At 36.6% G+C, this 52,810-nt stretch carries 39 protein-coding genes, 1 pseudogene and 1 CRISPR repeat array (1 of these 41 running past the window's edge); of the genes and pseudogenes, 24 read left to right on the top strand and 16 right to left on the bottom strand.

Features of this window, described 5'->3' with window-relative positions:
* Window positions 1-126: 126 nt before the first annotated feature.
* Window positions 127-1,623, top strand: a complete 1,497-nt coding sequence (locus tag OM074_RS09965; protein WP_301199327.1) for a glycoside hydrolase family 10-like protein — start codon at window positions 127-129, stop codon at window positions 1,621-1,623.
* A gap of 63 nt (window positions 1,624-1,686) precedes the next feature.
* Here OM074_RS09965 and ndk read toward each other — a convergent pair whose 3' ends face one another.
* Window positions 1,687-2,106: a nucleoside-diphosphate kinase gene (ndk, locus tag OM074_RS09960; RefSeq protein ID WP_301199326.1), complete on the bottom strand. Its 420-nt coding sequence runs from the start codon at window positions 2,104-2,106 to the stop codon at window positions 1,687-1,689.
* A 114-nt stretch (window positions 2,107-2,220) separates the two neighbouring features.
* Between ndk and OM074_RS09955 the strand changes: the two genes are divergently transcribed.
* From OM074_RS09955 to OM074_RS09945, 3 genes are all read left to right on the top strand, one after another.
* Complete coding sequence (locus OM074_RS09955; RefSeq protein WP_301199325.1) at window positions 2,221-3,246, top strand: DHH family phosphoesterase; 1,026 nt, start codon at window positions 2,221-2,223, stop codon at window positions 3,244-3,246.
* A complete protein-coding gene (locus OM074_RS09950) occupies window positions 3,236-3,766 on the top strand; it encodes an FKBP-type peptidyl-prolyl cis-trans isomerase (protein ID WP_301199324.1) in 531 nt (176 codons plus the stop codon). The genes OM074_RS09955 and OM074_RS09950 overlap by 11 nt, the downstream gene beginning before the upstream one ends.
* 90 nt (window positions 3,767-3,856) lie before the next feature.
* Entirely contained in the window at window positions 3,857-5,347 is a 1,491-nt protein-coding gene (locus OM074_RS09945; RefSeq protein ID WP_301199323.1) for a hypothetical protein, read from the top strand.
* A gap of 140 nt (window positions 5,348-5,487) precedes the next feature.
* Here OM074_RS09945 and OM074_RS09940 read toward each other — a convergent pair whose 3' ends face one another.
* The gene (locus OM074_RS09940) at window positions 5,488-7,629 is read right to left on the bottom strand and encodes a biotin/lipoyl-containing protein (protein ID WP_301199322.1); all 2,142 of its coding nucleotides are present in this window, start codon (window positions 7,627-7,629) and stop codon (window positions 5,488-5,490) included.
* A gap of 807 nt (window positions 7,630-8,436) precedes the next feature.
* Here OM074_RS09940 and cas9 point away from each other — a divergent pair.
* The 5 genes from cas9 to cas2 all read left to right on the top strand — a co-directional run bounded on the left by cas9 (window position 8,437) and on the right by cas2 (window position 15,938).
* Window positions 8,437-12,477, top strand: a complete 4,041-nt coding sequence (gene cas9 / locus OM074_RS09935) for a type II CRISPR RNA-guided endonuclease Cas9 (protein ID WP_301199321.1) — start codon at window positions 8,437-8,439, stop codon at window positions 12,475-12,477.
* A gap of 686 nt (window positions 12,478-13,163) precedes the next feature.
* Complete coding sequence (locus OM074_RS09930) at window positions 13,164-13,820, top strand: PQLLE family protein (protein WP_301199320.1); 657 nt, start codon at window positions 13,164-13,166, stop codon at window positions 13,818-13,820.
* A gap of 29 nt (window positions 13,821-13,849) precedes the next feature.
* Window positions 13,850-14,434: a hypothetical protein gene (locus tag OM074_RS09925; RefSeq protein WP_301199319.1), complete on the top strand. Its 585-nt coding sequence runs from the start codon at window positions 13,850-13,852 to the stop codon at window positions 14,432-14,434.
* 199 nt (window positions 14,435-14,633) lie between these two features.
* Window positions 14,634-15,518, top strand: coding sequence for a type II CRISPR-associated endonuclease Cas1 (gene cas1, locus OM074_RS09920; protein WP_301199318.1), 885 nt, complete (start codon window positions 14,634-14,636; stop codon window positions 15,516-15,518).
* Between the two features lie 81 nt (window positions 15,519-15,599).
* Complete coding sequence (cas2, locus tag OM074_RS09915) at window positions 15,600-15,938, top strand: CRISPR-associated endonuclease Cas2 (RefSeq protein ID WP_301199317.1); 339 nt, start codon at window positions 15,600-15,602, stop codon at window positions 15,936-15,938.
* Between the two features lie 176 nt (window positions 15,939-16,114).
* Window positions 16,115-18,524: direct repeats of the CRISPR family, unit length 36 nt; unit sequence GTTGTGGTTTGATTCTAATACTCGATAAGATATACC.
* A gap of 171 nt (window positions 18,525-18,695) precedes the next feature.
* Here cas2 and OM074_RS09910 read toward each other — a convergent pair.
* From OM074_RS09910 to OM074_RS09890, 5 genes are all read right to left on the bottom strand, one after another.
* A complete protein-coding gene (locus OM074_RS09910; protein WP_301199316.1) occupies window positions 18,696-18,881 on the bottom strand; it encodes a YgaP family membrane protein in 186 nt (61 codons plus the stop codon).
* 153 nt (window positions 18,882-19,034) lie between these two features.
* On the bottom strand, window positions 19,035-19,340 hold the full coding sequence (locus tag OM074_RS09905) for a hypothetical protein (protein ID WP_301199315.1): 306 nt from the start codon (window positions 19,338-19,340) through the stop codon (window positions 19,035-19,037).
* A gap of 87 nt (window positions 19,341-19,427) precedes the next feature.
* On the bottom strand, window positions 19,428-22,682 hold the full coding sequence (locus tag OM074_RS09900; RefSeq protein WP_301199314.1) for an efflux RND transporter permease subunit: 3,255 nt from the start codon (window positions 22,680-22,682) through the stop codon (window positions 19,428-19,430).
* Between the two features lie 48 nt (window positions 22,683-22,730).
* On the bottom strand, window positions 22,731-23,804 hold the full coding sequence (locus OM074_RS09895; RefSeq protein WP_301199313.1) for an efflux RND transporter periplasmic adaptor subunit: 1,074 nt from the start codon (window positions 23,802-23,804) through the stop codon (window positions 22,731-22,733).
* A 28-nt stretch (window positions 23,805-23,832) separates the two neighbouring features.
* Window positions 23,833-25,167, bottom strand: a complete 1,335-nt coding sequence (locus tag OM074_RS09890) for a TolC family protein (RefSeq protein ID WP_301199312.1) — start codon at window positions 25,165-25,167, stop codon at window positions 23,833-23,835.
* A 318-nt stretch (window positions 25,168-25,485) separates the two neighbouring features.
* Here OM074_RS09890 and folP point away from each other — a divergent pair, with 318 nt between their 5' ends.
* The 3 genes from folP to OM074_RS09875 all read left to right on the top strand — a co-directional run bounded on the left by folP (window position 25,486) and on the right by OM074_RS09875 (window position 28,256).
* Window positions 25,486-26,352 (top strand): dihydropteroate synthase, encoded by an 867-nt coding sequence (gene folP, locus OM074_RS09885; RefSeq protein ID WP_301199311.1) that lies wholly within the window; start codon window positions 25,486-25,488, stop codon window positions 26,350-26,352.
* Between the two features lie 3 nt (window positions 26,353-26,355).
* On the top strand, window positions 26,356-27,129 hold the full coding sequence (gene cdaA / locus OM074_RS09880) for a diadenylate cyclase CdaA (RefSeq protein ID WP_301199310.1): 774 nt from the start codon (window positions 26,356-26,358) through the stop codon (window positions 27,127-27,129).
* Window positions 27,130-27,392: 263 nt separating this feature from the next.
* Window positions 27,393-28,256, top strand: a complete 864-nt coding sequence (locus tag OM074_RS09875; protein WP_301199309.1) for a TIGR01777 family oxidoreductase — start codon at window positions 27,393-27,395, stop codon at window positions 28,254-28,256.
* A 33-nt stretch (window positions 28,257-28,289) separates the two neighbouring features.
* Here OM074_RS09875 and OM074_RS09870 read toward each other — a convergent pair whose 3' ends face one another.
* The 3 genes from OM074_RS09870 to OM074_RS09860 all read right to left on the bottom strand — a co-directional run bounded on the left by OM074_RS09870 (window position 28,290) and on the right by OM074_RS09860 (window position 30,723).
* On the bottom strand, window positions 28,290-29,474 hold the full coding sequence (locus OM074_RS09870) for an MFS transporter (protein WP_301199308.1): 1,185 nt from the start codon (window positions 29,472-29,474) through the stop codon (window positions 28,290-28,292).
* 78 nt (window positions 29,475-29,552) lie between these two features.
* Entirely contained in the window at window positions 29,553-30,017 is a 465-nt protein-coding gene (locus OM074_RS09865) for a MaoC family dehydratase (protein ID WP_301199307.1), read from the bottom strand.
* A gap of 85 nt (window positions 30,018-30,102) precedes the next feature.
* The gene (locus OM074_RS09860) at window positions 30,103-30,723 is read right to left on the bottom strand and encodes a DEAD/DEAH box helicase (protein ID WP_301199306.1); all 621 of its coding nucleotides are present in this window, start codon (window positions 30,721-30,723) and stop codon (window positions 30,103-30,105) included.
* Between the two features lie 157 nt (window positions 30,724-30,880).
* Here OM074_RS09860 and OM074_RS09855 point away from each other — a divergent pair, with 157 nt between their 5' ends.
* The 4 genes from OM074_RS09855 to OM074_RS09840 all read left to right on the top strand — a co-directional run bounded on the left by OM074_RS09855 (window position 30,881) and on the right by OM074_RS09840 (window position 37,439).
* Window positions 30,881-33,244, top strand: a complete 2,364-nt coding sequence (locus tag OM074_RS09855; RefSeq protein ID WP_301199305.1) for a type IA DNA topoisomerase — start codon at window positions 30,881-30,883, stop codon at window positions 33,242-33,244.
* 75 nt (window positions 33,245-33,319) lie between these two features.
* Window positions 33,320-34,426 carry a DNA polymerase III subunit gamma/tau gene (locus OM074_RS09850; RefSeq protein ID WP_301199304.1) on the top strand — a complete coding sequence of 369 codons (1,107 nt, stop codon included), beginning with the start codon at window positions 33,320-33,322 and terminating at the stop codon, window positions 34,424-34,426.
* A gap of 38 nt (window positions 34,427-34,464) precedes the next feature.
* Window positions 34,465-35,064: a DUF8439 domain-containing protein gene (locus tag OM074_RS09845; RefSeq protein ID WP_301199303.1), complete on the top strand. Its 600-nt coding sequence runs from the start codon at window positions 34,465-34,467 to the stop codon at window positions 35,062-35,064.
* Between the two features lie 149 nt (window positions 35,065-35,213).
* Complete coding sequence (locus OM074_RS09840) at window positions 35,214-37,439, top strand: NADP-dependent isocitrate dehydrogenase (protein ID WP_301199302.1); 2,226 nt, start codon at window positions 35,214-35,216, stop codon at window positions 37,437-37,439.
* A gap of 211 nt (window positions 37,440-37,650) precedes the next feature.
* On the opposite strand, the gene OM074_RS09835 is transcribed toward OM074_RS09840, so the two are convergent.
* The 3 genes from OM074_RS09835 to OM074_RS09830 form a co-directional block, all read right to left on the bottom strand.
* The gene (locus OM074_RS09835; RefSeq protein WP_301199301.1) at window positions 37,651-39,069 is read right to left on the bottom strand and encodes an MATE family efflux transporter; all 1,419 of its coding nucleotides are present in this window, start codon (window positions 39,067-39,069) and stop codon (window positions 37,651-37,653) included.
* 202 nt (window positions 39,070-39,271) lie between these two features.
* Window positions 39,272-39,442, bottom strand: coding sequence for a type II toxin-antitoxin system RelE/ParE family toxin (locus OM074_RS21480; RefSeq protein ID WP_363320265.1), 171 nt, complete (start codon window positions 39,440-39,442; stop codon window positions 39,272-39,274).
* A gap of 124 nt (window positions 39,443-39,566) precedes the next feature.
* Window positions 39,567-39,809 (bottom strand): type II toxin-antitoxin system ParD family antitoxin, encoded by a 243-nt coding sequence (locus OM074_RS09830; protein ID WP_301199300.1) that lies wholly within the window; start codon window positions 39,807-39,809, stop codon window positions 39,567-39,569.
* Between the two features lie 372 nt (window positions 39,810-40,181).
* On the opposite strand from OM074_RS09830, the gene purL reads away from it, so the two are divergent.
* Window positions 40,182-43,868, top strand: coding sequence for a phosphoribosylformylglycinamidine synthase (gene purL / locus OM074_RS09825; RefSeq protein WP_301199299.1), 3,687 nt, complete (start codon window positions 40,182-40,184; stop codon window positions 43,866-43,868).
* Between the two features lie 333 nt (window positions 43,869-44,201).
* Here the strand turns inward: purL and pepF are convergent, their stop codons facing one another.
* Both pepF and OM074_RS09815 read right to left on the bottom strand, forming a co-directional pair.
* Window positions 44,202-46,076, bottom strand: a complete 1,875-nt coding sequence (gene pepF, locus OM074_RS09820; protein WP_301199298.1) for an oligoendopeptidase F — start codon at window positions 46,074-46,076, stop codon at window positions 44,202-44,204.
* Window positions 46,077-46,207: 131 nt separating this feature from the next.
* Window positions 46,208-47,221: a J domain-containing protein gene (locus OM074_RS09815; protein WP_301199297.1), complete on the bottom strand. Its 1,014-nt coding sequence runs from the start codon at window positions 47,219-47,221 to the stop codon at window positions 46,208-46,210.
* 256 nt (window positions 47,222-47,477) lie between these two features.
* Here OM074_RS09815 and OM074_RS21475 point away from each other — a divergent pair, with 256 nt between their 5' ends.
* From OM074_RS21475 to OM074_RS09785, 7 genes and pseudogenes are all read left to right on the top strand, one after another.
* Window positions 47,478-47,633: a four helix bundle protein gene (locus tag OM074_RS21475; RefSeq protein ID WP_363320264.1), complete on the top strand. Its 156-nt coding sequence runs from the start codon at window positions 47,478-47,480 to the stop codon at window positions 47,631-47,633.
* Window positions 47,634-47,676: 43 nt separating this feature from the next.
* On the top strand, window positions 47,677-48,342 hold the full coding sequence (gene queC, locus OM074_RS09810) for a 7-cyano-7-deazaguanine synthase QueC (protein ID WP_301199296.1): 666 nt from the start codon (window positions 47,677-47,679) through the stop codon (window positions 48,340-48,342).
* Between the two features lie 97 nt (window positions 48,343-48,439).
* A complete protein-coding gene (locus OM074_RS09805; RefSeq protein WP_301199295.1) occupies window positions 48,440-49,357 on the top strand; it encodes a 7-carboxy-7-deazaguanine synthase QueE in 918 nt (305 codons plus the stop codon).
* A 195-nt stretch (window positions 49,358-49,552) separates the two neighbouring features.
* A complete protein-coding gene (locus OM074_RS09800) occupies window positions 49,553-50,431 on the top strand; it encodes an NADPH-dependent 7-cyano-7-deazaguanine reductase QueF (protein WP_301199294.1) in 879 nt (292 codons plus the stop codon).
* A 279-nt stretch (window positions 50,432-50,710) separates the two neighbouring features.
* Window positions 50,711-51,643, top strand: coding sequence for a 2-dehydropantoate 2-reductase (locus OM074_RS09795; protein ID WP_301199293.1), 933 nt, complete (start codon window positions 50,711-50,713; stop codon window positions 51,641-51,643).
* A gap of 73 nt (window positions 51,644-51,716) precedes the next feature.
* Complete coding sequence (locus tag OM074_RS09790; protein ID WP_301199292.1) at window positions 51,717-52,298, top strand: porin family protein; 582 nt, start codon at window positions 51,717-51,719, stop codon at window positions 52,296-52,298.
* A gap of 170 nt (window positions 52,299-52,468) precedes the next feature.
* A pseudogene (locus OM074_RS09785) lies at window positions 52,469-52,756 on the top strand (PD-(D/E)XK nuclease family transposase); the annotation flags it as partial.
* A gap of 45 nt (window positions 52,757-52,801) precedes the next feature.
* Here the strand turns inward: OM074_RS09785 and thpR are convergent.
* A protein-coding gene (gene thpR / locus OM074_RS09780) for an RNA 2',3'-cyclic phosphodiesterase (RefSeq protein WP_301199291.1) crosses the window boundary here: on the bottom strand, window positions 52,802-52,810 show its 3' portion. 534 nt of this gene lie beyond the right edge of the window; the window shows 9 of its 543 coding nt (coding positions 535-543); its start codon lies off the right edge, out of view; its stop codon occupies window positions 52,802-52,804.

Raw genomic sequence — 52,810 nt, 5'->3', positions numbered from 1 at the left:
TAAAGGGGAAGTTGCTTCCGCACAGTGCGTTGGAGTTTTCCCCTTTAGGGGAATCAAAGGGGTGAGCGTAGGAATCATGAGTTTTCTTGCAGGAATTAAGTAGGAAAATGTAATATTTGTAATTATATGAGGAATAGGTTTGTATTTGTTTTTGTTGGATTGTTTTTTACCGTGAGTTTGTTTGCCAAAAACTACCCCAAGCGCGAAATGCGAGCGGTTTGGATTGCATCAGTGGCTAATATTGATTGGCCATCAAGAGCTGGTTTGTCGGTAGATATGCAACAACAGGAAATGATAGAATTGCTTGATCTGGCAAAAGAGTATAAAATGAATACTGTAATTTTTCAGATTAGGCCTGCTGCCGATGCTTTTTATAAATCAGAAATAGAACCCTGGTCGCAATGGTTGAATGGCAAACAGGGGATGGCTCCCCCAGAGGATTATGATCCCCTGCAATTTACTATTGAGCAGTGTAAAAGGCGGGGACTGGATATTCATGTGTGGCTTAATCCATACCGCGCTGTTTTTGATTTGAATAAAAGCTCTGTTTCAGAAGATCATCCATATAAAGCCCATCCTGAATGGTTTGTGACCTATGGTAATAAGGGGTATTTTAATCCGGGATTGCCGGAAACAAGAAATCATGTGGCATCGGTAGTGGCTGATATTGTTAAAAGGTATAAGGTGGATGCAGTTCATTTTGATGATTATTTTTACCCTTATCGTATTGCTGGAAAAGAATTTCCGGATCAGGCAGCTTTTGAAATGTACCCAAGGGGCTTTGATGATTCGCGCAAGGATGATTGGCGTAGGGATAATGTAGATCTGATTATCAAACAACTTCATGACACAATTAAAACCCTGGCACCGCATATAGAGTTTGGCATTTCTCCATTTGGTGTGTGGCGAAATCAGTCAGTTGATCCAAGGGGCTCTGCAACAAGGGCCGGACAGACCAATTATGACGATTTATATGCGGATATTTTAAAATGGCAAAAGTCGGGATGGATCGATTATGTTACTCCACAAATTTATTGGCATATAGGAAAAGAAGTGGCTGATTATGCTGTTATTGCAGATTGGTGGAGTAAAAATGCCTATGGATGCAGGTTATATACGGGACATGGCTTTTATCGCATAGACAAGGATTCTAAGGATAAGGCCTGGCGGTCTTCCAAAGAAATTGTCCGTCAGGTAGAACTAAACAGGAAATATCCAAACATTGACGGGAGTATGTTTTTTAGTGCAAAGTTGATGCGATCAAATCCATTGAAGTTAAAGGAGCGTCTGAATAAGCTTTATCGTTATGATGCTTTACCCCCAGTAAATATGCGCGTAACTCAAGCAGTGCCCGAGGCACCATCAAATACACAAATGCTAGTGAAGGGAAATAAAATTCAGCTGGACTGGACATCTGGAAATAACAATGAATATTTTATTGTATACAAGTTTAAAAAAGGGAAGCCGGCCACAACCGAAAGTGCTGAGAATATTTTAAGGGTTACCGGGGCAACGAGAATAACCGGAACAATAAACAAGCATACTGATCCTGAAAAATACTATTATATGGTTTCGGGTGTGAGCTCTACTAACCAAGAGTCAGTATGTGTATTTTTTGAGTAGGATAGAATAAAAAAAGCGGATATACCTATAGTTTTTTATCCGCTTTGCTTTTTTTTAGAAGTATTATAACCTTTCCCTTTTGCTAAAAAAGAAGTCGCACTCACGTTCGGCACTTGCATCACTGTCGGAACCGTGAATGGCGTTGTGAGTTTTGTCAGTGGCAAACATTTTTCTGATGGTACCATCTTTTGCTTCGCTTGGATCAGTTGCCCCAATCAAAAACCGGAAGTCGGCTACTGCATTTTCTTTTTCTAAAATAGCAGCGGTTATAGGTCCTGAGGACATAAAATCGGTTAGTTCGTTGTAAAAAGGCTTTTCTTTGTGTTCTATATAAAATTCCTCCGCTTCGTGTTTGTCAAGCTTCAGGGTTTTAATAGCACAAAACCGGAATCCAGATTCTTCAATTTTGGCTAATATGGCACCTAAGTTCCTTTTTTGTACTGCAAAAGGTTTAATGATTGTTAGTGTTTTGTTTCCTGCCATAATATTAGATGTTTTAGAATTTTACATAGCTGAATATAATATTAGGAATATTTTCAGTGATGTCAAAATTCAGACGTTTATATTTAATTATATTTGAAGTCAAAATAAAAACAAATGATTGATAAGACTATTCTAGATAAACTTAAAACTGAAATAATAAACACCCAAAGTATTACAATTGTTCCGCATTTAAATCCTGATGGCGATGCAATGGGCTCTTCTTTGGGGTTAAAAAGCGTATTAAAAAATTTAGGCAGAGATGTAGAGGTGGTAACCCCTTCCGGGTTTCCTAAGTTTTTGAGTTGGATGAATGGAGCAGGGGATGTAGTAGATTTTGAGGCAGATAAACAGGCTGCCATTCAGAGGATTTCAACTTCGGATACCATAATTTTTGTTGATTTTAATAGTATAAAAAGGATGGCAGAATTGGGTGAGGAGATATTGAAATCATCAGCAACAAAGGTAATGATCGACCATCATCCATATCCGGAAGATATTGCAAATATTATGATATCAGTTCCGGAAGCATCTTCAACCTGTGAATTGGTTTATAATGTGATTAGCAGTTTGGGTTGGGATAAGTATGTTGACAAAGAAGCTGCGGAATGTTTTTATACAGGAATCATGACTGATACCGGATCATTAAGTTATAACTCTTCAAATCCGGATACATATAGGATTGTAGCAGGCTTGTTGGAAAAGGAAATTGACAAGGATAAAATTCATCAATTGGTATTTCACAGCAATTCATTTTATAGAATGAAGCTGTTGGGTCATGTTTTGGGGGCAAAAATGTTTTTAATGCCTGAACATGAAGCAGCGTTTCTTTGGCTGGATAAAGATGAGTTGGAACAGCATAATTTTCAGCCCGGGGATACCGAGGGGTTTGTGAATTACCCTTTAAGTATTGAGGGTATTAACATATCTGCCTTTTTTATGGAAAAGGACGATAAAATAAAATGTTCATTCAGGTCTCGGGGCGATTTTCCGGTCAACCTGTTTTCGGAACAAAATTTTAATGGAGGAGGGCATCGGAATGCAGCAGGAGGAGAGTCGATGTTAAGCATGCAAAAAACCATAGAGAAATTCAAAAAGGAATTGAACACGTTTTATCTAAACTATAAAGAGAATGTTAAATAGCCTACTTAAAATAACGATAGTAATTGCGTTAACTGTAATTGTTAGTTGTGGTGTGCAGCCTGGTGAAAAAGAACACAAACGTACTTTAACCAGGGATGAATTAATTTCATTGAACAGAAGAATGGTTGAGATTGATGCTGATGAGATAAAGGATTATGTGGAGAAAAATAATCTTGAAATGACAGAGACCAAAACAGGGCTTTGGTATCGTATTGATGAAGAGGGAGAAGGTAATATAGTTACAAAGGGCAATGTGGTAGATATTAAGTACGAAGTAAGGTTATTGGATAGTACGTTTTGTTACTCGTCTGATTCATTGGGTACAAAAATATTTAAAGTAGGACAAGGTGGTGTGGAAGCAGGTTTGGAAGAGGGGATCTTGTTGTTAAAGAAAAATTCAAAGGCCACGTTTATTATGCCTCCTCATAGGGCATATGGTTTGGTAGGTGATGATGATAGGATTCCGGGAAGGACAAGTATTGTATATAAGGTTGAAGTAGTGGGTTTAAAGGAAGAATAGAGTAAAATGTTTTTTGAATTATTTAGAATAATATAGAATTGAGGTGCATTGTATTGTGCCTCATTTTTTTTGTTAATCAAATTTAAGCATATGAAGAAAATTTTTGCGGACCTGCATTGTCACCCAACAATGCATCCATTTGCTTTTAAACAAGCAGGAAAAAGAAAAAAGAGTTCCCTCTGGAGCAATAATGCCCCCAAAAAACGACAGCGCGACAGTCCTTACCCTGAATATTATCAGAGTAATATGCCTGCTCTGGCCAGGGGGAATGTAAAAATAGTGGTTGCCTCTTTATATCCGTTGGAGCAAAGTTGGCTGGATCCTGAAATTATTGGGACCAGTATTATTTCAGATATCATTGCCAAATATTTTATCAGTCATTTACCTATAAAATATATAAACCAGGTTCAGAGTACGGGTTTTGACTATTATGAATTTTTAGAAAAGGAATACGAATTTTTAAAAGCAGAGAGTGGTGAGGTTCATAAGGTAGATGGAGAAAACTGGAAGTATGTTTTAGCCAGAGACAAAGACGAGATAGATCAATATCTGCTGGAAGAAAATACCATAATTGTGATTCCATCTATTGAAGGTGCCCACTCTTTGGTATCAGCAAATGCCGATGAACTGATACACAAACCTCAGGTTCATAAAAGTACATTGGAGAATATTAAAAAGATTAAGGAAGGATGGGAATTTCCTCCGCTTTATATTACTATGTCGCACCATTTTTATAATGGAATGTTAGGACATGCCCGGAGTATACCTGACGGGGCAGGATCTTTTTTGTTACACCAGCAAGTGGGTATGAATGAACCGATGAACCCAAGGGGAGAAGAGGTGATTGATTGTTTGTTGGGGATTAATAAACACGAGGGAAATGGCCGGAGAATACTTATTGATACCAAGCATATGAGTGTGGCTGCGCGATTGTGGTATTACGATAAAATTAAGAAATTCAATGAAGGGAAGGGTGATGCAGAGAAAATTCCAATTATTGCCAGTCATATGGGATTTGGTAAACATGATACCATTCTTGGCTCTGTAACACTGCCGGATACGGATAAGGAAAAATATGAAGATTCAGATTATTTTAATCCATGGAGTATCAATTTATCGAAAGAGGAAATTAATATAATTGTTGATTCCAATGGGATTATTGGATTAAATATGGATCAACGCATACTTTCAGGCGCCCGAAGGGTTCAACAATCAACCAGGTTCTCAAATTCAGAAATAAAGAACAATGATAAAGAAGTGGTTGCGTTTTGGACTGAGCAAATTGGTGAAAATATACTTGAAATAGTGAGGGCAGTGCAAAATTCTGACCTGATTGTTCCTGAGGGAAAAATAAAAGTGTGGGATTGTGTTTGTTTGGGAACTGATTTTGACGGCATGATTAATCCGGTGGATTCTTTTATTGTGGCTGATGAATTTATAAACCTAAAGGAGTCGTTAAAAGAGTACTTTGACAATAGTATTAGTGATAAAAGTGTATTTATGGGAATGACCACCGAAGAGGTGTTGGATAAGATGATGTTTCAGAATGTGGCAGATTTTGTATTAAAGCACTATAAGTGATTTGTTTATTGACGTTGTAAAATAGAAGGATGTATACCAGAGACAGGTGTTTGTTTCTGGTATAATAAGCAATAAAAAGCCCTTGCCAAATAATCGGCAAGGGCTTTCATTTTTATATGTATGTTAGTGATAATACAAAATTATTGAGCAACGTCAAGAATTTTAGCATCAGCGGCAACAGTGTCGCCTACATTAACGAAAATTTCGTTTACAGTACCTGCGAAATCACATGATATACTGTTTTCCATTTTCATGGCTTCAAGAATAACAACTACCTGATTTTTTTCAACGCTATCACCTTCCTGTACCTGGATATCAAGGATTTTTCCCGGCATTGGAGCAACAACAGCTTTTGTAGGGCCAGTTGCCTTAGCTTTGGCAGGAGTAGCCTTTGTTTCTGCAGCTGCTTCAACCGGAGCATCAACGATATCCATGATTGGAGCATCAGCTGCTAAAGTATCGCCTTCTTCAGCCATTAAAGTATTTACGTAACCTGCAACAGGTGAAGTAATGCTGTTTTCCATTTTCATGGCTTCAAGAATCGCAACTGTTTGATCCTTTTCTACTTTGTCACCTGGTTGAACAAGGTATTGTAATATTCTTCCCGGCATAGGGATAGTGACTTTTTTACCCACTACTTTTGGCGCGGCGGCAGCAGCTTTAGGAGCAGCAGCAGCAGCTTTTTCCTCTTTAGGCATAGATGCCTGTTTTGCTTCCCATGCAGCTTTTTTAATGCCGTTTAAGTAACCTTTAGCTACCATGGGGAACAACTCTAGAAGCAATACTTCTTCTTCGTTCTCGGCTAATTTAACGCCACCAAAGTTTTCCAATACAGGATTTGGTTGCATTTTATATGTAGAAGTGTCAAACGGACGTTCGTCTTTGTGTCCACAGATTTTTTCTCTGAACTCAGGCTTAACAGCGATAGGTGTTTTTCCATATTCACCTTTTACCAAACTAATGAACTGGTTAGATACGTTGGTATACATAGCCTGTCCTTTTTTTACATCCATGGCGCAGTTTACTGCCTGTGCACCAACAATCTGGCTGGTAGGGGTTACCAATGGAGGTAAACCTGCATCCAGACGCACCTGAGGAATCAATTTCATGGCATCCTCTAAAATATCTTCTGACTTAAGAGCTTTAAGCTGTGCAACCATGTTAGTGTACATACCGCCAGGGATCTGTGCATTCTTAACCAATTCATTTGGTTTAGGGAATCCGAAGTATCCTTCAATAGCATGACATGCACGTACTAATTCATGCTCATTATTAGCTTTTGCTGCTTTAATAGCATTGTCAAATTCAGCATCAATTTCTGCAGGAAGAGCATCGGTAAGCGGATTGAATGGTTTTGGGAAGTGTTTTCCGGCATCCACATCAGCTAATTCCTGACGAATGGTATACAACTCTTTATTAATAGTAGCAACAGCTTCCATGTTAACATCCATTTCAATACCTAATTTTTTAGTAAACAGGTAAATCAATTCAATGGCAGGAGCAGCTGGACCACCAGCAAAGTTCCAGATGTTTGTATCAACTACATCAACACCAGCTACAATAGCAGCTAATACCGCAGCTAAACCGAAACCTGGGGTACAGTGTGTATGGAAATCAACAGGAACTTTTACTGCGTTTTTAAATGCCTTTACCAATTTAGTAACACGAACTGGAGGAATTAATCCACTCATGTCTTTAATAGTAATCATGTCGGCACCTAATTTTTCAAGCTCTTTAGCTTTTTTTACAAAGTAATCATCTGTAAATACAGGCTTAGGAAGTGGTTTTCCTTTTAACAAAGCTTTAAAACGGGCTGCCTTTCTGTATTCAGGATCAATTGTATAACAAACCGCACAGTCTGCAATACCACCGTGTTGCTTTACGTATTTGATTGTAGACTTTACATTTTCAATGTCGTTTAAGGCATCAAAAATACGCATAATACCTAAACCAGAGCTAATCGCATTTTTACAGAAACCATCAATAATTTCGTTGGTATATGGTGTGTAACCAAACAAGTTACGTCCCCTTGATAATGCAGTAAGCTTACTTACATCACCAACTGCCTTTTTAATGGTTTGCAGACGGTTCCATGGATTTTCGTTTAAGTAACGCATTACAGAATCAGGTACAGCTCCACCCCATACTTCCATTGCATAAAAGTTGGCATCCTTGTAATATGGAAGCACTCTGTCAATCTGCTCTTGTTTCATTCTTGTCGCAAACAGCGACTGCTGACCATCCCTAAGTGTAAGGTCCCTAATCAATAATTTTTTAGACATGTTTTTGGTTTGCTACGGTTTATTACTGAATTATTATTTTGTCACAAAAATAAGGAATAGGTACATATAAAGTGGTGTTAAATGATAAGTTTTATTGATATTTTACAACATGGTTTTTTTTATAAAGAAATTTTTCTGTAATATTACCATCCCAATGTATTTACTCGCCTCAAAATATCCAAAATGGTGATTTTTATCAGCTTTTTGTTTAGTTTTTTCTTCAGTTTGTTATAATATCCGGTTTAATTGACGATGATTTTTCATGATGTTTCCTGTGTTAACATTTATTAGAGAATTTTTGCGTTAATTATTTTTGATTTATTTGTTAAAAAAATTGAAAATTACAGTTTAGGCATTAAACAGATCCGCGCTTTGTGCCGTCAATTTGGATGAAATCAAAAAATATTTGGTCTTGGCTCATCCAAGTTTGTAGAATAGGAGGTAAGCGAGGGATATTTTATTTAAAAGCGATTATCCAGGTATTGGGTATGCTTATTTGTGATTTTGTTTAAGTAGTAACCGGGATAAAATAAAAACTCCCACCGAAGCGGGAGTATAGGAATGTCTTCCTTCGGCACTATGGCCTTATTGTGATAAGATTCTAATGAAAGCAAATTTAATAGGATTTGTTGATAAAACAAGATTAACTTTAAATTTTTCCTGGGCCTTAACCTTTTCCAAAGTTCCAAACTTTGGAAAAGGTATTGCTTCATCTTCGATTCGAACAATTATTTATTATATTTAAAAGATTTTAATCCGGTTCTCAACCGGATTTTTTCGTGCCCTTACAAATTAAACATATAAGTTATGAGCAAAATATTAGGACTCGACCTTGGTACAAACAGCATTGGATGGGCTGTGGTTGAAACTGAAGACAATAAAACGTTTACACCTATTGATAAAGGTGTAAGAATTTTTCAGGAAGGTGTAAAAATTGAAAAAGGAGTTGAAGGTTCAAAGGCTGCAGAACGAACGGGGTATAGAAGCGCCAGACGAATTAAATTTCGCAGGAAGCTACGAAAAATTGAAACTTTAAAAGTATTAGTTGAATTCAAATTGTGTCCTCAGCTTACAAAAGAAGAGCTTGATGGATGGCGATATAATAAAGTTTATCCGCAGAGCAAGGCTTTTAAAAAATGGTGGTTGACGGACAACGAAGGTAATACTGAAAAAAGAAAGTCTCAATCAAAAAATCCATATTTCTTCAGAAACCTTGTTGCAACAGAGAAACTTGATTTAAGTAAGGAAGAATATCGTTTTGTTTTGGGTAGGGCATTCTATCACATAGCACAGCGTAGAGGGTTTTTAAGCAACCGGTTAGAGGGAACAAAGGAAAGTGATGGGGCGGTTAAGCAAGGTATTGAGGAAATCAGCCAGGCAAAAGGAGATAAAACATTAGGTCAGTATTTTTATGAATTGTATATAAATGGTGAAAAAATACGCAACCATTATACGCATAGGGAAGCCCATTACTTAGAAGAGTTTAATGCTATTTGCGAATTACAGGAATTACCAACGGAGCAAATTGAGGCCATAAAGAGGGCAATTTTTTTCCAACGTCCGTTAAAATCACAAAAAGGATTGATTGGAAAATGTCCATTTGAAACCAATAAGCCACGTTGTGCTGTTTCTCATCCTTTATTTGAAGAGTATAGGATGCTTTGCTTTGTAAATAATATTAAAATAAAAACGCCCGACGATGAAAAGCTCAGGTTTTTAAACAATGAAGAAAAAGAAAAAGTAACGCCTGCTTTTTTTAGAAAAAGTAAAGAACATTTCGATTTTGAAGATATTGCAAAGCAACTAGCTCCCCCAAGGCAATACAAATATTTTAAATCCTCGGAAAAAACACAGCAGGATTGGCTGTTTAACTATTCCATGAAAACTACAGTAAGCGGTTGTCCTGTTTCGGCTCGTTTTAAATCTGTTTTTGGAGAAGATTGGCAAAGCTTATCTGTAGAACATGTTCGTGGGAAAGATAACTCAACATCTGTAATAGATATAAATGATGTATGGCATGTTTTAATGACCTTTGATTCGGATGATAAGCTCACCGAATTTGCTACAAAAAAACTGAAACTAAGAGAAGAGCAAACTAAAGAGTTTGTCAACATTCATTTAAAGCAGGATTTTGCCTCATTGAGTTTAAAGGCCATTAAAAAGATTTTGCCTTATCTCCGGCAGGGATTAATTTATTCACACGCTGTGTTCCTGGCTAACATGGAAGAGGTTATTCCTATGGAAATATGGAGCCAAAAAGAAAATCAGGCTGTAATTAAAAATGCCATACATGAAATTATTCAAACCCAAAACGAAGAAAAGCAAATTATCGATATTGTTAATGGTTTGGTGAAAAGAAGCAAAGAAAATAATGCAGTTTGGAGTGATGAGGCAGTTAAATACTATAAGGATGATTTGTTAGTCCAATTGAAATCCTATTTTGGAGATAATCGATACAATTCTTTTAATGAAACCAGAAAAAATAATATAGAAAAACATGCGTTTGAATTATTCTCGAAACAAATGCAAAAGAATAATGGAGTAGGGGATTTTGCTAGGGTTCAGAGGATTGACGAACGTATTAAGCAGTTCTTGGAAGATAATTTTGATGTTGCTGTTAACAAAGATAATTTGTACCATCCTTCGGCTATTGAAACATTTAAGCCTGCAATAAGAGCCGACGATGGCAATATGTATTTGGGAAGTCCTATGACGACATCTGTTCGTAATCCGATGGCAATGCGAGCACTTCATCAGCTTCGAAAAGTTGTTAACGAGCTGATACATATAGGTGCTATTGACGAATCTACTGTTGTACACATCGAAATGTCACGAGGTCTAATGAATGCCAACGAGCGTAAAGCTTATCAAAACTGGCAACGAAAACGTGAGGATGCAAGAAAGAAATACACTAATGATATTAAAAAGCACTTTGAAGAGCATGGAATTAAAGCGGAACCAACAGAAACGGAGATATTAAAGTATCAGCTTTGGGAAGAACAAAATCATATTTGTATCTATACAGGTGAGAATATTTGCTTGAGTGACTTTTTAGGTTCTAATCCAAAATTTGATATTGAACACACCATACCACAAAGTGTATCTTTCGATAATTCGCAAGTAAACAAAACGCTTTGTAGCAGTCAGTTTAATAGAGCGGTAAAGCGTAATAAAATTCCTTCAGAGTTACCTGATCATGATGTTGTTTTGGAGCGTATTGAATATTGGAAAACAAAATATGAAAGCATAGATAAACAGATTGCTCAAGCAGTAAGGAATGCTAAAGGAGCTGTTACAAAAGATGCCAAAGATAATGCGATTAGAAAGCGGCATGAACTTACTTTTGATAGAGATTATTGGCGAGCTAAATACCAATCATTTACCAGAAAAGATGTGCCAATAGGTTTTAAAAACAGCCAATTGGTTGATATAGGAATTATTTCCAAATATTCGCGATTATATTTACAAACCTTGTTTAATAAGGTATTTACGGTTAAGGGTAGTACAGTTGCTGATTTTAGAAGGTTTTGGGGCTTGCAGGAGACTTACGAAACAAAAGCACGTGTTAGCCATACACATCATTGTATTGATGCTATGATTATTGCTTGTATGACCAAGGCACAATATGATAAGTTGGCTAAGTTTTATCACGATTGGGAGGATTTAAGAGAAGAAGGGATTGAAAAAAAGCCTCTTTTCGATAAACCCTGGCCTACTTTTACTGAAGATGTAAAAAATATAGAAAATGAGCTTTTTGTTTCGCATTATACTCCCGATAACTTACCTAAAAGCAATAAAAAGAAATTACGCAAACGAGGAAAGATCCAATACGATGAAAAAGGTAATCCTATTATTAAAACAGGCGATTCTGTAAGAGGAAGTTTGCATAAAGAAACTTTTTATGGGGCAATTGAACGTGAAGAGATCAATAAGAAAACAGGAGAAAAACAAAAAGCAATAAAATATGTAGTTCGAAAAAAAGTGGTTGATTTATCAACAAAGGAAATAGACCAAATAGTTGATACAACTGTGCGTGAGAAAATTCGAAGTGCAAAAGCTCAAGAAAAAGAGCTGCTGAAAGATATTGATGTTTTACGAAAAAAGCGTCAGAATGCGGGTGAACAAGAAGAGAAAAGTGTTGATTTAGAAATTGCTGCAATAAAGCGACAGGTATCTGAATTATACTGTATGCCTAATAGTAAGGGTTTATTTATACCAATTAAAAAAGTTAGGTTACTACAACCAACAATTACTAAACCTTTAACAATTAAAAAACAACGAGATGTAAAGAATGATGAATCCCGGAAGTATAAGCGTAATTTTTATGCTGCCAATGATGGTAATTACTTTATGGCTATTTATGAAGGTACGGATGCTAAAGGTAAAATTATTAGAGATTTTAAAACTGTAGATAATTTTGAAGTTGCAAAGCGCCTTAGAAAAAAAGAACAAGATATTTTAAAAGAACAAGGTATTAATCCTTTGGAATGCATGTCTGAGCAATATAGCACTAAACGAGGTGTTAAATTAAAAAAGATTGCAGAAGTAAAAACAGGTATGATGGTCATTTTTTGGGAAAATACTCCGATGGAAATAGAAGAATTGTTGAAAGATGATCCCCAAAGGGTTGGAATTAGATTATATAAGTTAGTAAAGTTTGATAAAAGTGGGAGACTATATTTTAGACATCACAAAGAAGCAAGACGAGCATCGGATCTAAAAGAAGTTTATGTAATTGATTGGGAGAAGCCATGTGAACAAGTAGTAGTGGCAAGTAGTAAGATAAAAGCATGGTATGAAGGTTTTGATTTTGAAATCACCCCTCTAGGTAAAATTCAAAAATTGTAAAACCAATTTACTTTAGTACACCACCACCCTTTTCAAAGTTTAAAACTTTGGAAAGGGTTAGGACAATAATATCGAAACTGTAATTTTAGATTTTCATTAAACACCAGATTAGATAATGTGTCGAAAATGAGATTATTTATCTTATATTTAGGTTTTTAAACAGAAATAAAAAATACATAAATTTTATTAAACCAATTCTAAAAATGCTTTTTAATCAATTATCAACCTCTAAAAAAAGGAACTCAATTATCGTTGTTTCTCAACCAAACTGCTACCAAATAATGCATTTCTACAATTATCCATAAACTTAAATATTGTTCCCATTACAAAACAGCTTGTAACCGAAAATAGCGTGTTTGTTACGGAGTAAAAACAGCTTGTTACGGCCGTTACATGCATATTTATTGAGGTAACAAGTACTTTTGTAATGGTAGCAAGCATATTAAAAATGGAAATAAACCGTGTTGTTGCGGTAACAAGCCATAGTGTTTTCGAAACAAGTGTTTTGGTATTCGTAACCATGTATATGCTTACAAAAACAAGTTGTTTTTGAATATGTACTTGCATTATTGATAATAAAAAGTGCATGATCCTCTTTGCCGGAATAGAACGGGGCCGGAAAACAGAGTCTCTATATGCCGTTATGTTTATTTTAAAAAATTTCCGTCATATTAAAATTTTAATTTATGAAAAAGTCAGGAGTGTCTGTTGCAGACATAGTTTACACAAGTTCAATGCGTATTAACAATAGCATCGGTGATGCGGTTATTTTAAATGCGGTATCAAATTATGGATACAATCAGGAAAAATTATCCGAGGGCGTTGTTTTGTTAGAAGATTCAGAACACCTTGTTCAGTCTTTTGATAAGGAACATGGTGATGTAAAAGCCGCCTATGCTCAAAGGGACAAGCAACAGGAAAATGCGAATGTTACATATCGAAAAATATGGGGCATAGCTAAAGTGGCCTTAAAAAATGATACTTCAGCTCAAATAACACTACAGCTATCGGGTAGGAGAGCAGTAAGGGTTGGGAAATGGTTTTTGCAAACCAAAAGTTTTTATACTAACCTTTTAGCAAATACCGATTGGCTGAATGCTATGAGCAAATTTGGTGTTTCAGAGGAAATGGTACAAGCAGGATTTAATGAGATAAAAACTGTTAACGAGCTAGATGAAGTTATAAAACGAGAAAAGGGTGATGCTCAAAATATGACTCAAAAAAGAGATGACAAACTAGAGGAGTTATACGAATGGGTGAGTGATTACGAAGAAATTGCAAAAATAGCCTTAATGGATCAGCCTCAACTTTTAGAAAAGTCGGGTATTATTGTTAAGAACTAGTTTATACACCTTTTCCAAAGTTTAAAACTTTGGAAAAGGTTAGAAAAACCATAAACCATAAACTTACCGCGATGGAGCCTTTAAAGCCAGGTAACCTATATCATATATACAACCATGCCAACGGAAACGAAAACCTTTTTCGCAACGAAGAGAATTATCGTTTCTTTCTCAATAAGTACATCAAATACATAGCCTCTTTTAGTAGTACTTTTTGCTATTGTCTTTTACCTAACCATATCCATTTTTTAGTAAGGATTAATGATGTTGAGCAATCTGATAAGTATTATTCCAAACAATTTTCTAATTTGTTTAGTTCTTATACCCAATCTTATAATAAGATTTATAAAAGGAGAGGAAGCTTGTTTTTAAAGAATTTTAAACGCAAACCGGTTGAAGATGACGACTATCTGTTAAAGCTTGCGAATTATATTCATTTTAATCCTGTGAAACATGGTTTTGTTGAAAAACCGGAAGATTGGAAATATAGTTCATATAATGCAATTTGTAAACAAGCCAATACTTTGATCTGTTTTCAGGAAGTTTTAGAGTGGTTTGGGGACTTGGAAAATTTTAAGTATAATCATCGGTTTCCACTTGACTTATTAAATCTTTAATCGTCTCAAGGTTTTACAACTTTTCCAAAGTAAACCTTTTCCAAAGTTTAAAACTTTGGAAAAGTTGTAAAGACTAGTTTTAGTTTCTCCATATCAATAGCTACCCTTTACTCATCTACAAAATCACTCCGTTAATAAACATATTAAAACTTTATCTTGGTAGGGTAGGTACAATCAAGTCCTTACTAAATTTAAAGCTATGCTAAAACGGACCCTCTTTTTTACAAATCCTGCATATTTAAGCTTTTGCCAGAATCAACTCATTGTTAAGCAAAATGGTCAGGAGCGTTCTGTGCCTATAGAAGATATAGCACTTGTAGTTCTCGAAAACGCTCAAATAACGGTAACACTCCCCGTGTTGCAAAAACTAAATGAAAACAATGTGGCTGTAATATGTTGTAACGAAAAACACATGCCGGCATCGATGCTGCTTAATCTAGATGGCCATCATTTGCAGGGAGAATTGTTTCGAAACCAGCTTAATAGCACACTTCCATTAAAAAAGCAATTGTGGCAACAAACCATTCAAAACAAAATAAGAAATCAGGCAGCTATGTTAAAGAAAAAGGGCAGATCACAAGGCGCCTTATTATCATTGGTAACTAGCGTTAAAAGTGATGATTCATCAAACAGGGAAGGTACCGCAGCCCGTGAGTATTGGAGCTTGCTTTTTGGCGAAGGTTTTTTGCGCGATAGATATGGAGCAGGCCCCAATCCTTATTTAAACTATGGATACATAATACTTAGGGCTGCAGTAACCCGGGCCTTGGTTGGTTCCGGCTTATTACCAACTTTAGGTATTCACCATAAAAACCGTTACAATTCGTACTGTTTGGCCGATGACATAATGGAGCCATACCGGGTGTATGTAGATGATGCTGTGTTTGATATGTGGGAATCTGGGGACAACGATCAAATTCTTGATAAAGAGAGTAAGGCCTATTTGTTAAATGTACTAACCTGCGATGTTTCTATAGGCAAAGTTAAACGTCCATTGATGGTTGCTTTGTCGCATACAACAGCATCTTTGTCGCGTTGTTTTAATGGCGACACAAAAAAGATCATATATCCGGTTTTTAGTTAAACCTTAAACTAAACCTTAAATTAAACCTTTTCCAAAGTTTAAAACTTTGGAAAAGTTAAAAAGTTAAGAAGATAAAAAACAATGGAACATTACCGATTAAATGCTTACCAAATTATGTGGCTCTTCGTATTTTTTGATTTACCGGTTACAACAAAAAAGGAGCGGAAAAATGCGACTTTGTTTCGTAAAAATTTGCTTAAAGATGGTTTTACCATGATGCAATGGAGTGTATATACACGCCACTGCGCCAGTAAAGAAAGTGCTGATGTTCACGAAAAACGGATAAAAACTCTTGTGCCGGATAAAGGTCAGGTAACTATTTTGCGCATTACAGATAAACAGTATGGCAATATTGTAAATATGTGGGGTAAAACAAAGCAGGAAATGGAAGAAAGTCCGCAGCAACTTGAATTGTTTTAGGTTTTACCGTTTCCAAAGTTTTAAACTTTGGAAAAGATGCATTATATTCGCTTACGTTCATTGAAATGTTGCAATAAAAATCACTAAAAATTAGTTTCATTTTACTTCCGGGAAGCAGTTTTATTGGATAGATGTGCAGTAAATAGCCTAAGAATAAAGGGCTTTAAAGCGCTCGGGTTGTGGTTTGATTCTAATACTCGATAAGATATACCATCCCCTCGCCATAAACCTTCCATCTAAACGTTGTGGTTTGATTCTAATACTCGATAAGATATACCCAGCCTTGCATATAACGTTTTGACTAAGTGGTTGTGGTTTGATTCTAATACTCGATAAGATATACCCGGAAACAGAAAAAGCCTTGTCGCTTCAGAGTTGTGGTTTGATTCTAATACTCGATAAGATATACCAGCAGTCAAAGAGGGTGCGAAAGAGTTTGGGTTGTGGTTTGATTCTAATACTCGATAAGATATACCTCCGTGGAGGTTTATATCTCGTATCTAGTGGTTGTGGTTTGATTCTAATACTCGATAAGATATACCAACCGCAAAGGAATTAAGGGCCGAGCAAGAGTTGTGGTTTGATTCTAATACTCGATAAGATATACCGCTGCACAAGATTATAGCCGAGGATATAGAGTTGTGGTTTGATTCTAATACTCGATAAGATATACCAGAATATTATTATTCAGGACACCAACGGCGGTTGTGGTTTGATTCTAATACTCGATAAGATATACCAGATATTGTTGATTTTGTTGGAGCCGATGGGTTGTGGTTTGATTCTAATACTCGATAAGATATACCAATAACGAATACCATCCTTTGCCAATTTGGGTTGTGGTTTGATTCTAATACTCGATAAGATATACCTAAATCAAATCTTCATCCGCAGCTTTGTTGGTTGTGGTTTGATTCTAATACTCGATAAGATATACCCGTAAATATCCCAACAAAAACCAAGTTCGGGTTGTGGTTTGATTCTAATACTCGATAAGATATACCATGTAATCGCGTGAGGCATTGGCCAGATAAGTTGTGGTTTGATTCTAATACTCGATAAGATATACCAAAGTAAAAACCATACCAACACCTGGGCGGTTGTGGTTTGATTCTAATACTCGATAAGATATACCTTGAGTTATGAAAACAATTGAAATTAAGAAGTTGTGGTTTGATTCTAATACTCGATAAGATATACCAGCGTTGCAGGCTTCGCCCTGCCCTGCCTAAGTTGTGGTTTGATTCTAATACTCGATAAGATATACCGATTGCTCTTACAGGTGCTTTATTAGCGTAGTTGTGGTTTGATTCTAATACTCGATAAGATATACCCTTTGCCCCCATTGCAATAATGGTTGCAGAGTTGTGGTTTGATTCTAATACTCGATAAGATATACCTGCATTAAAATTTTCTTCAGGATTAGCGGGGTTGTGGTTTGATTCTAATACTCGATAAGATATACCCAGTATGTTGTCAACTTATTTCGATACTGGTTGTGGTTTGATTCTAATACTCGATAAGATATACCTAGTTAAAATTTTATAGAATGGCACAATTGTTGTGGTTTGATTCTAATACTCGATAAGATATACCTTTATGATTATTCAAGTGATGAAGAATATGGTTGTGGTTTGATTCTAATACTCGATAAGATATACCTATCAAATATTAAATGCTACTAAACAATGGGTTGTGGTTTGATTCTAATACTCGATAAGATATACCTAAGTTATGATAGATATACTTATAGATAATGTTGTGGTTTGATTCTAATACTCGATAAGATATACCATTTAAAGAGTCGTATAAGTAAGATTGAAGGTTGTGGTTTGATTCTAATACTCGATAAGATATACCTAATAATGTTGCATCATACATGATTAATGGGTTGTGGTTTGATTCTAATACTCGATAAGATATACCCGGATGACACAATTTGGAATATAGATTTATGTTGTGGTTTGATTCTAATACTCGATAAGATATACCTTGTTTACATACTTTACGTAAACCTGAGCTGTTGTGGTTTGATTCTAATACTCGATAAGATATACCCGTTAAATACATTAACAGCAAACGTAACAGCGTTGTGGTTTGATTCTAATACTCGATAAGATATACCTGTACTGTCAGGTATAACACCTGATGCAAAGTTGTGGTTTGATTCTAATACTCGATAAGATATACCCTTTTTGTGGTTTAATCAAAGGTTCGTAAGTTGTGGTTTGATTCTAATACTCGATAAGATATACCAGCTAGTAATGCAATATTTACAGGCACAGGGTTGTGGTTTGATTCTAATACTCGATAAGATATACCGATGGCGGCTCAACAACGAATAATTCCGCTGTTGTGGTTTGATTCTAATACTCGATAAGATATACCTGTTGACTCCATTGCAACATCTCCAGTTAAGTTGTGGTTTGATTCTAATACTCGATAAGATATACCGAATTGCAGAAAGATACTGAATTAATGTTAGTTGTGGTTTGATTCTAATACTCGATAAGATATACCTCATCCTTAATGGTGTCCTGTCCAAACTTAGTTGTGGTTTGATTCTAATACTCGATAAGATCAAAAAAAAACAGGAGCAGAGCCCCTGTTTTAAAACTACTCCTTTATAGAAGAAGTAAACCAACCTATAGTTTATTATCCCTAATCTAACTTTTCCTATTTTATACTTTTGATAGTCGTTTTGCTCGTTTTTATATTAACGTAAATTTTTGATAGGAAAAAGTGTTTATTGGCTTTTTACTTCGGAATTCCCAGTTTTGTTAGGATGTCAGTCATTAGGCACCATTTGGTTATTGATGATTGCAATAGGTTTAAACCTACAAATCCGGTAAAGTATAGCCAGTTAATATGAACAGTAACGGCTAAAATAACACTAGCTAAAATAAATGTCCCGGCAACTCCTCTTACAATTCTTTCTTGCATATGAATAATTTTTAATTGTTTGAACTTTTGTTTAACTCAAGCTTTTAATTGATGGTAAAATTGGCTATAATGATTAAAAGCCAAAGTTTTAATTATTAATCACTGTTCACCCTTCTCCCTTTTCCTTGTTCCCTTCGTCCTTTCATTTTGGTACTATACCATCTGTTCAATGTTTAAAATATAAGCCTTAATATTGCATTTGGGCATGTCGTTTTTACATTGATTCAAGTTTGCCATTATTTGATTGGCCTGATCATCTTCAATTATCGTAAAAAAAGCAATATGGTCAGTAGAGTAATCACCATCCGAAAACCAATTACCCACGCGGTGTTTTGATTTGTAGCCTTTATCTACTCCTTTTACTTCAAATTCGTTATAGAACTGAACCTTTTGTTCACTAAAAAATTGCTGCAATTTTTCTCTGTATTCTTCAACAGTTGTAGCTACCAGCATTTTCATGTCGTAAGTTTTTATTAGTGAAGAGGGTGCCCAAACATAAGATCCTGTAAAAGTAGAATCTGTTTGGACAGCTCCCTTTGAATATTTTTAATTAGTCTCTGTAGATCCTGAGCTTTCAATTGTTTCTTCAACAGGCAATTCTTCGGTTTTAACTTCTGGATGGTTTTTGCGTTCAACCAGATAGAAAATTAAAGGCACTATCAATAAGGTTAATACTGTTGACGCAATTGTTCCTCCCATTAAAGAAATAGCCAGTCCCTGAAAAATTGGATCGAAAAGAATGACCACCGCACCAATAACCACTGTTCCGGCAGTAAGTAGGATAGGGGTTGTTCTTACAGCTCCGGCTTCAATAACGGCTTCTTTTAGTGAAGCCCCTTCATCGAGCCTGATGTTAACAAAATCGATGAGCAGTATGGAGTTTCTCACCATAATGCCGGCCAGGGCAATCATACCAATCATTGAGGTAGCTGTAAAAAATGCATTTAGCAACCAGTGGCCTAATACAATTCCAACAAGCGATAATGGTATGGCTACCATCATAACAAAAGGAACTTTAAGGTTTTGGAACCAGCCAACAATCAGCATATAAATAATCAACAATACAACCGCAAAAGCTGCTCCTAAATCCCGGAATACCTCGTATGTAATTTGCCATTCACCATCCCATTTTAGTCCAAAATTATTTTCAAGGAACGGCTGTCCGTTATAAAATTCTTCAATTTCATATCCTTTAGGAATTTCAATTTCATCCATTCTGTCTGAGATATCTAAAATAGCATATACAGGACTTTCTAGTTTTCCTGCAACATCGGCAGTTACGTATACCACTTGTTTTTGGTTTTTGCGGAAAATGCTTTTTTGCTTGATGGATTTGGAAATATTTACCAAATCTCCCACAGCAACCATGTTTCCATGAGCCGACATCAGGTTGATTTTCTTTAAATCATCCACAGAAGTCCTGTTTTCCTGTGCCATGCGTAAAGTGATGCCTACCTGGTCGTGGTCGTTTTCGGCATAAAGGTTCGATACGCGGGCACCCCTTAAATTCATGTTTAAAGCATGAACAATTTGTTGGGTGGTTATTCCTGCCAATATGGCTTTTTCCTTATCTACATCAAATTGAAACTCTTCCTGATCATCTTCCATCATCCAATCAATATCTACAACACTTTCGGTAGTGGCAAATAGATTTTTGATTTGAAGGGCAATGTCTTTTTGAGCTTCGTAATTTGGTCCGTATATCTCAGCAACCAATGTTGACATAACCGGAGGCCCCGGAGGTACTTCAACAACTTTTACATTGGCATTAAACTTAGCCCCTATTTTTTGTAATTCCGGGCGAAGTTCTTTGGCAATATCATGGCTTTGTAAATCCCTCTCTTTTTTAGAAACCAAGTTAACCTGTATATCAGCAACGTTTGATCCTCTGCGCATATCATAATGACGTACCAGGCCGTTAAAGTTGATTGGCGCAGATGTGCCTACATAGGTTTGATAGTTGGTTACCAATTCGTGGTTTCGAAGATACGCTGCCAGTTCCTTGGTTACATTGGCAGTTTGTTCAAGAGTGGTGCCTTCGGGCATATCAACAACCACCTGAAATTCGTTTTTATTATCGAATGGTAATATTTTAACGGTAACAACCTTGAATAAAAACAAACTGGCCGAACCAAACAGAAGGACAGTAACTCCAATAATGAATACCCACCGTTTTAGTTTGTCCTCAATCATTGGGCGCATGGTTTTATTATAAAGCTTGTAAATGAGGGTTTTTTCTAAAGAATAGTCTTTTTCATCTTCATTCTCATCATCGTGCTTTAATAGTCTGTAAGCTAACCATGGAGTAATCATCAATGCAACAAACAAAGAAAATATCATGGCAATTGAAGCACCAATTGGCATTGGGCTCATATAGGGCCCCATCATTCCAGATACAAAAATCATAGGCAGCACAGCAGCAATTACAGTAAAAGTTGCCAATATGGTAGGATTACCTACTTCATCAATAGATTTAAGTGCTGCCTGGAAAAATGGTAATTGCTTCATTTTAAAATGTCGGTGCATATTCTCTGCTATAATAATGGAGTCATCCACTACAATACCTGTAACAAAAACCAAAGCAAAAAGCGTAATCCTGTTCAGTGTGTAATCCAGAAAATAATAACTGAACATAGTAAGGGCAAAGGTAATGGGTACAGAAATAAATACAACCAAACCACCTCGCCATCCCATAGCAAGCATTACTACAATTGTAACAGCTATAATTGCTCCAAATAAGTGCATTAACAATTCTGATACTTTTTCAGATGCTGTTTCTCCATAGTTTCTGGTAATCTCCACATGGATATCGGAAGGAATCAGTTCACCTTGTAAAACCTCCACCTTATGCATAATCTGCTCTGCCAGTCTCATGGCATCAGCCCCTCTTCTTTTGGCTACAGATACCGTTACTGCTGCATAATCTCCTGCATATGTTTTTCTTTTTTCGTTGGCATTTCCATAGCCAAATGAAACATAGCTAACCGGTAATTCCGGTCCATCAGATACTTCTGCAATTTGATGAAGATATACGGGAGATTTTCCATATACACCAACAACCAGGTTAGAAACATCTTCTGCAGTTTCCAGAAATTTACCTGTGGTTACAAGGTATTCATTGTTGTTTTGGTTGAAGGCTCCTGATGAAAATTGATTGTTTGATGCCTGGATTTGCTGCGTAACCATCAATGGGTCCATATGGAAAGCAGTCATCTTATTCCTGTCAAGCACCACTCTTATTTCACGGTTTCTCCCTCCAATAATTCGAGTTTCAGAAACCTCGTTTATTTTTTCAATTTCGCTATTTAATTCCTGGGCTACTCTTTTTAGTTGATAGTCAGAATAGGTGTCGCTCCAGAGTGTGAGTCCCAATGCCGGAACATCATCAATTGAACGGGTTTTGACTAGGGGAAGAGATATACCTTGGGGCATTTGGTCCATGTTCTTCATAATTTCATTATAAAGCTTCACCAAACTGCGCTCAATATCTTCGCCAACATAAAACTGCACAATTAACATGGCCATTTCAGGCATTGATTGGGAGTAAACATACTCAACGCCTTTTACATTGGATATTACTTTTTCTAAGGGCTTAACAATTCTTGATTCAACTTCTTTTGGACTGGCTCCAGGGTACTGAAGCATGATGTCGGCAATAGGTACATCAATTTGAGGTTCCTCCTCTCTTGGTGTTAGATAAGAACTGTATAGTCCGATCAGCACAAACGCTACCATTAGTAAGGGCGTAAGTTTTGAATTTATAAATAGACGGGCCAAAGACCCTGCGAATCCTGTTTTCATTGTTAGTTAGTTTATTATGAATAACTAAGTTAATAATTGAAGGGCTGGTTACTTTGCATTTACCAATAAGCCGTCAAATAACCTGACTTCGGTTTTGATAATTAGCTCGTCGCCTTCTGACAGCCCAGAAATAATTTCGGTTTGCCCATTTATTCTTTTTCCGGTTTGAACCCATCTCAGTAAGGCAGTTCCTGTTTGACTAATAGTCCATACTCCAGTTAGTTGACCTTTGTTAACCAGGTGGTTGTTATCAATCAATATTCTGGATTCCGTACCTTTTTTTAATGAGATGTTTGCAAACATGCCGCTTCGGATAGATTCTTTCTGGTTTTCGTTGGGCATCAGTAAAATGCGTGCCTCAAATTGTGATCCTGAGAACCGGCTTGAAGGACTGATATGGGTAACTTTTCCTTTAATCATCTCTGTTGAATTTTTAATATTGACCTCAACAGCATCATCTTTTTCAACCATGTTTACTTCGCTTTCCGGAATTCGGGTAGTCACTTCAAATTTACCGGGAGATTCAATTGCCACTAAGGGCATGCCCGGATTAGCCATATCGCCGGAATCGACAAATTTATCAGTAATGACCCCATTATAAGGAGCTCTGATGTTGGCATATGCTAACATCTCCTCAACCTGTACTTTAGCCTTTTGGGCTGCAGTGTATTGAGCTTTAGTCATTTTGTAATGGGTAGTAATGTCGTCCAGTTCTTTTTGAGTAGCACTCTTACTTTCAAACAGTGACTTAATTCGATTAAGGTCATTTTCTGCATTGGTAAAAGCAGCCTTGGTAGCTAAAATATTAGCCTCGGCCTGGCTTTTTTGAGCATTTATATCATTGCTCCTTAACGAAATCAACAGTTGGCCTTTTTTTACAGCATCACCTTCGTTTACTAAAACCTGGTTAATTTGTCCCATGATTCTAGTGCTCAGCGTTGACTTTTTTAAAGAAGTTACAGTGCCGGAATAGGAGTATGTTTTTTCAACAGTAACAGGAACGATTTTCTGAGAAACTACCGAAGTTCCTTTTTCCTTAACTTGTTCTTCCGCCTTGTTGCCACATCCTTGTACAGCAAAACCAAGGGCAAGTATTATAATAGATAATTTAATTAGTTTCATGATGATATGTTATTTAGAATATTACAAATTAAAGATTTGAGTCAGATGAAAGAAGCTCGTATTTGAAAACGGAAATATTATATTGATATATGGCATTCAGGTGTTTTAAGGCACTTTCGGCATATTTGGCTTCGGCAGCCAATAAATCAGAAGTGCGCTCCATACCTTCCTTGTATCTGTTAGTCCTTATTCTAAGAGATTCCTGTGCCTGCAAAGCAGCAGTTTCATATGTTAACAGGTTGCTTTCATTTACATGGATGTTTCTAATGGCATTTGAAAGCTCCATATTTCCTTTGTCAAGATATTCGTAGTAGCTTGTTTCTGCTAACAAGTATTGGGCTTTTGATTTATTGTAACTTCCAAGGTTTTTGCCTCCGTTAAAAAGTTTCCATTGCATGTTTATGCCAAGCATCCAGCTATTGGCTTCAAACCCACCAATGTTTTCATCGTACATGTTATAATTACCAAAGCCATTTATTCGGGGAACAAACTTCATCAAGTTGCTGTTTTTCATTTTCTCCCGGGCTTCCATACCATACTTCATAGCCATAACATCAGCCCTGTTTTCAACTGTTTTTATTCCAGATGCCTTGTGTACAACTTTTTGAATTTTATCAGCTACTTCAATTGGAGCATATAAATCACGAGCCATCAAGAAATTAAGCATTTCAGAAACCGATTTGATTTGGTTTTGGGCTTCTGCTTTTTGAGCGGCTAGTTCAAGCATCCGTACTTTAACTGATAAAACATCTGCATCCTTTAAATATCCCTGAGCCAGGTTGTCTTCTGCCATTTTTAGATATGAGCTGGCAGCCTTGTGAGCTTTTTCAATTACTTCAAGCCTGTTTTTTGCAAGTTGTAATCCATAATAGGTTTGCTTCACTGCGTACAGTACATGTTTTTTTGTGTACTCACCTTTTAACTCGGTAGCCCTTAATGCGCTGTTTGCTGCACTTTTGCCCATCCAGGCATCAATGTTGATTATGGGTTGTTGTACCGAAACCTGTGTGGTGAATTGATTATTGGTCCCGGGATCGTTTAGCAGAGCCGTGGCAAAGTCGTTTTGTGTTACAACCTGTTGTTGCAATTTGTACATAAATGAATAGAGCGCATCATTAGTTGATGAATAGGTGCTGGATAGTTCCAGTGCAGGTAAAAAAGATGCCATAGCTTGTTGGTTGTCGGCTTTTGCACTTTTAACCTCTGCAATACTTTTAAGAATATCCCTGTTGTTCTTTTCTGCAAGAATCAAAGCTTGTTCCAGTGTAAATACATTGCTGGAATCAATGATCTCGGCATAGGTTGGTTTCAATAGCCCAACGCTAAGCAGTAGAATTGTGGTTAGTAATTTAATTGTATCCATAGTAATTATTAATATTTCTTGTTTTATGGTGTCAAATATAGATTTAATAATCTAAATATCCAAAAAGATAGATATGTGAATATAACATTTGTTTCTCAGAAATGTTTAGCTGGGGATTTATAAGAGTAGTTATTAATGGTTGAATATCATTATCCATGGGCTTGTAGGTGTAATGGATATTAATTTACGGGAAATAGTTAATAAAGTAAATAAGTTACCAAATAAAATTTAGGATGTTATTTTTGAATTTGTGGGTATTATATTCACCTACTCATTCCAAATCGTTATTTTTACACCTGATTTGTAAGAAAAAATTAGATGACAGAATATTTGAAACAAAAATCATATATCAATTGCAACGGAAAGCTATTGGATTTATCCATCCCAAAAGTTATGGGTATTCTTAATGTAACTACCGACTCATTTTTTGATGGCGGAAAGTATAGCGATGAAGAAGCTATAATGAAAAGGGTGGATCAAATGATGCAAGAAGGTGTTGATATTGTCGATATAGGGGCATATTCTTCCAGGCCGGGAGCAGTTCATATTTCAGAGAGCGATGAGTTGAAAAGGCTGGATAATGCCTTGCGCATGATAAGGAAAAAATATCCTGATATTATTATTTCGGTTGATACTTTTAGAGCAGATATAGCACGGTTTGTTGTTGAGCGTCATGGAGTTGATATTGTTAATGATATCTCTGCAGGGGATATGGATGAGGCTATGCTGGAGACCGTTGTGGAATTGAATGTGCCTTACATTATGATGCATATGAAGGGAATACCGCAAAATATGCAGGATAACCCATTGTATGATAATGATATAATTTATGAGTTAATTGATTATTTATCAAAGAAAGTTGAATTCTTAAAACAAAAGGGATTGCATGATATTATTTTAGATCCAGGATTCGGATTTGGAAAAACCGTGGATGATAATTATGAAATTTTGCAGCGTTTAAAAGAACTCAAGGTATTTGAACTTCCGATTTTAGTAGGTGTTTCCCGAAAGTCAATGATTTATAAATTGCTGGGCGGTACACCCCAGGAGGCTTTAAATGGTACATCTGCGTTGAATATGGTATCTTTACAAAATGGAGCTAAAATATTAAGGGTTCATGATGTTAAAGAGGCCAGAGAATGTGTGCAACTTTACACAAAGCTCCAGTCGTTTAAAGTAATGTAGGTTATGACATTTTTAGATATACGTTTTATAGATATTGTTGACATTGTTGTAGTGGCTTATTTAATGCATCGATTATATAAGCTTATCAGGGGAACAGTGGCGCAGAATATCTTTTTTGGGTTATTTGCCTTTGTGGTTTTGTGGCTTTTAATAAGGTCGCTCAATATGGAGTTGTCAGCTACAATCCTGGATAATATTGTAAATGTTGGGGTTATTGCATTGATAGTTGTGTTTCAGCAAGAAATCAGACGTTTTTTTCTGCTGCTTGGAACCAGATATAATTTAGCCAACAGGTTTTCTTTTGAAAAAATATTTTCAACACCCTCCACAGGGGTGATGAATTTTTACAATAAGCCTATTGTTAGAGCGTGTCAAAATCTTTCAAAAACAAAAACAGGAGCTATAATAGTTATATCTCGTAAATCGGAAATGCTTGATTATGTGCAGACGGGAGAATTGGTTAATGGAGTGATATCTTCCCGGCTGTTAGAAAATATATTTTTTAAAAACAGTCCTTTGCATGATGGGGCAGTAATTGTAGCCCAGAATAAAATTAAGGCAGCCGGTTGTATATTGCCGGTTTCTCAGAGTTTTGATTTGCCTAAAAAGTTAGGCCTTCGACATAGGGCTGCGTTAGGGGTTACGGAGTCAACAGATGCTTCGGCTATTGTTGTTTCAGAGGAAACGGGACGTATATCATTTTTTCACGCCGGAGAAATAAATCATGGTGTTAGTCCGGAAGAATTAGAACAATTACTCGAAAAAGAAATTAAATAATGAGACTGTTTTTTATATCCTTTATCATAGTATTAAACCTTTTTGTATGGTTTGTTTTTCCCTGGGTAATTAAAAGGCAAATGCGACTTGATCCAGGCAAGTGGTTTAAAAGAGTATTGCGGATAGTACAAGTTGTTTTTGGTTTGGTTTCAATATATGGGATTTATAAGGTATTGCTGATGTTTGAGTCTTGATGTGTTAATCGTGTAATTCTTTACCTTTTTGTTGTAATTTTATATAATCAGAATAGAGATTGTTATAGTATGAAGATCTGTTTAACAGGAGGAAGTGGTTTTTTAGGAACCAGGTTGTCAGAGTTCTTTTTTGACAATGGATATGTTGTTGAAAACATATCCCGGTCTGATTTAAATAAAGGAGTTGGGGCTATAGCTCAAAAGATCGAAGGTTCTGAAATGTTGGTAAATCTAGCCGGTGCTTCTATCATGAAGAGATGGACGAGCAAATACAAAAAAGAGATATATAATAGTCGCATAAACACAACCAAGCAGTTGGTAGAAGCTTTTGTTCAGGTTAAAAGCAAGCCTAAAATTGTTTTGTCGGCTTCGGCAGTTGGGATTTATGATACTTATGATGTACATGATGAATTTTCAGATCATTATGCTGATGATTTTCTGGCCAGGGTATGCAAGGATTGGGAAGCTGCTATTACGCCCCTGGCAAACGAAAATATCCGTTTTGCTGTAATGCGGCTGGGTGTTGTATTGGATCAGTTTGACGGGGCTCTGTCTAAAATGTTACCTTCTTTTAGGATGGGGGTTGGGGCAACAATTGGAGATGGTTATCAGGCATTTCCCTTTATTCACATTAATGATTTCCTTTCTGCAGTATGGTATGTTTTAAAAAATCCGGAATCAAAGGGGGTATATAACCTTGTAGCTCCAGAACTGGTTTCTAACCGGGAGTTGGCAAAGGGAATTGGTAAGCGCTTAAAACGTCCTGTTTTTTTGCAAATGCCCGAGAGATTGCTTCGTTTGATGTTTGGGGATGGGGCAGATGTGCTCACAAAGGGTCAGAAAGTTGTTCCTCAAAGGTTGTTGGACCTGGGGTATCCTTTTCAGTTTCCAACTTTGGATATGGCATTGGATGACTTGTTGTTGGGTGATTGAAAGTAAATAGTTGGTTAATGCTGTTTGGGCTGACTAATTTTCATTTTCCTTTAGAGAATTTAAAAACAAAAATATAACAGATCCCACCAATATTGTAAATGCAATTCCAATTATTTTCATAGAAAAAGCCCTGTCGTAGTTATCAGATAAAAATCCAACAAAAGGAGCAATGAGGGCAAAGAAAGCACGGATTAAAAGAGACCTGATAGAAAGTACGGTTGCCCTGATGTCACTTGAAGTAATCCTGTTTATATAATCCTTTAAAACCGGGGTTGCAATGCCTCGGCTAAAATAAAAAATACCTAATACAATTAATATCCAGGCAGAGTTTATAAAACCTGCTATAACATAACTTCCGGTAATGATAATTGAGGTGAGCCAGATAGTAAGAGTAGGTTTTAGTTTTGCTTCAATCTTATATGCATAAAGTGTTGTGGTACCAACAATTAAATTTAAAACAGTATGTGTGGCCCCAATAAATGTTGAAGTGAAACCGATATTGTTTAAGTATAATTGATATATCCATGCCATTGTAAGAGTTGCCGTACCCATGATGCTGGAATATATCAGGTTGTATCTTAGTTTTGCATTTTCTACCATGGCGTACCATACAACATGTAGAATATCCTTTATTCCTGGTTTTTTTCTACCTGTTGACAATCCTGGTTCTACTAATAATATAGAGGCTGGTACTGCCATAAAAGCAATTCCTGATTGCAGGATAAATGGCAATCGCATGTGTATTGCCGCAAGGGTACCTCCTAATAATCCAGCTATTGCTTCGGCGTAGTTTCCAACGGTAAAGTTTCTGCCCTCGTATTTTATGTACTCTTTGTCGCGGTCCATACCTTTAAGGGAATCATATAACAAGGCACTGTCAGCTCCGGAAACGAAGCTTTGCCCAATCCCCAGTATTATTTCTGCAATAAGAAAATAGAAGTAACCTGAAGTGGTGGCATAAACAATAAATCCAAGTGTTCCTAGTATTGAACCGGCAATCAGGGTTTTCTTTCGCCCGATAACATCAGCAACATATCCTGAAGGTATTTCGAATATAACAATAGCGATGGAGTAGAAGGCCTTAAGCTGAAAGGACTCCCTGTCGCTAAATCCCATATCTTTATAAAACAACATTAAAATAGGCATGGTTAGCATAAACCACTTTGCTATTTTAATAATATAAAGCTTTGTAATATTTGATTGCAGGCTTTTTGCCATATTCCGAAATAAAAAGACGGCTCTGTTATTTGATTTCTCAATTAACAGAACCGTCTGAAATATTTTTTATCTTCCTGATTATTTGAAGTGGTACAAGAAAACTACATCAGCTTCATAAGCTGGCTTTCTTTCTCCATCAATTTCCAAAACAACACCAATAACGGCTTTTACAGTTCCTCGAAGGTTTTTGGCCTCGTTTACTTTTGCAACCAGGCGAACTTTAGAGTTTACCTTTACCGGCTTGTTGAATTTTAAACTTTCAATACCATAATTAACCTGTAATTTTAGATTTTGAACATCAACAATCTGGCTCCATAAGTGGGGCAATAAAGAAATTGTAAGATATCCATGCGCAATGGTGTCTCCAAAAGGAGATTCTGCTTTTGCTCTTTCCGGATCGGTGTGTATCCATTGGTGATCGATGGTTGCTTCTGCAAATAAATTAATTTGCTCCTGCGTAATAGTATGATATTCTGATTTTCCTAACTCTTGTCCTATTAGTGCTTCTAAATCTTCGAAGCAAGTGATAATTGTTTGACTCATTAGTATTTAGCTTTTAATGAATTAATAAACCGCTGCAAATATAGGTTTTATTGTTAAAAAAATAATATTGGAGGGTATTTTCTTACTATTCTACAGATGGTTCAATAAATACAGGATTTTTCATCAATCGCTCTTCAACAGTTTCAAACCTGACATTCCATTCTTCAGCAGCAAAAACAACTTGTGCTTTTTTTATGCCGTCACCAATCCTATATATAATTGAATGATGAGGGCTGGCCATTACTTCATCTGCCTCATCCACTACAATCAAGTTAATTTTTGTCATGGGAACCCCGTTGATGTTCACCAATTCCTGTAAGCGTTTAGGTGTACATATCAAAACATCAAGGCCGTCATATATTTCATCTTTTTGATACTGTATTATTCCCTGATCAAAAGCTACAAATGTTCTCAAAGAAGTTTGGTTTCCCAAAATTTTAAATTGTTCTTCAAGTTCAAAAGCTTTATCCCGCGTTGAAGTAATTATAATAGCCCTTGGAGCTTCTTCATATTCCCTTTTTAATTTTTGAATAGTGCCAATAATTAAAGCCGTTGTTTTTCCGGAGCCTTTGGGTGAAAGCATAAAAATATCTACTCCGGATTTAATTTTGGGGATAAAAGCGGATTGAATTTCTTTGGGTTCTTTGTCAAAACCTGCATCAATAATTCCGGATGCCAGTTCTGGTATCAGTTTTTTTAATTTCATTTTTTGCAAACTTTGGTGCAAAAATAGTAAAACTGGTTAAGAAAGCTCGCTTAAATGTTTTTTATAAACACTATCAATGATAATATGAAATAAGAGGTACTAGTTTAATTCAGAAATATTATCTTCGTGCATCCAGAGAAAATTTATTAGAGTTAAAATGCGAGTTTGTATTGCCGAGAAACCTAGTGTAGCAGGAGAAATAGCAAAAGTTGTTGGAGCAACTTCCCGAAAAGATGGTTATTATGAAGGAAATAATTTTCAGGTTACATGGACGTTTGGTCATTTATGTACCCTGAAAGAGCCTCATGATTATCTGGGGGAGTGGAAACGATGGAACCTGGGAACTTTGCCAATTATACCCTCACAATTTGGGATAAAACTGATTCAGAATAAGGGTGTTGAAAAGCAATTTGGGATTATTGAAAAACTGGTAAAATCAGCAACGGAAGTAATAAATTGTGGTGATGCCGGCCAGGAAGGAGAAGTGATACAAAGATGGGTGTTACAAAAGGCTGGCTGTAAGGTGCACTTAAAACGGTTGTGGATTTCTTCATTAACGGAAGAGGCCATTCGTGAAGGGTTTGAAAAACTTTATGATAATGCCCGGTTTGATTCCTTATATGCAGCAGGAAGTTCCAGGGCCATAGGGGATTGGCTATTGGGAATTAATGCTACCCGATTATATACTATAAAATATAGTCAACCTGGTACTGTTTTGTCGATAGGCAGGGTGCAAACGCCTACATTGGCATTGATCGTAAACCGCTATCTGGAAATAGAAAACTTTGTTCCCGAACCTTACTGGGAACTGAAAACGGTGTATAAAGACGTAACATTTAACTCCGCTCAAGGTAAATTCTCAAGTAAAGAGGAGGGGAGTTCAGCCCTTGAGAAAATCAAAGATAAACCCTTTGAAGTAACCGATTTTAGTCGGAAACCCGGTAAAGAAGCACCACCGCGCTTGTTTGACTTGACTTCTCTTCAGGTAGAATGTAACAAAAAGTTTGCGCTTTCTGCAGATGAAACTTTAAAAGGTATTCAATCTTTGTATGAAAAGAAATTGACCACATATCCTCGTGTAGATACTACTTATTTAAGTAATGATATTTATCCAAAAATAGGAGGGATCTTAAAAGGCTTAAAACAATACCACGATTTGGTTGAGCCTCTTCTTCAAAGCAAAATACGGAAAAGTAAAAAGGTTTTCGACGATAAAAAGGTTACTGATCACCATGCTATAATTCCAACAGGAGTCACTGCGCCCGAAAGTTTGTCGAGAGATGAGAAGCTTATTTACGATATGGTAACACGGCGCTTTATTGCCAATTTTTATCCCGATTGTGAGATATCAACCACTACCATTTTAGGGAAGGTTGAGGATGTGGATTTTAAAACATCAGGAAAACAGGTTATTAAGGAAAACTGGAGGGTGGTATATAAATCCATGGCCGGTAAAAAAGATGGAGATGATAAAATTTTGCCTGAGTTTGTAAAAGGAGAATCCGGCCCTCATGAACCAGATTTTCAGGAAAAGGAAACTCAACCGCCAAAATATTATACCGAGGCAACTTTGTTAAGGGCAATGGAAACGGCAGGAAAACAGGTGGATGATGATGAGTTGAGGGAGTTAATGAAAGAAAATGGTATTGGGCGTCCATCAACTCGTGCCAATATTATTGAAACGCTTTTTAAAAGAAAATACATATATAAAGTCCGAAAAAATGTACTCCCTACAGCTATGGGGGTTAAATTGATGGAGTTTATTTCAAATGATTTGTTGAAATCGGCAGAATTAACCGGTATCTGGGAGAAAAAACTACGCCAGATTGAAACCGGGGAATATGAGGCCAAAGACTTTATGGCAGAGCTGAAACAGATGGTTTCTGATTTGGTTTTTCAGGTGAAGAATGATTATTCGAAGGGAAAAATAATAATTGAGGAAGTTGAAAAACAGGAAACAAAACCGAAAACTACTACAAAAGAGAAAAAGTCCAAGTCGCTTACATGTCCCCGGTGTGGTAAAGGCGAAATGATGAAAGGAAAGTCGGCCTGGGGATGTTCAGCCTATGCATCGGGCTGTAAAACTTTGATTCCATTTGAGTTTTTAGGTAAAAAGTTGACCGATAAACAGGTAGAAGGGCTTGTGTTAAAAGGGAAAACTCCATTGATAAAAGGGTTTGCATTAAATGGGGGGAAAGCGAATGGGGTAGTGAGCTTTGATGATCATTTTGAGCTTCGCTTAGAAGAAGAAGAGCAGAAAGAGTTGCTTTGTCCAAAGTGTAAAACAGGAAAAATTATTGAAGGCAAATCTGCCTGGGGATGTTCAAACTATGCCAACGGTTGCCGTGTTGTAATTCCTTTCGAGTTTTTGAAAAAGAAACTTTCACAAACACATATGGAAGCCCTTGTTTTTAAAGGGAAAACTGGCAAGTTGAAAGGATTTAGTTTGTCGGAGGATAAAACCAATGTGACGGGGTTTATTGATTGGGATGAAAATTATCAGTTGAGGTTCAATGAATAAGTTTTACGTATTGGTTTCTAAAATTTTCTATCCACATATTTAAATTTTATATTTGCGTTCAGTAAAAAAATATACATGGATTATATTGTATCAGCCCGTAAGTACCGTCCTTCAACGTTTGTTTCAGTTGTAGGACAGCAGAATATTACTACAACATTAAAGAATGCTATAAAAGGGAGCCAGTTGGCTCATGCATACTTGTTTTGCGGACCAAGGGGTGTAGGAAAAACTACCTGTGCCCGTATTTTTGCAAAAACCATCAATTGTTCAAATATTACTGACGATTTTGAAGCCTGTAATGAGTGTGAGTCATGCAAATCCTTCAATGAAAACAGGTCGTACAATATTCACGAACTGGATGGTGCCTCCAATAACTCTGTAGAGGATATCAGAAGTTTGATTGATAAAGTCCGCGTTCCGCCTCAAGTTGGTTCATACAGTGTATATATTATCGATGAGGTTCATATGTTGTCACAGGCTGCTTTTAATGCTTTCCTGAAAACATTGGAAGAACCTCCTAAGCATGCCATTTTTATTCTGGCTACTACAGAAAAGCACAAGATATTGCCTACAATTTTATCCAGGTGTCAAATTTATGATTTCAATAGGATAACTATCGAAGATGGAGTTGGCCATTTGCAATATGTAGCACAAAGTGAAGGTATTTCAGTTGAAGAAGAAGGTTTGACGGTTATTGCTCAAAAAGCTGACGGAGCCATGCGTGATGCCCTGTCTATTTTTGATCAGATTGTAGCCTTTTCAGGAAAGTCAATCAGTTATCAGCAGGTAATCGATAACCTGAATGTTCTTGATTACGACTTTTATTTTAAGTTGGTAGATGCTTTTTTAGCAGAAGATACAACCCAAACTTTATTGATATTTGATGAAATATTAAAAAGGGGGTTCGATGCACATCATTTTATTTCGGGTTTGAGTTCCCATTTAAGGGATTTGTTGGTTTGTAAAGATACGGCAACAGTTCAATTACTTGATGTTGGTGCAAAAGTGAAAGAAAAATATGCAGAGCAGGCTCAAAAGAGTACCATCAACTTTTTGATTGATGCCCTGGAGATTACTAACAGTTGTGATTTGCAATACAGGGTAGCTAAAAACAAAAGGTTGCATGTTGAGTTTGCACTTTTAAAGGTTGCCAGAGTTTTAGAGGAACAAAGAAAAAAGTAAAGAAAAAGGCTGAGTCTGCGAACGGTTCCGGTAAGAATGTGGGGAATGCATCAGCCGGGACTCAGTCTGGTGGTAATAAAGTTACTGCCACATCCGTTACTAAAACAAAACCATATAAGGGAGGGGGAAAAACCGAAGTAAAAAATCCCTTGAAGAGTATTTCCTTAAAAGAGGCGTTGTCCGGCAAATCAGAAGTCTTAAAAGGAGAAAAGACTGAAGAAACCAAGGAGGCAGTTGTTGAAGAAGAAATTGATTTATCCTGGAATGATCCTGTAACACAAGATAAAGTTAAGGATGAATGGTTTAATTATATGCGACAGGTGCAGCAAAGCAATCAGCGACTTGCTAGTATCATGAAAAATCATGTTCCTGAGTTGCAGGAAGGGAAGGTGTTGTATATCAGACTTAAAAATGTAACGCAACAAAAGGAACTCAATGAAGCCCGGACTCAGCTGTTTGGGTATTTAAGGAGGCAGTTGAGGAATGCTCATTTAATGCTTGAAACAGAAGTGGTTCTTGGTGATGATGGTGGGGTGAAAAAAGCCTTTACGGCAGCAGAAAGAGCCAAGCTGATGGCAGAAAAGAACCCATCATTAATGCTTTTGACCAAGAAGTTTGATTTAGATGTAGAGATTTAAAAGAAGCCGGAAGATAGAAGTTTATTGAATAATTAGCTTGCTTATTTCGCTAAAGTGTTTTGTTTTAATATTATACTTTGGCATAACATAAATTTTATATTAAAAGATTGGGTATAATAGTATGCCTGTTTTTATAACATTTTTTGATTATGACAGTAACATCAAAAATTATTTACACTAAAACCGATGAAGCGCCAGCCTTGGCTACGTATTCATTTTTACCAATAGTTAAGGCTTTTACCGAAGCTGCAGATGTGGAGGTTGAACTAAAGGATATTTCTTTGGCAGGAAGGATTATTGCCAATTTTCCTGATAACCTGACAGAAGAGCAAAAGCAGCCTGATGCTTTGGCTCAATTGGGCGAGTTGGCAAAAACTCCAGAGGCCAATATTATTAAACTTCCTAATATTAGTGCTTCAATCCCTCAGTTGATAGCGGCTATTTCAGAGTTGAAAGAGCATGGATATGACGTGCCTGAGTTTCCGATGGATCCCAAAACAGAGGGCGAAAAGGAGATTAAAGCAAGGTATGCAAAAGTTTTAGGTAGTGCAGTAAATCCCGTTCTTCGTGAAGGAAACTCAGATAGAAGGGTTGCAGGAGCTGTAAAAGAGTATGCAAAGAATAACCCGCACTCAATGGGGGCATGGAGCAAAGACTCTAAATCTCATGTGGCACATATGGAAGATGGAGACTTTTATTCAAGTGAAAAGTCGTATGTTTCACCATGTGATGATGTTGTGAAAATTGAGCTTCATCAAAATGATGGAACGGTAAAAGTGTTGAAGGAAAAAACAGTATTGCAGACAGGAGAGGTTATTGATGGTTCTTTAATGAGCAAAAGGGCCCTGTGTGCTTTTTACGAAAAAGAGATTGCAGCTGCAAAAGAACAGGATGTGTTGTTGTCACTTCACCTGAAGGCAACTATGATGAAGGTTTCGGATCCTATTATGTTTGGTCATGCTGTTAAAGTGTATTATAAAGATGTTTTTGAAAAATATGCAACGGAGTTTGCTGAGTTAGGCGTAAATCCGAACAATGGACTTGGTGATGTGTATTCGAAAATTACAGCTTTGCCAGAAGATAAAAAGGCAGAAATAGAAGCCGCTATCCGGGAAGTGTATAAAACGCATCCCGAAATGGCTATGGTAAATTCTGATAAGGGAATTACCAACCTTCATGTTCCCAGTGACATTATCATTGATGCTTCAATGCCCGCAGCTTTGCGTACATCAGGGCAGATGTGGGGACCGGATGGAAACCTGAAAGACATGAAGGCTATGATTCCGGATAGATGTTATGCTGGAATTTACCAGGAAGTAATTTCATTCTGTAAAGAAAACGGAGCCTTTGATGTAACCACCATGGGTAATGTGGCAAATGTTGGGTTGATGGCTCAAAAAGCAGAAGAGTATGGTTCTCATGATAAAACATTTGAGATTCCGGCAGCAGGTACAGTAAAAGTTGTTACTACAGAAGGTAAAGTTGCGTTTGAACATGATGTAGAAGAAGGTGATATATGGAGAATGTGTCAGGCAAAGGATCTTCCTATTAAAGATTGGGTGAAATTAGCGGTAAACAGGGCAAAAGCAACTGGTAATCCGGCCATTTTTTGGTTAGATGAAAACAGGGCGCATGATGCCAATCTGATAGAGAAAGTAAATCAATATCTTAAAGATCATGATTTAACAGGTTTAGAAGTTCAGATTATGAAACCTGTTGATGCAATGAAATATACTTTAAAGAGGGTTAAAGAAGGAAAGGATACAATTTCGGTAACAGGAAATGTATTGAGAGATTATCTTACTGATTTATTCCCGATTCTGGAGCTTGGAACCAGTGCAAAAATGTTGTCGATTGTGCCATTGTTAGCTGGAGGAGGTTTGTACGAAACAGGAGCAGGTGGATCTGCACCTAAACATGTTCAGCAGTTTTTAGGTGAAGGACATTTACGTTGGGATTCATTGGGAGAGTTTTTAGCGTTGGCAGTATCTCTTGAAGATATTGGTGTAAAAACAGGAAACAACAAAGCTTTGGTATTAGCAAAAGCTTTAAATGAAGCCAATAGCGAATTCTTAAAGAATGATAAGTCGCCATCACGTAAGGTGAATGAGATGGATAACAGAGGTAGTCATTTTTACCTGACCTTGTATTGGGCAAAAGCGATGGCTGCTCAAAATGAAGATGCAGAGCTAAAAGCAAGGTTTGCAAAATTAGCTGGTGTTTTAGAAAATAATGAAACAGCTATTTTAGATGACTTGATTAAATGTCAGGGTACGGAATTAAATATTGGAGGTTACTTTCAGCCTAATGACAAATTAGCGTCAGAAGCTATGCGTCCTAGTAAAATATTTAATGAAGCAGTAGCAGCTTTGTAATTAAAAGAGATATAATGTATTAAGCCGGAATTGTTATGCGATTCCGGCTTTTTTTATTATGATACATGTATCAATAACCAATAATCAATAATCAATAATCAATAATCAGTGTCCAATAACCAAAGACCAATAACCAATGTCCAATGTCTAATGTCCAATAACTAATAACTAATAACCAATAACTAATAACCAATGTCTAATGTCCAATAATCTATTCTTTATCAACAATAATCTGTTGCCTTAATCTATTTGGTAATAAGCTTAAAGGAGTGTTTTTTCGCGATTTGCCTGATTTTTTGCGCAGGACAATCATGAACCAACTTAACGAAACCAATCCTTTAACCACACTTGAAAGGCTGATAGCCCACCATATACCAAACATTCCTAACACCTTTTCAAACGATAAAACATAGGCAGCAGGCACTCTTGCTCCTGTAAAAATAATTCCGATGATAGATGGGGGAATTGTCCGTCCAATGCCATTAAAAGCTCCCCTGGTAATAATTTCCATAATCATGAAAACTTGTGAAACAGCCAGGATCTTCAAATAGGTAATTCCCATGTTTAAAGGTTCGGCTTCTTTAAGGAATAAAGAGAAAATCTGTTTGCCAAACACAAAGAATGATACGGTGACCAGGGTGCCCATAAAAACACCTATACCCAGGGTGGTGAAATAGCCCTTTCGGATTCTTTCCCAATTTTTAGCCCCGAAGTTTTGTCCGGTAAAAGCTCCTAAGGCAGTGGCAAAACCTGAAGAGGTCATCCATGATAGTGCTTCTATTTGCGCACCAACGCTTTGAACGGCAATAGGCATGTCTCCCCACTTGGTTATCATTCTTGCCAAAATTAATGCAAAAACAGCAAAAAGACTGCTTTCCATGGCTACAGGTGAACCTAGTTTAAATAAGTTTCTGGATATTTCTTTGCATAATTTAAACTGTCGGAGCTCGGGGTTTATGATTTCTTTTTTAATTACAAAGCGGATGATGAAAATGATAAAAACAACAAACTGAGCAATCACTGTTGCTATAGCAGCGCCATTTGTACCCAGTTCGGGGAAAATTGTGATTCCAAAAATCAGTAAAGGATCTAACACCATATTTAATCCTAAACCAACCAATAGATAATAAAATGGGAGTTTGCTGTTGCCTACACCATTATATATTCCCTGAAAAGTAGGGTTCATAAACATAAAAATAAAACCTACTGATACAATTCTTAGATAACCAATAGCCCCATCTTCAACAGTGCCTTTTGAAAGATTAAATACTCCCATTAACTGTGGGGCGAAAGCTAAAACAATAACAGATATAAAAATAGATAATATCAGTGCCCAAAATAAAGAGTGCCTGGCATATCTGGCAGCTTCTTCCGGGTCTTTTTTACCCAGTGATTGGGAGACTCCTATTTCAGCTCCGATCCGGGTAATTAATAGCACAGACATTCCCAGCCAGATATAAAATCCAGCAGAACCTACAGAGGCAACGGCTTCACTTCCTAACCGGCCAAGCCAGATCATATCGGTTAAATTATATGCCATCTGCATGAGTGATGTACCAATAATTGGAATAGCAAGCTTAACCAATTGCTTGAAAATGGGGCCCGTTGTTAAATCATTTGTCTTTTGCATACCGGCAGCGAATGTAAGTAAATTTTATCATGTAAATAAGATGCCAGCGGCATTCAACGTTTATAGAATGTGTCTGCGAAATGAGAATCGATTTCAGCGAGGTTGTATGTTTATAGAAAAAAAGGTTTGCGCTACGGGAATCGACCCCAGTGGGGTCGTACGTTTTATTCATTACGAAATGTGAATCGACTTTGTTTTGGTATTACTCTTTAAGTCTATTCTCAATATTCATTTTCTGATGCAATATTCTTACTACTTCAATTATATGATTTTCTGATTGTTTTAAAAATATTAAATGTGATTTAACTTTGGTTAATCTGTATCCTGATCGGATATAATCAACTTTTCGGGCTAAATCAAAATTTTCTACTATTCTATCTCCCTAATAATAAGATTATGATACCTGTCAGCTTGTTTATTTGACCAATTTTTATACGAGTAAAGCCAAATATTTTCCAAATCGGTTATGGCTTTCTCGCTTATCCGGTACTTGTTTTTCATAGATATTTACGGTGTAAATCCGAAAGGTGTTTTTCTGCATCAAAATCATCAATCATTTTACTGTTTTCTCCTTCAGTTAAAGCATTTCGTAATTCTTTTAATTTGGTTTCTTCTGATTCTAATAATCTTAATGCTGAGCGAATTACTTCACTTGCAGAACTATATTTTCCGGATGAAATAGATGCGTTGATGAAATTTTCGAAGTGAGAACCTAAAGATATAGACGTATTTTTACCCATTTTCACAATAATTTTTATTCAAAATTACCAAAAGCTGGTAACAATAGCAAAGATAATATGGTATTGAACGTTTAATAGTATATGGTTTTACCTCATGTAAATAAGATGCCAGCGGCATCTAATGTTTATAGAAAATGTATTTCAGGTTTTGTATCGACCATAGAATGGTCGTACGTTTATAGAAAAAGGTTTGCGTAACGGGAATCGACCCCAGCGGGGTCGTACTTTAAAACAAATGACCTGACCTATGTTTTTCGTTGTTAGTTTTTGTTAACAACCTCTTGAAAAAAAACTACATTTCAAATTACGTATATTGGTCGGTTTATTGTATTTTTGCGGCTTAATTGATTAATACTCATAAACCGTAAATTCATGGTCCTTTTCTTTAAAGGTAAATCAGAACAGATTTTAGCAGTAGGGTGTGATGTTGACTTCACAGCTGAAGATGTAAAAAAACTCGAATGGCTATTTAGTGGTGCCACCAAGACCGACGAACAGGAATTAGGTGGCTTTTTTGTTGGTCCTCGTAAAGAGATGATCACTCCTTGGAGTACTAATGCCGTAGAGATAACACAAAACATGGGCTTATCTGGAATTTCTCGTATTGAGGAGTTTTATGGTGTTGCAAATGAAAACGCTGAGTACGACCCAATGTTACAGGTGTTGTATAAAGGCTTGGGGCAAGACATTTTTACTATTGACAAAGAGCCGGATCCAATTGTTGAAATAGAGGATATTGCCGCTTATAACCAGTCAGAAGGATTGGCATTGAGCGAAGATGAGGTGGCATATCTGGAAGGACTTGCGGTTAAGTTAGGTAGAAAGTTAACAGATAGCGAAGTGTTTGGATTTTCTCAGGTAAATTCAGAACACTGTCGTCATAAAATATTTAATGGTACGTTTATTATTGATGGCGAAGAAAAAGAGAGCTCTTTGTTTAAGTTGATTAAGCGTACATCTCAGGAAAATCCTAATTTTTTGGTGTCTGCATACAAAGATAATGTAGCTTTTGTTGAAGGACCTAAAGCTATGCAGTTTGCTCCAAAAACTCAGGATAAGCCAGATTTCTTTGAAACAAAAGAGATTGATACAGTACTTTCGTTAAAAGCAGAAACACATAACTTTCCAACTACAGTTGAACCATTTAATGGTGCAGCAACCGGATCAGGAGGTGAAATTCGTGACCGTCTTGGTGGAGGTAAAGCATCTTTGCCATTGGCTGGTACTGCAGTATACATGACATCATACTCTCGTTCTGAGGAAGGAAGAGCATGGGAAGAAGCTACAGAAGCCCGTCCATGGTTATACCAAACACCAGAGCAAATTTTGATCAAAGCATCAAACGGAGCCAGTGATTTTGGTAATAAATTTGGTCAGCCAATGATTTGTGGTTCGGTACTTACTTTTGAGCACTTCGAAAACCACAAAAAGTTTGCTTTTGATAAAGTAATTATGATGGCTGGAGGTATTGGTTTTGCTAAAAAATCTGATGCCATAAAAGATACTCCTAAAAAAGGCGACAAAGTTGTTATCCTTGGTGGTGATAACTATCGTATTGGTATGGGAGGGGGAGCTGTTTCTTCTGTGGCAACAGGAGAATTTGATAACTCTATCGAGTTAAATGCGGTTCAGCGTTCAAACCCTGAAATGCAGAAGCGTGCCATGAATGCTATTCGTGCTATGGCAGAGGGTGAGGATAACCCAATTGTGTTGATTCACGATCATGGTGCTGGTGGTCACTTAAACTGTCTGTCTGAGCTGGTTGAGGAAACAGGGGGTACCATTCATTTAGATAAATTACCAGTTGGAGATCCAACTTTATCAGCAAAAGAGATTGCAGGTAATGAGTCTCAGGAAAGAATGGGATTGGTACTTCACGAAAAAGATATTGAAAGATTAAAAAGAGTAGCCGACCGTGAGCGTTCTCCAATGTATGTTGTTGGAGAAACTACTGGCGATATGAGTTTTGTGTTTAAGGATGACAAAGGAAATGCTCCTATAAACTGGCAGTTGGCTGATATGTTTGGTAATCCTCCAAAAACCATCATGAACGATAAAACTGTAGATGAAACATATGCTGCAGTTAGTTATGATGCTTCAAAAATTGAGGAGTATCTTAAAAATGTTTTACAATTAGAGGCTGTAGCTTGTAAAGATTGGCTAACCAATAAGGTTGACCGTTCGGTAACCGGAAAGGTGGCCAAGCAACAATGTGCAGGAGAGATTCAGGTGCCATTGAATAACCTTGGAGCTACTGCGATTGATTATAAAGGGACTGCAGGTTTAGCTACTTCAGTTGGTCATGCACCGGCTGTTGCCATGATTGACCCTGCAGCAGGTTCTAAAATTGCAATTGCCGAATCGCTGACAAACCTTGTTTGGGCTCCAATGACCCATGGAATTAAAGGTATTTCTTTAAGTGCCAACTGGATGTGGCCTTGTAAAAATGCCGGTGAAGATGCCAGGTTGTATAAGGCTGTTGAAGCGGTAAGTGATTTTGCTACAGATTTGGGAATTAATATCCCAACCGGTAAGGACTCACTTTCAATGACTCAGAAATATAAGGATGGGGATGTTGTTTATTCTCCGGGAACGGTTATTATTTCTGCAGCAGGAGAGGTTAATGATGTAAAAAATATTGTAGAGCCGGTATTGGTTAAAGACACAGATACATCTTTATTATATATTGATTTATCATTTGATAGTCATAAACTGGGAGGAAGTTCTTTTGCTCAAGTAGTAAATAAACTTGGGACAGAGGCGCCAACAATTGCAGATACTGAATACTTTAAAAATGGTTTCGAAACAATCCAATCTTTAATTAATGAAGGTTTAATTCTTGCAGGACATGATATTTCGGCTGGAGGTATGGTTACAGCCTTGTTAGAGATGTGTTTTGCTAATAATAATTATGGTATCAAAGCTGATTTATCTGCTATTGCAGAAGATGATTTAGTGAAGATATTATTTGCGGAAAACCCCGGCGTATTAATTCAGGTTAAGGATGTTGCAAAAGTAACAGCAGTTCTTGAAGAAAAAGAAATGGGCTATCAGGTTATTGGATCTCCTGTTGAAGCAAGAACATTAACAATAACAAAGGGTAGTAGCGAGTTGAGTTTTGATATCAACGAGATGAGAGATCTTTGGTACAAGACTTCATATTTATTAGATAGAAAGCAGAGTACTGCAGAATTAGCTAAAGAGCGTTTCGATAATTATAAAAATCAGCCATTACAATTTAATTTTAATAATAGTTTTAATGGTAAGTTAGCTGATTATGGATTACAGTTGGAAAACAAAGGAGCATCTGGTGTAAAAGCAGCCATTATCCGTGAAAAGGGAGTAAATGGTGATCGTGAGATGGCTTACTCTATGTATCTGGCTGGTTTCGATGTGAAGGATGTTCACATGACTGATTTAATTACGGGTAGAGAAACTCTTGAAGATGTAAACCTGATTGTTTTTGTAGGTGGATTCTCAAACTCTGATGTTCTTGGATCAGCAAAAGGTTGGGCAGGAGCTTTCCTTTATAATGAAAAAGCAAAAGCAGCCTTGGATGCCTTCTATCAAAGAGAAGATACTTTGAGTTTAGGTGTTTGTAATGGTTGTCAGTTAATGGTGGAACTTGGTTTGGTTTATCCGGATCATGAAGAAAAGCCAGTTATGCTTCATAATAAGTCACACAAGTTTGAATCAAACTTTGTAAACATGAGCATACCTCAAAATAATTCTGTAATGTTAAGTTCGTTAGCAGATACCAGATTGGGAGTATGGATTGCTCACGGAGAAGGAAAATTCAGTATGCCATATGCAGAGGATAAATACAACATTGTTGGAAAATACTCTTACGATGCATATCCTGGAAATCCTAATGGTTCAGACTTTAGTACAGCTGCAATTTGTTCTAATGATGGTCGTCATTTAGCAATGATGCCTCACCTTGAAAGAGCAATTTTCCCATGGCAATGGGCGCATTATCCAGCAGATCGTAAGGGAGATGAAGTTACTCCTTGGGTTGAAGCTTTTGTTAATGCCCGTAAGTGGGTTGAGAGTAGATAGTTGAAAGTTTATAAAGTAAAAAGTTTATAAAGTAAAGCCGGATCGAAAGATTCGGCTTTTGTTTTGCGTAAAATCATGGTGCTTCATGGAAATGTTATGTGTTTTGTACGACCTCGCTGAGGTCAATTCCCGTTTGCTATACTATTTGCTATAAACGTACGACCTTTTCAAGGTCGGTTTTATATTATTTAAAATGTGCTAATAGAAAATAAAATGAGGTGTTGAAGATTAATTCACTTACTGAGGTTACGATGATATAAAAAACAAAAAGCCGGACTAAAACATCCGGCTTTCTACTTTATAAACTTTCTACTTTCTACTTTTAACTAAGAACTATTTCTTTTTATCTAATATAGACTCAATTTCATCCATAATACTATTCATATTTTCAATAGTCTTATTAAATGGTTCAGGGCTCATCATATCAACACCGGCTGTTTTTAATGTGTTAATTGCCCAATCAGAACATCCGGAAGAAATAAAATTCATATATTTTTCAGTTGCTTTTTTATCTCCTTTCATTACATCTGCTGCCAATGCTTGTGATGCTACAAAAGAAGTACTATACTGGTAAACATAGAAATTATAATAGAAGTGAGGGATATATGCCCACTCCATTTCAATGTATTGAGGAACAACGCAAATACCTTCTTTATCTCCATAGTATCTGCTTGTGATATCGTAATATATTTCAGATAAGGCTTTTCCGGTAAGGGGTATACCTGCTTCGGCAGCTTCGTGCATGCGTAATTCAAATTCGGCGAATTGGGTTTGGCGGAATAAAGTTCCTTTGAAACCGTCTAACATACTCATTAAAAGAGATAATCTCAAATCATCATCCTTTAGTTTTTTCTTCATATAGTCAGCCAATAAAACTTCGTTAAAAGTTGAGGCAACTTCAGCTAAGAATATAGGATAATCTGCCAATGCAAAAGGCTGGCGGGTATTTGAGAAATAACTGTGCATGGTATGACCCAACTCGTGAGCTAATGTGCTTACGTTATCATAAGTGTCGTTGTAGTTCATTAAAATATACGGGTGAACATCGTATGCACTTCCGTTTGAATAGGCACCGCCTCTTTTGCCTTTGGTGGGATATACATCAATCCACCTGTTGTTAAAAGCTTTGTCAACGGTAGAACAGTATTCTTTTCCAAGAGGTTTTAAAGCGTTAAGGATTAGATCCTGGGCTTCATCGTATGTATAATTAAGTTCAACACCTTTAACCGCAGGAGCATATAAATCTGAGTATTTTAAAGTATCCAGTCCCATCATTCGCTTTTTAAGTTTTAAATAACGATGAAGAGTTGGAAGGTTTTTATTTACATTTTCAATTAAAGAATGGTAAACATCTGTAGGGATATTGTTACCCTTTAGTGCTGCTTCCAGGCAATTGTTATAATGACGTGCCTGCGCCGTGAACATATGGCTTTTTATCTGTCCGTTTGTTAATTCACCAAATGTTCCTTCAAATTTTTTGTAATGTTTCCATAAGGCTTCAAAAACAATTTCACGATCCTTTTTATTGGGCGACATCCTGTATTTGGCGTAAGTAATTTTATTTACTTCAATTTCGGTTCCATCGCTTAAAGTAGCCTTTGGCCAGGGCATTTCTGCATCACTAAATACACCATATACCGAGCTGGCGGTTCCACTAGTCATTCCTGCTTTAGCCATGATTAACTCTTCAGCTTCAGAGAGTGTGTGTTTCTTCATTCGGTAGGTATCCATTAACTGAAGCTCATAGATTTTTAGCCCTTCTTCTTCCTGAATAAATTTTTTCATGGTTTCTTCAGGTATGGCAGCTAATTCAGGGGCTACAAAAGCTGTTTTTTGACCAAGCGTGATGTATACCTGTCTGATATCTTTATTTCGTGCCTGGTTATCCTGGTCTCTTAAATCAACATCAGATTTTAAAGAGGTATAGATATATAAGCGGCTGGCTTCTTTACTAATATCGCTTTGAAGCTCTAAGAATTTTAAAAGTTCTTTTGCCGAAGATCCAAGCTTTCCTTTGAAGCTTTCAAGTTTGGCAGCTTCGCTTATAAACTTTTCTTTAGCGGCATTCCATGCGTCGTCAGACTCGTATAGGTCGTAAACGTTCCAGGTGTCTTTTTCCTCAATTTCAGATCGGTCTTTTTGTGCTTTGGCCGGCAAAAGACATAAACACATTAGAGCGAATGCAATTAAATAAGTTGCTTTCTTCATGTTTAATTAGATTTTTAATATTGAATATTTATTTGACGACGAAAATAGTAAATCAGAAAATGAAAAATAATGACATTTATTTCCATATGCATACTGAGCCTTCTGTCGTTAAAAAAAAACAGAGGTTGGTATTAATGGATTGTTCTTTTGTGGGCAACTCTAAATCCAAATATGCCTTCTTTTATCTGGTACGATATTTTGCTATGTCTTTTAACCCTGTCTTCTATGATAAACAAACGAACCCCCGTAAAATTATCGTAAGTGTTATGCTCAAGTGTTATGACTTTACAAACAGGCGCCGATTTTGTATTGTAAGTATACCAATAGGTTTCCGTTTTCTTGTTATATGAAAAAACAAAGTTTATGGTAAAAAGCAAGGATAGGGCAAAGGGAGCAAAGCCTATGCGGATAAAATGTTTTTTATTGTTGTTCTTTGAGTTCCAGGTAAAAATAGATGTAACAAGATAGAGGGAAATATATAGAGTAAATATCCATCTCAGTTCGATAAAAGTGCAGAGGGTAACTTTTAAAAAGATGAAAAAATTGAAAAAGGACAAAATAACAATGTAGCGTATTCTGTTTTGCATAGACATCTTATTGAGGGAAAGTAGACTGTGGAAGTTTAAGCTGTGGAAAGTTCTCACCAGAAACCGAAACCATATAGGGGAGGTTGGTAGAATTATCAGGGCACTTAATATTAAAGAAATGGGGCCATGTTCAATATAAGTTAAAACCGGCAATCCAATTATAAACAATAAAACAATGGCGGTTACAAAAATATCAAGAGCTGCGTTAATCGCTTCCGTTGTTCTGTAAATATCCGATTTCAGGTATTCATCATATTTCATTTGGGCATATTCCCTGGCTCTTTTTTTTGCATTTTCACGTTCTTGCTTTTCCCATGCTTTATGATATGCTGCTTGTTTTTGTGCCTGTTCCTGAGCTCTTTTAAATCTATTAAAATGGGTGCCGCTTGTGTTTAAAAGGTATTCATAAGCTTCGTTTAAAAGAATGAATTCATCATGGGCATTTTCTGATTTATTGATGTCGGGATGTAGTTTTTTTGCTTTTGAGCGATATGCTTTCTTTATCTGGTCAAGTGTGGCATTGGTTGTAACTCCAAGTATTTGATGGTATTCGCTCATTTATGTTTTTATTGTGGGCTTTTTTTAAGAAACACTAAACTAATCATTATTATTTAAAAAGTTAGAATAAGCGAGGTGGATAAGCTATTATTTTATATTTTTGCACTCATAATTCAAGACAGTTCGTTTACGCCATCCTGTCTATAAACAAAACCAGGGTATTTATACAGTGTGCTTTCAACGTAATATTTCTGTACATTTTACCTTCGTTTTTATATTGAAATTAGATAATAGTTTTTAGCTATTTAAAAGATTTCTGGAATTTGCTTTAGGTTCGTCTTATGAATTGGAAACGCAATTGGTTGTTATTGACGAGCTAAAACTTGTAGGAGATTATAGTGTTTCTTTCATAATGAACCAACTAAATGGTGAGCAAAAAATGATTAATAGCCTTATTTCTAAGCTTAAGTAGAAATAACTAATAACTAAAAGCCAACAACTAATAACTAAGTAGAATGAAAGCAGTAGTATTATTATCGGGCGGATTGGATTCTGCCGTAGCATTATATTTAGCAAAAAGTAAAGGTTTTGATGAGGTTCATGCCATATCATTTGATTATGGGCAAAGGCATGAAACAGAATTAAACCATGCAAAAGCAATAGCAGAAAAGGCGGGTGTTGCCGCACATAAAATTGTAACTCTTAACCTTGGCGATTTTGGAGGTTCATCATTAACTGATAAAAATATAGAGGTTGAGGATGGTGATGTGAACCGCACAGATATTCCGGTGACTTATGTACCTGCGCGAAACATGGTGTTTTTATCTATAGCAGCCTCATATGCAGAGAGCATTGAAGCTCAGGATATTTTTATAGGAGTGAGTCAGGTAGATTATTCCGGATATGTTGATTGCAGGCAGGAGTTTATTGATGCGATGGAAGCTGCCATAAACAAGGGAACAGTGATGGGTGCAGAAAGCGGCAAACCGATAAAAATTAATGCTCCTTTTGTGAATAAAACCAAGGCAGAAGAGATACAGCTTGGAATGGAGTTGGGCGTTGACTTTGGGTTAACCTGGTCGTGCTACAGGGGAGGAGAAAAGCCTTGTGGAACATGTGATAGCTGTTTGTTAAGGGCAAAAGCCTTTGCAGAAGCTGGATTTGAAGATCCGGCATTGTAGTTATTGGTCATTAGTCATTAGTCAATTGTTCATTGATCATTGATCATTGTAAATTGGTTATTAGTGTTGAAGAATTAGTTATTTGTAGATTAGGAATATGGAATTACTTGTTGGAGAAGAGTTAAAAGTTAATCATACAGAAACAGGGATTACAGGATCGGCCAGGCTTGTTTTGGCAGGGGATGGAGTTTTTCCTATTACCAAAGATAAGCATGGAAACATATTAAAGCATCAGCCCAATACGGGTATCGACATTGCCGGTACCATTCAGGGAGAAGGGAAGCTTGCTGGAACGCCATCGTTATTTATACGGTTGGCCAGTTGTAACTTGCGTTGTGTGTGGCAAATGGATGATGGAAGCTTTTGTAAGTGTGATACTTCATATGCCTCTTTTCGTCCTGAAAATAAAAGTGTTTTGCAAGTCGGGGATATAGTTGACCTGGTGCGGCATAACATCGGAAACATGCAACATGTGGTGATCACCGGTGGAGAACCTATGTTACAGAAAGAGGGATTGGCTGAGTTATGCAGGTTGATCAAAAAGGAATTACACCTACATATCACAGTAGAAACCAACGGTACTATTTTCGATAAAGAAGTAGCTCAATATATTGATTTATTCAGTATTTCTCCAAAATTGAGTAATTCGGTTCCTTCAAAAGATAAGCTTGAATACTTTGCGGAAGGGGAAACTGGTGCTTCAAAATTTCATCATGAGGTGCGTCGTAATTTAAATGTTTTGCAGAGTTATATTTATTTTGCCAATAGTTTAGAAAAGGATTTGCAGTTGAAATTTGTTGTGGGTAAAGCCAGTGATGCAGCTGAAATTAAAAATGATTATCTGGATTTACTAATGGGCTATAGTCAAAATGATATTTTGTTGATGCCCCTGGGTGCCAGTCAGCAGCAAATTGCGCAATCAACACCAATTGTACTTAAGATGTGTATCCAGAATGGATGGAAATTTACTCCAAGGGTTCATATCGATTTATTTGGAAGCAAACAGGGAGTGTGATCAGTTAGCAATTAACAATTGTCAATTGTAGGTTTGAAATAGGTAATTATGCGAATCGCTTGTTGGAGTTAACAGACTTGGAACGCGTTGTTTTAGTTGTTCTTGTGTAGTGAATAAATTTCTTATATTTCGTTGCAAATTTTTATCATAGATTAATGTAATTTTGAAAGAAAGAATAATATCTTATTTAACAACATGAACCCCATAGAAGGAAAAGTATTAGGCAAACAAATAAGTCACCCGCGTGAATATGCACCCGAAATTTTGGTTGCGGTACCCCGTTATTTAAACCGTGAGCAGTATCATATTAAAGATGATAATCTTCCTTTTGTAGGAATGGATGCCTGGCATGCATATGAGTTGGGCTTTTTAACACAAAAGGGTTTGCCAGTTACCGGAGTTTTAAAAGTGGTGTATTCTTGTTGTAGTGAATGTTTGGTTGAAAGCAAGTCTTTAAAGCTGTACTTAAACTCATTTAATATGGGGGGGTACGGACAAAACAGGGAAGAAGGGATTGAAATTGTACTGGAAACGATAAAAAATGATTTATCTGGTTTGTTAAAAACAAACATCAGCCTTTCTTTTCATTCTGAATATAATTTGGGGAAGTATGATTTTAATGATTATCAATTGTTAGAAGCACTACCCGATGCAGATAAAGTTTCCTTTGATATTTATAATGAAGAAGAAAGCTTGCTGACTGGAATTGCCACGGAATCAGTTGCCGAGATTAAAGTGTCAACCCATTTGCTACGTAGCAATTGTAAAATCACCCATCAACCGGATTGGGGTAGCGCATTTATTCATATCAAATCGAAATATGATATTGATAAAATTTCATTGCTAAAATATTTAGTTTCAATTCGTGATGAAAACCATTTTCATGAAGAGATTTGTGAAATGGTTTATAAGCGTTTACTGGATAAATTTGATCCTGAGATATTGATGGTTTCTTGTTTGTATACCCGTAGGGGCGGAATAGATATTTGTCCGGTCAGGGCCAATAAAAAGGAATGCCTTCCTGATAATATCATCCAATCAAAAATATTAACTTCACCATCATTTCGTCAATAAAATGGTCATTAGTCAATAGTCAATAGTCAATGGTTGTTATGTAGTGTTGGTAAGAAAAGTCCAATTTCTCCCTTCCTCATACCCTTTGACTAAAGGGAGAACCGTCAATCCGCACAGAGGTAGGGATTTCCCCTTTAGTGGCTAGGGATGAGCGATTGGAGTTATAATTGTTTTAGGAGTTTTCTTGCAGATAATATACATACTTTTGCATAAAAATTATCAACAACCAATGACTAATGACCAATGACTAATTTTCCAATTGACAAAAATCTATATACCATGAACATAGCAATTATAGGAACAGGAGGGGTAGGTGGGTACTTTGGTGCCCGTTTGGCTCAAGCAGGTAATAACGTAACTTTTGTGGCTCGCGGAGCACATGGAAAAGTAATCGCTGAAAAAGGGCTTCAGTTACTAAGTCCTAAAGGTGATTATTTGCTTCAGGATGCCTCTGTTGTTGATTCAGTATCCAGGTTAAAGGATGTAGAATTGGTGTTGGTAGGTACCAAAGCATGGCAGGTAAAAGAGGTAGCTGAACAATTAAAGGAAATTGTTTCAGAACGTACAATCGTAATCCCTTTGCAAAATGGGGTAATGGCTGCCAAAGAGTTGCAGGAAGAGCTTCCCGATGAAAATGTGATGGGAGGTTTGTGTAATATCTTTAGTAAAATAAAAGAACCAGGCGTAATAGAGCATATGAGTGCCGAACCATATCTGATTTTTGGAGAGTTGGATCACTCCATTTCTGACAGAGCCAGGCGTATTCAGGAGGTGTTTAACAGAGCCGGGATCAAAAATAAGCTTTCGGATTATATACAGGCGGACACCTGGAAAAAGTTTCTTTTAATATGTTTGGGAGGACTGGGAGCACTTACCAAAGCCAATTATGGCGTTCTGTGCCAAACCCCGGAGTTAAAGGAGATGATGGTTAAAATGATTGATGAGATGTATTTTGTTTCTCAGGCAGAAGGTGTAAAACTTCCTGAAACAGTAAAGGAAAAAACATTGGCGGCAACTATGTCCTTTGCCCCATCTGCTAATTCATCAATGGCGCGTGATATTTGGGCCGGTCGTCCATCGGAGCTGGAGTATCAAAATGGTAGTGTGGTAAAACTGGCAGCAAAACATGGGATTGAAGTTCCGGTTAATTATTTTATTTACCATTGCCTGTTGCCGCAGGAACAAGAAGCGAGAGCAATTTTTTTGAAATAAATTTACGTGTCATATCACATAAACTTGTCTATATTTTTACAAACACAATAACAATAAACAAATCTTTTAGATTATGAAGAAATTATTTCTTTTATCAGCATTGGTGGTTATGATGCTGGGAGTAAATGCTCAAAATAGATTGGAATTAGGATTAAAAACCGGTTTTAACAGTACTAAACTGAAACTTGATTATAACAACGTTGATAAGAATTTGGTTAAAGATGAAGCTAAAAACGGATTTTTATTTGGAGCTTATGGAAAAATTAAACTGTTTGGTGATGTGTCATTTCAGCCAGAGATTTATTATGCTAAAAAGCAAGCCGGATTAACTATTGAAGGGGTTAACTATGGTGGCGATATCAAAACATGGGATGTTCCATTGTTGGTAAACTTGCAGCTGTTGGATTTAAAAGTGGCCCGAATTTATGGTTTAGCAGGTCCTGTAGCTTCGTTTATATCTAAAGATGATTTAAACGACTTAAAAACATCAAACTGGACCTTTCAGGCAGGTGGCGGAATCTCAATTTGGAAACTGACTGCTGATGTGCGTTACGAATGGGGATTGTCAGATATTTCTGACTTAAAAACATTTGATATTGGTCAAAAAACAAATGTGTTAACATTTACATTAGGATATAGGCTTTTCGGAATTTAATCCGGATTGTTATCACAAGAAAAAGGGCTTCAAACGTGAAGCCCTTTTTTTTGCTGTATATTCAAGGTAATTTGCTAAAAGGGGCTTCTGATCAATAGTTTGGTGATTTTTTTATAAAAAAATGTACTTTTGAAATAAAAATTGCATTATGAGCGACATTAAAGAAAAATACATCAATCCATTATTTTGAGATGCCTAAGTTTAATAAAACAATTGACGAACTAGAATCTCATTATGACAAGTGGTTGTATGTACTTAAAAATCTGCATAAGCTTGATAGACTTCCTGAAAATTTGAAAGAAAGGGTGTTTGAGCGAGTGTTTGAGGTTGCAGAGATTGCAAAATTTTCTCATGAAGAATATCTGTCGTATGAAGACAGTTTAAAATATTATAGGGATTTATATAAGTGTTCGTTATTGCCGAAATGCTCTTTAATTCATAAAAAGGTTCTTCGGTAATTGCCGAAAGCTAAAAAAGTTTATTGGAAACCATTTCGGCGTTTTTTAAAGTGA

The sequence above is a fragment of the Plebeiibacterium marinum genome (genome assembly GCF_026013615.1).
Taxonomy (GTDB): Bacteria; Bacteroidota; Bacteroidia; order Bacteroidales; family Marinilabiliaceae; genus Saccharicrinis; species Saccharicrinis marinus_A.
The sequence above is the reverse complement of the archived record's forward strand: the minus strand, read 5'-3'. Positions and strand labels throughout refer to the sequence as shown.

Bases quoted from the DNA above. Each gene is read 5' to 3' on its own strand.
- OM074_RS09965 (WP_301199327.1), top strand. From the start codon at position 127: ATGAGGAATAGGTTTGTATTTGTTTTTGTTGGATTGTTTTTTACCGTG.
- ndk (WP_301199326.1), bottom strand. From the start codon at position 2,106: ATGGCAGGAAACAAAACACTAACAATCATTAAACCTTTTGCAGTACAA.
- OM074_RS09955 (WP_301199325.1), top strand. From the start codon at position 2,221: ATGATTGATAAGACTATTCTAGATAAACTTAAAACTGAAATAATAAAC.
- OM074_RS09950 (WP_301199324.1), top strand. From the start codon at position 3,236: ATGTTAAATAGCCTACTTAAAATAACGATAGTAATTGCGTTAACTGTA.
- OM074_RS09945 (WP_301199323.1), top strand. From the start codon at position 3,857: ATGAAGAAAATTTTTGCGGACCTGCATTGTCACCCAACAATGCATCCA.
- OM074_RS09940 (WP_301199322.1), bottom strand. From the start codon at position 7,629: ATGTCTAAAAAATTATTGATTAGGGACCTTACACTTAGGGATGGTCAG.
- cas9 (WP_301199321.1), top strand. From the start codon at position 8,437: ATGAGCAAAATATTAGGACTCGACCTTGGTACAAACAGCATTGGATGG.
- OM074_RS09930 (WP_301199320.1), top strand. From the start codon at position 13,164: ATGAAAAAGTCAGGAGTGTCTGTTGCAGACATAGTTTACACAAGTTCA.
- cas1 (WP_301199318.1), top strand. From the start codon at position 14,634: ATGCTAAAACGGACCCTCTTTTTTACAAATCCTGCATATTTAAGCTTT.
- cas2 (WP_301199317.1), top strand. From the start codon at position 15,600: ATGGAACATTACCGATTAAATGCTTACCAAATTATGTGGCTCTTCGTA.
- OM074_RS09910 (WP_301199316.1), bottom strand. From the start codon at position 18,881: ATGCAAGAAAGAATTGTAAGAGGAGTTGCCGGGACATTTATTTTAGCT.
- OM074_RS09905 (WP_301199315.1), bottom strand. From the start codon at position 19,340: ATGAAAATGCTGGTAGCTACAACTGTTGAAGAATACAGAGAAAAATTG.
- OM074_RS09900 (WP_301199314.1), bottom strand. From the start codon at position 22,682: ATGAAAACAGGATTCGCAGGGTCTTTGGCCCGTCTATTTATAAATTCA.
- OM074_RS09895 (WP_301199313.1), bottom strand. From the start codon at position 23,804: ATGAAACTAATTAAATTATCTATTATAATACTTGCCCTTGGTTTTGCT.
- OM074_RS09890 (WP_301199312.1), bottom strand. From the start codon at position 25,167: ATGGATACAATTAAATTACTAACCACAATTCTACTGCTTAGCGTTGGG.
- folP (WP_301199311.1), top strand. From the start codon at position 25,486: ATGACAGAATATTTGAAACAAAAATCATATATCAATTGCAACGGAAAG.
- cdaA (WP_301199310.1), top strand. From the start codon at position 26,356: ATGACATTTTTAGATATACGTTTTATAGATATTGTTGACATTGTTGTA.
- OM074_RS09875 (WP_301199309.1), top strand. From the start codon at position 27,393: ATGAAGATCTGTTTAACAGGAGGAAGTGGTTTTTTAGGAACCAGGTTG.
- OM074_RS09870 (WP_301199308.1), bottom strand. From the start codon at position 29,474: ATGGCAAAAAGCCTGCAATCAAATATTACAAAGCTTTATATTATTAAA.
- OM074_RS09865 (WP_301199307.1), bottom strand. From the start codon at position 30,017: ATGAGTCAAACAATTATCACTTGCTTCGAAGATTTAGAAGCACTAATA.
- OM074_RS09860 (WP_301199306.1), bottom strand. From the start codon at position 30,723: ATGAAATTAAAAAAACTGATACCAGAACTGGCATCCGGAATTATTGAT.
- OM074_RS09855 (WP_301199305.1), top strand. From the start codon at position 30,881: ATGCGAGTTTGTATTGCCGAGAAACCTAGTGTAGCAGGAGAAATAGCA.
- OM074_RS09850 (WP_301199304.1), top strand. From the start codon at position 33,320: ATGGATTATATTGTATCAGCCCGTAAGTACCGTCCTTCAACGTTTGTT.
- OM074_RS09840 (WP_301199302.1), top strand. From the start codon at position 35,214: ATGACAGTAACATCAAAAATTATTTACACTAAAACCGATGAAGCGCCA.
- OM074_RS09835 (WP_301199301.1), bottom strand. From the start codon at position 39,069: ATGCAAAAGACAAATGATTTAACAACGGGCCCCATTTTCAAGCAATTG.
- OM074_RS09830 (WP_301199300.1), bottom strand. From the start codon at position 39,809: ATGGGTAAAAATACGTCTATATCTTTAGGTTCTCACTTCGAAAATTTC.
- purL (WP_301199299.1), top strand. From the start codon at position 40,182: ATGGTCCTTTTCTTTAAAGGTAAATCAGAACAGATTTTAGCAGTAGGG.
- pepF (WP_301199298.1), bottom strand. From the start codon at position 46,076: ATGAAGAAAGCAACTTATTTAATTGCATTCGCTCTAATGTGTTTATGT.
- OM074_RS09815 (WP_301199297.1), bottom strand. From the start codon at position 47,221: ATGAGCGAATACCATCAAATACTTGGAGTTACAACCAATGCCACACTT.
- queC (WP_301199296.1), top strand. From the start codon at position 47,677: ATGAAAGCAGTAGTATTATTATCGGGCGGATTGGATTCTGCCGTAGCA.
- OM074_RS09805 (WP_301199295.1), top strand. From the start codon at position 48,440: ATGGAATTACTTGTTGGAGAAGAGTTAAAAGTTAATCATACAGAAACA.
- OM074_RS09800 (WP_301199294.1), top strand. From the start codon at position 49,553: ATGAACCCCATAGAAGGAAAAGTATTAGGCAAACAAATAAGTCACCCG.
- OM074_RS09795 (WP_301199293.1), top strand. From the start codon at position 50,711: ATGAACATAGCAATTATAGGAACAGGAGGGGTAGGTGGGTACTTTGGT.
- OM074_RS09790 (WP_301199292.1), top strand. From the start codon at position 51,717: ATGAAGAAATTATTTCTTTTATCAGCATTGGTGGTTATGATGCTGGGA.